35 protein-coding genes and 2 pseudogenes (1 of these 37 only partly in view) are annotated in these 45262 nt (G+C 72.7%); 13 read left to right on the forward strand and 24 right to left on the reverse strand.

Features of this window, described 5'->3' with window-relative positions:
• The 4 genes from IE239_RS27410 to IE239_RS27425 all read right to left on the reverse strand — a co-directional run.
• Positions 1-268 carry the 5' end (the start) of a thiolase family protein gene (locus IE239_RS27410; protein ID WP_190152079.1) on the reverse strand. The gene continues 899 nt to the left of window position 1, outside the view, so the window shows 268 of its 1167 coding nt (coding positions 1-268); the start codon lies at positions 266-268; its stop codon lies beyond the left edge, outside the window.
• On the reverse strand, positions 265-1335 hold the full coding sequence (locus IE239_RS27415) for a thiolase family protein (protein ID WP_190152080.1): 1071 nt from the start codon (positions 1333-1335) through the stop codon (positions 265-267). Before IE239_RS27415 ends, IE239_RS27410 begins: the two co-directional genes overlap by 4 nt.
• Positions 1332-2276 (reverse strand): Zn-ribbon domain-containing OB-fold protein, encoded by a 945-nt coding sequence (locus tag IE239_RS27420; protein WP_190152081.1) that lies wholly within the window; start codon positions 2274-2276, stop codon positions 1332-1334. Before IE239_RS27420 ends, IE239_RS27415 begins: the two co-directional genes overlap by 4 nt.
• Before the next feature lie 153 nt (positions 2277-2429).
• Positions 2430-3230 (reverse strand): crotonase/enoyl-CoA hydratase family protein, encoded by an 801-nt coding sequence (locus tag IE239_RS27425; protein WP_190152082.1) that lies wholly within the window; start codon positions 3228-3230, stop codon positions 2430-2432.
• A 177-nt stretch (positions 3231-3407) separates the two neighbouring features.
• On the opposite strand from IE239_RS27425, the gene IE239_RS27430 reads away from it, so the two are divergent.
• Positions 3408-5012, forward strand: coding sequence for an acyl-CoA synthetase (locus IE239_RS27430; RefSeq protein ID WP_190152083.1), 1605 nt, complete (start codon positions 3408-3410; stop codon positions 5010-5012).
• Positions 5013-5063: 51 nt separating this feature from the next.
• On the opposite strand, the gene IE239_RS27435 is transcribed toward IE239_RS27430, so the two are convergent.
• Positions 5064-5924 (reverse strand): alpha/beta fold hydrolase, encoded by an 861-nt coding sequence (locus tag IE239_RS27435; RefSeq protein WP_190152084.1) that lies wholly within the window; start codon positions 5922-5924, stop codon positions 5064-5066.
• A 215-nt stretch (positions 5925-6139) separates the two neighbouring features.
• Between IE239_RS27435 and paaK the strand changes: the two genes are divergently transcribed.
• Positions 6140-7438, forward strand: coding sequence for a phenylacetate--CoA ligase PaaK (paaK, locus tag IE239_RS27440; protein WP_190152085.1), 1299 nt, complete (start codon positions 6140-6142; stop codon positions 7436-7438).
• A gap of 62 nt (positions 7439-7500) precedes the next feature.
• On the opposite strand, the gene IE239_RS27445 is transcribed toward paaK, so the two are convergent.
• The 4 genes from IE239_RS27445 to IE239_RS27460 form a co-directional block, all read right to left on the reverse strand.
• On the reverse strand, positions 7501-8997 hold the full coding sequence (locus IE239_RS27445; protein ID WP_190152086.1) for an acyl-CoA synthetase: 1497 nt from the start codon (positions 8995-8997) through the stop codon (positions 7501-7503).
• 269 nt (positions 8998-9266) lie between these two features.
• The gene (locus IE239_RS27450; protein WP_190152087.1) at positions 9267-10820 is read right to left on the reverse strand and encodes an acyl-CoA synthetase; all 1554 of its coding nucleotides are present in this window, start codon (positions 10818-10820) and stop codon (positions 9267-9269) included.
• A complete protein-coding gene (locus tag IE239_RS27455; RefSeq protein WP_190152088.1) occupies positions 10817-11926 on the reverse strand; it encodes an NAD(P)H-dependent flavin oxidoreductase in 1110 nt (369 codons plus the stop codon). The genes IE239_RS27450 and IE239_RS27455 overlap by 4 nt, the downstream gene beginning before the upstream one ends.
• 378 nt (positions 11927-12304) lie before the next feature.
• A complete protein-coding gene (locus IE239_RS27460) occupies positions 12305-13366 on the reverse strand; it encodes an alpha/beta hydrolase family protein (protein WP_229878332.1) in 1062 nt (353 codons plus the stop codon).
• Between the two features lie 406 nt (positions 13367-13772).
• On the opposite strand from IE239_RS27460, the pseudogene IE239_RS27465 reads away from it, so the two are divergent.
• The 3 genes and pseudogenes from IE239_RS27465 to IE239_RS27475 all read left to right on the forward strand — a co-directional run.
• Positions 13773-14195, forward strand: a pseudogene (locus IE239_RS27465) (LuxR C-terminal-related transcriptional regulator); the annotation flags it as partial.
• 363 nt (positions 14196-14558) lie between these two features.
• Positions 14559-16571: an alpha/beta hydrolase family protein gene (locus IE239_RS27470; protein WP_190152089.1), complete on the forward strand. Its 2013-nt coding sequence runs from the start codon at positions 14559-14561 to the stop codon at positions 16569-16571.
• Between the two features lie 246 nt (positions 16572-16817).
• Positions 16818-17129: a hypothetical protein gene (locus IE239_RS27475; RefSeq protein ID WP_190152121.1), complete on the forward strand. Its 312-nt coding sequence runs from the start codon at positions 16818-16820 to the stop codon at positions 17127-17129.
• Positions 17130-17240: 111 nt separating this feature from the next.
• Here the strand turns inward: IE239_RS27475 and IE239_RS27480 are convergent, their stop codons facing one another.
• The 5 genes and pseudogenes from IE239_RS27480 to IE239_RS27500 all read right to left on the reverse strand — a co-directional run bounded on the left by IE239_RS27480 (position 17241) and on the right by IE239_RS27500 (position 22630).
• On the reverse strand, positions 17241-18911 hold the full coding sequence (locus IE239_RS27480; protein WP_229878333.1) for a phytoene desaturase family protein: 1671 nt from the start codon (positions 18909-18911) through the stop codon (positions 17241-17243).
• 392 nt (positions 18912-19303) lie between these two features.
• Positions 19304-20101 (reverse strand): oxygenase MpaB family protein, encoded by a 798-nt coding sequence (locus IE239_RS27485; RefSeq protein WP_190152116.1) that lies wholly within the window; start codon positions 20099-20101, stop codon positions 19304-19306.
• Between the two features lie 379 nt (positions 20102-20480).
• A pseudogene (locus tag IE239_RS27490) lies at positions 20481-20618 on the reverse strand (amino acid deaminase/aldolase); the annotation flags it as partial.
• 258 nt (positions 20619-20876) lie between these two features.
• Complete coding sequence (locus tag IE239_RS27495) at positions 20877-22055, reverse strand: acyl-CoA dehydrogenase family protein (protein ID WP_190152090.1); 1179 nt, start codon at positions 22053-22055, stop codon at positions 20877-20879.
• A gap of 200 nt (positions 22056-22255) precedes the next feature.
• Entirely contained in the window at positions 22256-22630 is a 375-nt protein-coding gene (locus IE239_RS27500) for a four-helix bundle copper-binding protein (protein WP_190152091.1), read from the reverse strand.
• 192 nt (positions 22631-22822) lie between these two features.
• On the opposite strand from IE239_RS27500, the gene IE239_RS27505 reads away from it, so the two are divergent.
• Positions 22823-23188 carry a DUF6479 family protein gene (locus IE239_RS27505; protein ID WP_190152092.1) on the forward strand — a complete coding sequence of 122 codons (366 nt, stop codon included), beginning with the start codon at positions 22823-22825 and terminating at the stop codon, positions 23186-23188.
• Positions 23189-23283: 95 nt separating this feature from the next.
• On the opposite strand, the gene IE239_RS27510 is transcribed toward IE239_RS27505, so the two are convergent.
• Positions 23284-25668 (reverse strand): ATP-binding cassette domain-containing protein, encoded by a 2385-nt coding sequence (locus IE239_RS27510; protein ID WP_190152093.1) that lies wholly within the window; start codon positions 25666-25668, stop codon positions 23284-23286.
• Between the two features lie 225 nt (positions 25669-25893).
• Here IE239_RS27510 and IE239_RS27515 point away from each other — a divergent pair, with 225 nt between their 5' ends.
• Complete coding sequence (locus IE239_RS27515) at positions 25894-27933, forward strand: PAS domain S-box protein (protein ID WP_229878334.1); 2040 nt, start codon at positions 25894-25896, stop codon at positions 27931-27933.
• On the opposite strand, the gene IE239_RS27520 is transcribed toward IE239_RS27515, so the two are convergent.
• The 9 genes from IE239_RS27520 to IE239_RS27560 all read right to left on the reverse strand — a co-directional run bounded on the left by IE239_RS27520 (position 27917) and on the right by IE239_RS27560 (position 39024).
• Positions 27917-28894, reverse strand: coding sequence for an ATP-grasp domain-containing protein (locus IE239_RS27520; RefSeq protein WP_190152094.1), 978 nt, complete (start codon positions 28892-28894; stop codon positions 27917-27919). The two genes, IE239_RS27515 and IE239_RS27520, sit on opposite strands and share 17 nt — an antisense overlap.
• Before the next feature lie 344 nt (positions 28895-29238).
• Positions 29239-31623 (reverse strand): phosphoketolase family protein, encoded by a 2385-nt coding sequence (locus IE239_RS27525; RefSeq protein ID WP_190152095.1) that lies wholly within the window; start codon positions 31621-31623, stop codon positions 29239-29241.
• A gap of 152 nt (positions 31624-31775) precedes the next feature.
• On the reverse strand, positions 31776-32234 hold the full coding sequence (locus IE239_RS27530; protein ID WP_190152096.1) for an RpiB/LacA/LacB family sugar-phosphate isomerase: 459 nt from the start codon (positions 32232-32234) through the stop codon (positions 31776-31778).
• 186 nt (positions 32235-32420) lie between these two features.
• Positions 32421-33329 carry an SCO6745 family protein gene (locus tag IE239_RS27535; protein WP_190152097.1) on the reverse strand — a complete coding sequence of 303 codons (909 nt, stop codon included), beginning with the start codon at positions 33327-33329 and terminating at the stop codon, positions 32421-32423.
• 162 nt (positions 33330-33491) lie between these two features.
• A complete protein-coding gene (locus IE239_RS27540; protein ID WP_190152098.1) occupies positions 33492-34277 on the reverse strand; it encodes a YqjF family protein in 786 nt (261 codons plus the stop codon).
• 174 nt (positions 34278-34451) lie between these two features.
• A complete protein-coding gene (locus tag IE239_RS27545) occupies positions 34452-35474 on the reverse strand; it encodes a TolB-like translocation protein (protein ID WP_190152118.1) in 1023 nt (340 codons plus the stop codon).
• A 14-nt stretch (positions 35475-35488) separates the two neighbouring features.
• Positions 35489-36766, reverse strand: a complete 1278-nt coding sequence (locus IE239_RS27550; RefSeq protein ID WP_190152099.1) for an MFS transporter — start codon at positions 36764-36766, stop codon at positions 35489-35491.
• A gap of 5 nt (positions 36767-36771) precedes the next feature.
• Positions 36772-37662 (reverse strand): alkaline phosphatase family protein, encoded by an 891-nt coding sequence (locus IE239_RS27555; protein ID WP_190152100.1) that lies wholly within the window; start codon positions 37660-37662, stop codon positions 36772-36774.
• A gap of 339 nt (positions 37663-38001) precedes the next feature.
• Entirely contained in the window at positions 38002-39024 is a 1023-nt protein-coding gene (locus tag IE239_RS27560) for a helix-turn-helix transcriptional regulator (RefSeq protein WP_190152101.1), read from the reverse strand.
• A gap of 247 nt (positions 39025-39271) precedes the next feature.
• Between IE239_RS27560 and IE239_RS27565 the strand changes: the two genes are divergently transcribed.
• From IE239_RS27565 to IE239_RS27590, 6 genes are all read left to right on the forward strand, one after another.
• Positions 39272-40219: a carbohydrate kinase family protein gene (locus IE239_RS27565; RefSeq protein WP_229878335.1), complete on the forward strand. Its 948-nt coding sequence runs from the start codon at positions 39272-39274 to the stop codon at positions 40217-40219.
• Positions 40216-41415 (forward strand): MFS transporter, encoded by a 1200-nt coding sequence (locus IE239_RS27570; protein ID WP_268254534.1) that lies wholly within the window; start codon positions 40216-40218, stop codon positions 41413-41415. Before IE239_RS27565 ends, IE239_RS27570 begins: the two co-directional genes overlap by 4 nt.
• Entirely contained in the window at positions 41412-42824 is a 1413-nt protein-coding gene (locus IE239_RS27575; RefSeq protein WP_190152103.1) for a flavin monoamine oxidase family protein, read from the forward strand. The genes IE239_RS27570 and IE239_RS27575 overlap by 4 nt, the downstream gene beginning before the upstream one ends.
• Positions 42821-43240, forward strand: a complete 420-nt coding sequence (locus IE239_RS27580) for a hypothetical protein (RefSeq protein ID WP_190152104.1) — start codon at positions 42821-42823, stop codon at positions 43238-43240. Before IE239_RS27575 ends, IE239_RS27580 begins: the two co-directional genes overlap by 4 nt.
• A 94-nt stretch (positions 43241-43334) precedes the next feature.
• Positions 43335-43982, forward strand: coding sequence for a class II aldolase/adducin family protein (locus tag IE239_RS27585; protein WP_229878336.1), 648 nt, complete (start codon positions 43335-43337; stop codon positions 43980-43982).
• 74 nt (positions 43983-44056) lie between these two features.
• Positions 44057-45148, forward strand: coding sequence for an aldehyde dehydrogenase family protein (locus IE239_RS27590; RefSeq protein WP_229878337.1), 1092 nt, complete (start codon positions 44057-44059; stop codon positions 45146-45148).
• The last annotated feature ends 114 nt before the right edge of the window (positions 45149-45262 follow it).

A 45262-nucleotide genomic window follows, 5' to 3' on the forward strand; every position in this document is an offset into this window, starting at 1 on the left:
CGACCGAGCCGGCCGTGTGCACGCGCAGCATCGGCTTGCCCACCGCGCCGAGCGCGTCGGCGAGGTACAGCTCGGGCATCATGACGCCCTCGAAGAAGTCGGGGGCCTTGCCGATGACCACGGCGTCGACGTCGGCCCAGGTCAGCTCGGCGTCGTCGAGGGCGCGCCGGGCGGCCTCGCGAACCAGTCCGGCGATCGAGACGTCCCGGCGGGCCGCGACGTGCTTGGTCTGGCCGATCCCGACGACGGCCACGGGCTCCTTGCTCATCGCGGTTCCCCTTCGAGTACGGCGACCAGGTTCTGCTGGAGACACGGGCCGGAGGTGGCGTGGGCGAGGGCGCGGTCGGACTCGCCCCGGTGGATGCGGGCAGCGGCCTCGCCGATGCGGATCAGACCGGCGGCCATCATGGGGTTGGCCGCGAGCGCGCCGCCGGACAGGTTCACCCGGACGCTGTCGTCCAGCCGCAGCGCCTTGCGCAGGACGACCTCCTGTGAGCTGAACGGCGCGTGCAGTTCGGCGGTGTCGACGGGCCGGTCGAACGCGCCGGCCCGCTCGGCGGCGAGGCGGGTGGAGGGCGAGTCGGTCAGGTCGCGCACGCCGAGCGAGTGGGCTTCGATGCGGTGGTCGACGCCTCTGATCCAGGCGGGCCGGGAGCACAGCTCACGGGCCCGCTCGCCCGCCGCGAGGATGACGGCGGCGGCCCCGTCGCCGACGGGCGGACAGTCGCCGGTGCGCAGCGGCCGCACGGCGTAGTCGCCCTGCGGGACGGAACCGCGCAGCTGGGCATGGGAGTTGAGGGTGGCGGTGCGTCGGCTGCGGGCGCCGATCGCCGCGAGGGCCGGCTCATCGGTGTGGCCGGCGTCGATCAGCGCCTGTGCCTGGAGCGCGGCCAGGGCGACGGAGTCGGGCCACAGGGGGGCGACGTAGTACGGGTCGAGCTGGCGGGTGAGGACGTCGCGCAGCGAGCCGGGAGAGGACTTGCCGTAGGAGTAGACGAGAGCGGTGTCGGCGTCGCCGGTGAGGAGTTTGGTCCACGCCTCGTACAGCGCCCAGGCGCCGTCCATCTCGACGTGGGACTCGGACAGGGGCGGCCAGGCGCCGACGCCGTCGAGGGCGAGGGTGAAGGAGAAGGCGCGGCCGGCGAGGTAGTCGCTGGAGCCGGAGCAGGTGAAGTCGATGTCGGCGGTCTTCAGGCCGGTCCGGTCCAGGACGCTGTGCAGGACCGGCATGAGCATCTCGACCTCGGAGAGCTCGTCGGTGGTGCGCAGGACGTCGGTCTGGGCGAAGGCCACCACCGCGATGTCGCGGCGGTCCGGGGGTTCCTCGCGGGTCACAGCAGCTCCTTGTAGACGTCGTAGTCCGCGTCCGGTTCGCCGGTGGGCCGGTAGTGGTCGGGGTAGCGGGCGCCCTCCGTCCAGACGGGTTCGACGCGCAGGCCCATGCGGACCTGGTCGTAGGGGATGCCGGCGATGCGTCCGTGCAGGGCGAGGTCGGCGCCGTCGAGGGCGATGTGGGCGTAGACGTAGGGCACCTCGATGTCGAGGTTCTTCGCCTTGATGTTCACGATGCAGAAGGTGGTGACGGTCCCGCGCGGCCCCACCTCGACCTGTTCCGCGGTCGGGACGCCGCAGGTGGGGCAGGCTCCGCGGGGCGGGACGTACACCTTGCGGCAGGCCGGGCAGCGTTCGCCGACCGTGCGCCGGGTGGAGAGCGCGGCGATGTAGGCGGACTGGGCGCGGCCGGGCGAGTAGGTGTAGTCGAGGCGGGCGGGGGCGACGATGCCGGTGACCCGGTCGTCCGCGAGCGCGCCGGGTTCGCCGTCGGGTGACGCGGGTTCGCCGGCGTGGGGCTCGAAGCAGGCGATGTCGGTGATGGCGCCCTCGCGTTCGGCGGCCCAGCGGATCCGGACGCGCATTCCGGTGCGGACGGCGTCGGGTCCGGGGGCGTCGAGGGCGTGCAGGAGGGCGGTGTCGGCGCCGTCGAGGCGGACCAGGACCCAGGCGAACGGGGTGGCGAGGGGCTGGCCGCGGCGGGGGGCGTGGTTCCAGGCCCAGGTGGTGACGGTGCCGGTGGGCGCGACCTGGACGAGGTCGTGGATCTCCTCGGCGGTCACGGGGTCGTACTCGACGGGCGGGACGAGGGTGCGGCCGTCGGCGGTCCGCACGCCGAGGACGACGCGCTCGCGCAGGCCGGTCAGGAAGGCGCTCTGCACGGGGCCGAGGGACCGGGTGAAGGGGAACTCGACGACAAGGGGGGCTTTCAGCACTTCGGGCATCGGGGCTGCCTCCTCGGGGAGCCGACGTCATGGGGTGCGCCCCGTGAGGGGCGCGGGGCGACTGTGTGTGCGGCTCCGCCGCGTGGACGCGGCTCGGCACGACGGCCCCGCGGACGGGGAGCGAACCGCACCTCCCGCTCGCCCGGCGGAGCGTCACGCGCGCCTGTAGCGGGGCGGGCGTTTCTCCGCGAAGGCGCGGGCGCCCTCCTTGGCGTCGGCGGTGTCGAAGACCGGCCAGCCACGGGCGAGTTCGGCGGCGAGACCGTCGGTCTCGGTGAGCTCGGCGGTCTCGTACACCGACGCCTTGACGGCCTCGACCGCCAGCGGACCGCAGGAGTTGACGCGTTCGGCGATCTCCAGGGCCTTCTTCAGGGCCGTGCCGTCGGGCACGACATGACCGACCAGACCGATGTCCGCGGCCTCCCGGGCGCTGTACGGGCGTCCGGTGAGCAGCATCTCCAGGGCGTGGGTGCGCGGGATCTGCCGTTGCAGCCGGACGGTGGAACCGCCGATCGGGAAGAGGCCGCGCCTGACCTCGAAGAGGCCGAAGGTCGCGGACTCGCCGGCGACGCGGATGTCGGTGCCCTGGAGCATCTCGGTGCCGCCCGCGACGCAGTACCCCTCGACGGCGGCGATCACCGGCTTGCGCGGGCGGTGGTGACGGAGCATCGCCTTCCAGTGCAGGTCGGGGTCGGCCTTGAGCCGGTCGCGGTGCTGCTCGCCCTCCATGCCCTTGCCGGCCAGCGCCTTGAGGTCCATGCCGGAGCAGAAGGAGCCGCCCGCGCCGGTGAGGACGACCGAGCGGACCGAGTCGTCCTCGTCGGCCTCCAGCCAGCCGTCGTACAGGCCGACGAGCATGGCGAGCGAGAGCGCGTTCTTGGCCTGCGGCCTGTTGAGCGTGAGCACGAGTGTGGCGCCCTCGCGTCGCACGGTGAGGTGTTCGGTACCGCCCATCGCACATCTCCCCTCGGAAAGAACGAGAACAGGTTGCAGTAGGCGTGACGGCAGTTCAAGGGTTTTCTGACAGACAGTCAGATTTCTTGGCGCGGACCCTTCCCACTTACCGCGCGCTTTGCTGTGATGACCGGCGAACCGTCTGAGAGCCAGGCCGTCGTGAGGTCAGGAGGAACGGTGGAGTACAACCTTGCCGACCTGTTCGAGTCGGTCGTCGACGTGGCCGCGGACCGCGAGGCGCTCGTGTACGTCGACCATCCCGGCACGGGCGCGGAACGCCGGCTGACGTACGCGGAGCTCGACGCGGCCGCCAACCGCATCGGTCACCACCTCCTCGACAGCGGCGTGCGTCCCGGCGAGCACCTCGGGCTGCATCTGTACAACGGCGTGGAGTACCTGCAGACGGTGCTGGGCTGCCTGAAGGCGCGGATCGTGCCGGTCAACGTCAACTACCGGTACGTGGAGGAAGAGTTGGTCTACCTCTACCGGGACGCGGATCTGGTCGCGCTCGCCTTCGACGCGGAGTTCACCGACCGGGTGACGGCCGCGCTGCCGCAGACGCCGGCCTTGCGGCACCTGATCCGGGTCGGCCCGGCGGTCGAGGGCATCACCTCGTTCGCCGACGCCGAGACGAGCGGCTCGCCCGGGCGCGGGTTCCCGGCGCGTTCCGGGGACGACCAGTTCATCATCTACACCGGCGGCACGACCGGCATGCCCAAGGGCGTGATGTGGCGTCAGGAGGATCTGTTCTTCTCGGGGCTGGGCGGCGGATCGCCCACGGGCGAGCCGGTGAAGACGCCCCAGGAGATAGCCGAACGGGTCGCGGCCGGCGGCACCGGGATCACCTTCTTCCCGACTCCCCCGCTGATGCACGGCACCTCCACGCTCACCGCCTTCATCGGCTTCAACTTCGGTCAACGCGTCGTCATCCACCGCAAGTTCGTGCCCGAGGAAGTGCTGCGGACCATCGAGAAGGAGAAGGTCACCAGCATCTCCCTGGTGGGCGACGCGATGCTGCGGCCGTTGATCGACGCGCTCGAAGGGCCCATGAAGGGCACGGACTGCTCATCGGTGTTCAGCGTCTCCTCCTCCGGGGCGATCATGTCGGACACGGTCCGCCGCCAGTTCCGGGCGCTGATGCCGAACGCGATGCTGCTGAACAACTTCGGCTCCTCGGAGTCCGGCTTCAACGGCACGGCGACGGACGACTCCGGACCCGAGCGCGGCTTCCGCGTCCGGGTCAACCCCCGTACCCAGGTGGTCGATCCGGCCACCCGCGAGCCGGTGGCCGCGGGCGAGATCGGTCGCGTCGCCCAACGCGGCCACGTCCCGCTCGGCTACTACAACGACCCGGTGAAAACCGCCGAGACCTTCTTCGAGAAGGACGGCGAGCGCTGGGTGCTGCTCGGCGACATGGCGACCGTCGACGAGGACGGGGTGGTCGTCGTCCTCGGGCGCGGCTCGCAGTGCATCAACACCGGGGGCGAGAAGGTGTACCCCGAGGAGGTCGAGCAGGCGCTCAAGGCGCACCCGGACGTGTACGACGCCCTGGTGGCAGGGGTGCCGGACCCGACGTGGGGCAACCATGTGGCGGCGGTGGTCCAGGTCCGCCACGGCGCCCCGCCGCCGTCCCTGGAGGACATCCAGCGGCACTGCCGCACCCGGCTCGCCGGCTACAAGATCCCGCGCCAGCTGGTGCTCGCCGCGTCCATCCGCCGCTCACCGAGCGGCAAGGCGGACTACCGGTGGGCGCGCGAGGTCGCCGTGGCGGAGAGCAGCTGACCAGGCCCGCGGCGCCCTGGCTCCGGTCCGTGACGGCCCTTCTCAGCCTCGTCACACCCTGCTCGAGCGACCGGCACGCTCCAGGAAGTCGCCGACCCGCCCGGCGAACCCGCCGGGGTCGTCCAGCCACGGGTAGTGGCCGGCGCCGGGCTGCACGGCGAACTCGGCGTTCGGGAAGGCGTCGGCCACCAGCCGGGCGCGGTCCGGCCGGGGCCCGCCGTCCAGCTCGCCGGCCAGGACGAGCACCGGGGCGGTCAGCTCGGCCAGCGCGGTCCGCAGGGCCGGCGGGTCGAAGGCGGCCGGATCGAGGAAGCGCTCCTCGCCCTCGGCACAGGTCTGCTCGTCCGCGGCGGCCTCGTGGGCGCGGGCGGCTTCGTCCCACCTGCCGTGGAAGAAGGCGCCGACGACCGCCGGATCGGGCTCGCCCCCGCCCCCGAGCCACGCCTCGAACGCCGGGAACGCCTGCTCGAACCAGGGTTCACGGCGGCGCAGCCGCGCGGCCGCCAGCCGCTCCTCGACCGTGGCCGGCCGGCCCAGCGCCCACGGATTGACGGTGACCAGCGCGAGCCGGGACACCCGGTGCGGGTACCGCGCCGCGTACAGCATCGCGAGGCTGCCGCCCGCCGAATGGGCGAGCACGTCGATCCGCTCCCGCCCCAGGTGCACGCGCAGCGCCTCGACGTCGTCCACCTGCCGGTCGACGCGGTACGTCGCCGGGTCCGCGGGAGGCGCGGAGCCGCCGGTGCCGCGCAGATCGAGCAGGATCAGGCTGCGGCAGCCGGCGAGACCGCCCAGGTCGCCGAGGTAGTCGGAGGCCCGCAGGGGGCCGCCGGGCAGGACGACGAGCGGCTCGCCCTCACCCGACACGCGGTAGGCGAGCTCGGTCCCGTCCGGCGCGGTGAAGATCGGCATGCCCCGATTCTCGGCAGGGGTCGCGGCCGCCCGCAACGGGGTTCTCCGGGCGAAAGTCGCCGCCGGCCTCTTGCCTGACGCCCGCGGGCCTGGATTACTGATCCACAAGAAGATCGACCGAATGATCGGTCGCCCGGATCGAGACGATTTCGGCGTCGAGACGGTTTCGGCGTCGACGGTGCTCGGTGCGGACAGGCCGGTGAGGGAGAAGTCCCATGACGGATGTGCGGAACCCGCTGGACGAGGGCGAGCGCCTCGGCGAGGCGGCGCTGCGCGCCCTGCAGTTGGAGCGGCTGCGGACCTCGCTGCGTCGCGCCTACGCCCGGGTGCCCTTCTACCGCGAGGCCTTCGACAGGGCCGGCGTCCACCCCGACGACTGCCGCGACCTCGCCGACCTGGCCCGTTTTCCCTTCACCGCCAAGGCCGACCTGCGGGCGCACTACCCGTACGGGATGTTCGCCGTCCCCAGGGACCGTATCCGCCGCATCCACGCCTCCAGCGGAACGACCGGCCGGCCGACGGTCGTCGGCTACACGGACGCCGATCTGTCCATGTGGTCGGACATGGTGGCCCGTTCGCTCCGCGCCGCGGGCGCGCGGCCCGGCGACACCGTCCATGTGGCCTACGGATACGGCCTGTTCACCGGCGGCCTCGGCGCCCACTACGGCGCCGAGCGCCTCGGCTGCACGGTGATCCCCGCGTCCGGCGGCATGACCGCCCGTCAGGTGCGGCTGATCCTCGACCTCGAGCCCCGGATCATCATGGTGACCCCGTCCTACATGCTCACCCTGCTCGACGAGTTCGAACGCCAGGGCGTGGACCCCCGTTCCACCTCGCTGCGCGTGGGGGTCTTCGGCGCGGAGCCGTGGACGGAGCGGATGCGCCGGGAGATCGAGGAGCGTTTCGCGATCGACGCCGTCGACATATACGGCCTGTCGGAGGTGATCGGGCCGGGCGTGGCGCAGGAGTGCGTGGAGACCAAGGACGGGCTGCACGTCTGGGAGGACCACTTCTTCCCGGAGGTGGTCGACCCGATCACCGGCGAGGTCCTCCCCGAGGGGGAGGAGGGCGAGCTGGTGTTCACCTCGCTGACCAAGGAGGCCATGCCGGTCGTCCGCTACCGCACGCGCGACCTCACCCGCCTGCTGCCGGGCACGGCTCGCGTCTTCCGGCGGATGCGGAAGGTCACCGGACGCAGCGACGACATGGTCATCCTGCGCGGGGTGAACCTCTTCCCCACCCAGATCGAGGAGATCGTGCTCCGCACCCCGGGCGTGGCGCCCCACTTCCAGCTCCGCCTGACCCGTGAGGGCCGTCTCGACGCCCTCACGGTCCGCGCCGAGGCCCGCGCCGACGCCTCGCCCGCGGACCGCGACACGGCCGCGCGCGCCGTCGCGGCGGCCGTGAAGGACGACATCGGCGTGTCGGTCGCCGTCGAGATCGTCGACCCGGAGTCGCTGGAGCGGTCGGTGGGCAAGATCAGGCGGATCGTGGACGAGCGTCCGCGCGCGTGATGACGGGCGGGGCGTCACGACGGACGGGCGTCACCACGCGTGGGCGTCACCACGCGTGGGCGTCATGAGCCGAACCGGTCCCGCAGCTCCCGTTTGAGGATCTTGCCGCTGGCGTTGCGGGGCAGCTCGTCCACGAAGAGCACCCGTTTGGGGGCCTTGAAGGGAGCCAGCTCCTTACGCGCATGGGCGATGAGCTCCTCCTCGGAGATCTCCCCCCGCGCGACGACGACCGCCGTGACCGCCTCGATCCACTTCTCGTCCGGCAGGCCGATCACAGCGGCCTCGGCGACGGCGTCGTGCGTGTAGAGGACGTCTTCGACCTGCCGGGAGGACACCAGTACGCCGCCGGAGTTGATGACGTCCTTCACCCGGTCGACGATCGTGAAGTAGCCGTCGGCGTCGCGCACGGCCAGGTCGCCGGAGTGGAACCAGCCGTCCCGGAAGGCCGCGGCGGTCTCGTCGGGTTTCTCCCAGTAGCCCTCGCACAGCTGCGGCGACCTGTAGACGATCTCGCCGGGTGTGCCGTCGGGGACGTCCGCACCGTCCTCGTCGACGACACGGGCGTCCACGAACAGGACCGTGCGGCCGCAGGAGTCCAGGCGCCCCTTGTGCTCCTCGGGGGCGAGGACGGTGGCGAGCGGGCCGATCTCGCTCTGCCCGAAACAGTTGTACAGACTCAGCCGGGGCAGCCGTTCACGCAGCCGCTCCAGGACCGGCACCGGCATGACGGACGCCCCGTAGTAGGCCTTGCGCAGGCCGCTCAGGTCGCGTGTCGTGAAGTCGGGGCGGTTCGCCAGAGCGATCCACACGGTCGGCGGGGCGAAGAGGCTGTCGACGCGGCCGGCCTCGACGAGGTCGAGGAGCCGGTCGCCGTCGGGGGCGTCCAGGACGATGTTCGTGGCGCCGACCGCGAGGTAGGGCAGCAGGAACACGTGCATCTGGGCGGAGTGGTAGAGCGGGAGGGAGTGCGCGGGGCGGTCGCCGGCGCTCAGGTCGAGGGCGGTGATCGCGCTCAGGTACTCGTGCACCAGGGCGCGGTGCGTCATCATCGCGCCCTTCGGCAGGGCCGTGGTGCCCGAGGTGTAGAGCAGCTGCACCAGGTCGTCGGTGCGCGGCTCGGGACCGTCGTGGACGGGGGCCTCGGCCAGCCGGGCCAGCAGCGAGTCGTCGGTGTCGCGCAGGGCCGCCGTCCGCACGCCGGCGGGGAGCCGGTCGGCGAGACCGGGATCGGCCAGAACCAGCGAGCTGCCCGACTGGGCGACGATGTACGCCAGTTCGCCGCCGGTGAGGTTCTGGTTCACGGGGACGTGGACCAGGCCCGCGCGGGCACAGGCCAGGAACGCGATGAGGTAGGCGTCGGAGTTGTGGCCGTAGGCGCCGACCCGGTCGCCGGGCGCGAGGCCCTCGGCGAGCAGGACGCTCGCCGCGCGCGAGACCGCCTCGTCGAGTTCCTCGTAGGTCCAGGTGCGGTCGCGGTACTCGACCGCGACGCGTGCCGGGGTGCGGCGGGCGCTGCGCCGCAGCACCCCGTCGACCGTGCTGCCATGTCCGGGCGTCATGGCTCATGATCCTCGGACGGCGGCCGGTGCGGGTCAAGTCGTCACCGTCGCCGGGCGTCAGCCGGACGGAGCGGGCGACGTCTGCCCTCGGCCCGCGCCACCCGCGCACGCCCGGCCGTGCCCCGCGCAGCCCGCACCGCACCGCATCGCCCCTGCCCTGCCCGGCCCGGCCCACAGCCGCACACGCACTCGCCCCCGCACCCGCACCCGCACCCGCCCCCGCACTTCGACCAGCCCCGGGGTCGCGGCCGGGGCGGGGGCAGCGCCGCTCACAACGGGCGGGGCCGTCCCTCCCAGTACGGCTCGCGCAACCGCCGCTTGTAGAGCTTGCCGTTGGGGTCCCGGGGCATCTCGGTGATGAAGTCGACGGACCTGGGCCGCTTGTAACCGGCCAGCCGGTCGGCGCAGTGGGCCAGGAGCTCGGCGGCGAGGTCCGGGCCGGGCTCGTGGCCGGGGGCGGGCTCGATCACGGCCTTCACCTGCTCGCCCCAGTCGTCGTGCGGGATGCCGAAGGCGGCGGCGTCGGCGACCGCGGGGTGGGCGAGCAGCACGGACTCGATCTCGGCGGGGTAGATGTTGACGCCTCCGGAGATGATCAGGTCGATCTTGCGGTCCCGCAGGAACAGGTAGCCGTCCTCGTCGAGCACCCCGAGGTCGCCGACGGTGAAGAAGTCGCCGATGCGGTTCTTCCGCGTCTTGTCCTCGTCCTTGTGGTAGGTGAAGCCGCCGGTGGTCATCTTCATGTAGACCGTGCCGAGTTCGCCGGGCGGCAGCCGCTCGCCGTCGTCGTCGAAGACCGCCAGCTCGCTGATGGGCCAGGCCTTTCCGACCGTGCCCGGCCTCTTCAGCCATTCCTCGGCCGTGGCGAACGCGCCGCCGCCCTCGCTGGCCGCGTAGTACTCCTCCACGCAAGCGCCCCACCAGTCGATCATCGCCCGCTTCACGTGGTCGGGGCAGGGCGCGGCGCCGTGGATGGCGTGCCGCATGGAGGTCACGTCGTAGCGCGCCCGTACGTCCTGCGGGAGGGCCAGCAGGCGGTGGAACTGGGTGGGGACCATGTGGGTGTGGGTGCAGCGGTGCGCGTCGATGAGGCGGAGCATCTCCTCGGGCGTCCACTTGTCCATGACGACCAGCCGGTGGCCGAGGTGCAGGGACGCGGCCGCGAACTGGAGCACCGCCGTGTGGTAGAGCGGCGAGCAGACCAGATGCACGTTGTCGTCGAGCGGCCTGATGCCGAAGATGCCCAGGAAGCCGCCGAGGTAGGACTCCTCGGGCGGCTTTCCGGGCAGCGGTCGCCGGATGCCGCGCGGGCGGCCCGTGGTGCCCGAGGTGTAGTTCATGACCCAGCCGAGCGTCCGGTCGGCGGGCGCCGACTCCGGCTGCCCGTCGAGGAGTTCGGCGTACGGCCGGAAGCCCTCGACCGCGCCGACGGCGTAGCGGTGGGTGGCGGGCAGGCCGGCCTCGTCGGCGGCCCGGCGCGCCTGCTCGGCGAACCGTTCGTGGGCGACGAGCACCTTGGCCCCCGAGTCGGAGACGATCCAGGCGATCTCGGGGCCGACGAGGTGGTGGTTGACGGGCACGAGGTAGAACCCGGCCTGCGTGGCGGCCAGATAGGCGGTGAAGAACTCGGCCGAGTTGGGCAGGACGACGGCGAAGGCGTCGCCGCGTTCCAGGCCGGCGGCGCGCAGGCCGTGCACGAGCCGGTTGGCGGCGGCGTGCAGACGGCCGGCCGTCCACTCCTGGCCGTCCGGGGCGATCAGGACGGTGCGGTCGGGGTCCTGGGCTGCCTGGGCCCAGAAGCCCGCGGGCGGTGTGCTGGTCACTGGCCGCTCCTTCCGGCGACGCGGTTGACGCGGTCCACGGCCTGCTCGAAGCCGCGGGTGAGGTCGTCGAAGACCGCCTGGACGCTGCGGACCTCGTTCATCCGGCCGACGATCTGGCCGACGGGCGTCCCGAGCAGGGGATCGACCTCGTGCTTCTGGATGCGCGAGACGGCTTCGGCGACGAGCAGGCCCTGAAGGGGCATGGGGAGGGTGCCGGGTCCCTGGGGGTCGTCCCAGGCGTCGGTCCACTCGGTGCGCAGCTGGCGGGCGGGTTTCCCGGTCAGCGCGCGGGAGCGGACCGTGTCGCCGGAGCCGGCCGCGAGGAGCTTGCGGGTGAGGGCGGGCGAGTGCAGGTCGGCCTCGGCCGTGGTCAGCCAGACGGATCCGAGCCATACGCCCTGGGCTCCGAGCGCGAGGGCGGCGGCGGCCTGCCGTCCGCTGCCGATGCCGCCGGCGGCGAGCACGGGCAACGGGTCCACGGCCTCGACGACCTCCGGGGTGAGCACCATGGAGGCGATCTCGCCGGTGTGGCCGCCCGCCTCGTACCCCTGGGCGACCACGATGTCGATGCCGGCCTGCTGGTGCTTGCGGGCGTGGCGGGCGCTCCCGGCGAGCGCGGCGACGAGGACGCCGTGCTCGTGAGCGCGGGAGACGACGTCGGGGGGCGGGGAGCCGAGGGCGTTGGCCAGCAGCCGGATCGGGTAGTCGAAGGCGACGTCGAGCTGGCTGCGGGCGACCTGCTCCATCCAGCCGGTGATCCGCCACCCGGCGGCCTCGCCCTCGGCCAGCTCGGGGACGCCGTATTTGGCCAGGGTGTCCCGCACGAAGTCCCGGTGGCCCTCGGGGATCATCGCCTCGACGTCGGCCTCGCTCACGCCCTCGACCTTCTTGGCGGGCATGACGACGTCGAGTCCGTACGGCTTGCCGTCGACGTGGGCCTCGATCCAGTCGAGGTCGCGTCTGAGGTCGTCGGGGGCGGTGTACCGGACCGCGCCGAGCACGCCGAAGCCGCCTGCGCGACTGATGGCCGCGGCGACGGCGGGGAACGGCGTGAAGCCGAAGACGGCGTGCTCGACTCCCAGTTGTGTGCTCAGCTCGGTCTGCATGGGCGCAGGATGCCGCAGCGGCGCGGACGACGGAAGACCTTTTCTGATACACCGTCAGATTCTTGCCCGTTCCCCGCCCCCGCACCCCGGCGGACGCCGTCGGCCATGTCCAGGCGGAGCCACGGTGAGCACCGTGCCGACGGGCCGGTGCCTGTACCGCGCCGAGCGCGTCCAGTCGACGGAACGGGCGTCGGCCACAAGGTCCTCCACCTGTACTCCACTGGCCACCACCGGCACGCCGATGGATGACTGGGACTGCTCCGAAGGGCTCGACCTGTGGTGTCGACCCCACCGTCTTCGGCCGGCCGCCGACCGCCCGGCGGAACTTCGTCCTCGGCAGGGGAACGGCCGTGCCGTCGGCTGCCATGCCACAGCTGATCAACGGCTGTTGCCCGGGCGGTAGACGCCGAGGTCGCCGTAGGCCGACAGAACCCCGGCCAGGTCACCGGATTGGTGCCGCAGGGTGCTGTCCAGGAAAGCGAGAGTGGTTGCCGCGACGACGCGCGGGCTCTCGGTGCGGCCCAGGGAGCCGACTGTCGAGGGCACAGGCGGCAGGTACAGGGGGCCGTCCATGAAGGTGAGGTGCGCGGTGCCGGAGATGGTGAGCCGGTAACTCGTCGCGGTGCTGAGCTTGAGGACCTTGGTGAGGCGGGGTAGGTAGTGCGGGTCGGTTCCGGGGGTGATGGCCTGGGTGAGCGCGAGCGTCGGCCGGCGGAGGGAGGGAGAGGTGGGGCCGTGGGGGTAGCCGTCCAGATCGATGACGGCGTCGAACCGGCCGTCCTGCCGGGCTGCCTGCAGGGCGGCAGCACCCCCCATGGAGTGGCCGGACACCGCGGCCCGGCTGGTGTCCAGGCGTCCGGTCAGCGGGCCGACGATCTCACCTCGATCCAGACGGTCCAGCTGGGTGAGGACGAAGCTGAGGTCGGCGGCTCGAACAGCCGTCCAGCCGGCCGCCAGCACGCCGTCCTTGCCCCGGTCGCCGATGGAGGCGGTTTTGGTGGGAATCGTTCGGCCGTGGGTGAGAACGACGGCGGCAGAGTCGAACGGGTGGTCGATGGCGGCGACCACGTAGCCGCGGCTGGCCAGTTCCTCCGCCCAGGCGGTGTTCTGGGTGCGCACTCCGCCTGACCCGGGAGAGAACAGGCCGACCTCGCGAGCGAGAGCGCCAGAGACGATGCGCGCCTCGTGCTCTGTGCGTCCCAGGTACTGAGCCCGCTGCGCGCCTGCGGGGCTCTTCTGCGCGGGATACCAGAGCTGGACCACGACCGTGCGCCGATCGTGCGGGTCGGCGGTGAAGGTCTCGGGGCGGTGTGGGTCGGTCCACTCCACCACACGGGTGCCGACCGCGAAACGACCTGACGGCTCGGGAAACACGGGTACGGGAAAGGACCAGGCAGCAGTGACGATCTCGGTCGTCCGGCCATCCTCAGCGTGGCGCACGCGATGCCACATCGATCCCGGGTCGCCGTCGCGTGCAACCGGAGTCGCAATCCGAGGCATGTCCCCCGCGCAACCGAGGTCGCAATCGGAGACGCCGGTTCAGCGGCCGCTTTGCCACTACGGGGTAGCGGGACTCCTCCTGCGGTCGTATTTCAGCGCGGTGCCATCAGACGGTGGACTCATGCGTTCCGCTGGACTGCGGCCTACCGTGACAGGGCTACGAACACGCCGGGCAGCCCGGGGGGCTTCGCTCCCCGTATCCGACCCGGCTCCAGCTGTACGCGGTGGTGGCCCCGGCCGGGGCCACCATGATGCTCAATCGACAGGGACATTGATGACCCAGGCGGTCGCGGAACCCGGCAATGCCCACCCGGTGCAATTCCGGGACCGCGTACGGCTGACGAGGATCCTCACCACCTTCGATCTCGACGAGTACGCCTTCGCCGCACTCAAAGCCGGAGCCTCGGGCTTCCTGCTGAAGAACACCAGGCCCGAGGAACTGCTCACCGCGATACGCAGCGTGGCCGCGGGCGACGCGGTGGTCTCCCCGCGGATCACCCGCCGCCTGCTGGAGAACCTCCGCCCGCACATCCCCGACGGCAGCAGCGCCGACCGCGACGAGCGGCTGAGCCGGCTCTCCGCCCGCGAGCGCGAGGTGCTCGTCAAGGTGGGCCGCGGCCTGTCCAACACCGAGATCGCGGCCACCCTGTACCTCGCGGAGGCGACCGTGAAGTCCCACCTGGGGCGCATCCTGCAAAAGCTCGAACTCCGGGACCGGATACAGGCCGTGATCTTCGCCTACGAAAGCCGCCTCATCCACCCGGCATGACGCCGACCGTTGTCCTGTCTCAGGGAAGTAAGTCGGCCGCACGCTGCTGACCTGCATGGACCGGATCGGGTGAGACGCGTGGGCCCGGTTGGTCGAGACAGACTGCGCGCCAGGAACGGGGAGTCGGGCCGCGACCCTGGAAGGAGGCGTTCGTGAGCGTCGGGTGCGTGCAGCGGTCTGAACGTGTTGCTGTGATCGGAGGCGCCGTTCACGAGTCAGCTCATAGTCGGTTGACGGGATCCCATCCGATCACTTCGATCGGGCGGGATCTCTGCGTTTCGCCGGACGGGCGGCGGGCGCCCCTGGCGGGCGGCGCCCGTAATCCGCTGTTCACCGTCTCCTTCCCGAGCAAGAATCGTCCGCATGTCTGCGATCCCCGGTGCCACGACCGCCTTCCACGACCTGCCCGCGTTCCTCGCCCAGCCTCGCGTCAACTCCCTTGCGCTGTCCGCCGACGGCGGCCGTCTCGTCGCCACCGTGCAGACGCTGTCGGAGGACCGGACCAGGTTCGTGTCCGGGCTGTGGGAGATCGATCCGGATGGGGAGCGCGAGGCGCTGCGCCTGACCCGGTCGGGGAAGGGCGAGTCCGGGCCCGCGTTCGGCCCGGACGGGGTGCTGTACTTCCTGTCGGAACGCGAGGACGACAGTGAGGAGGACAAGCACGAGGGTGCCGCGCTGTGGGCGCTGCCCGGGCGTGGTGAGGCCGCCGTCGTGGCCCGGCACCCGGGCGGGATCACCGCGTTCACCGTCGCCCGGGAATCCGGCGCGCTGGCCCACACCGCCGGGCTGCTGCCCGGGGCCGCCGACGCCGACACGCACGGCAAGCTGCGCACTGCGCGCAAGGACGCGAAGGTCACCGCGATCCTGTACGAGGCCGGGCCGACCCGTGCCTGGGACCGCGATCTCGGCCCCGAGGCACAGCACACCTTCGTGCGCGCGGAGGCCGAGGGCGCCGTGGTCGACGCCGGCGGGCAGGGCGTCGGCCTCGAGCACCCCGGGGACGTGGCGCTGTCGCCCGACGGGACGCGAGTGGCCTACACCAGGTTCGTACCCGGCCGGGTGCCCGCCGAGAACCGCACCGCCGTGGTGGTGGCACACGCGGCCACCGGGGAGGAGGTCTTCGTCCTGGGCGATGTGGAGCACCTCTACGAGGCGCCGGTGTTCACGCACGACGGCTCGGCGGTCGTGTGCTCGCGGATGACGTGGCCGACTTACGACGAGTCGATGGACATGACGCTCGTCCGGGTCGGCGTGGACGGCGGCGAGGCCGTCGATCTTCTGCCCGGGTTCGACAACTGGCCCGTCGGCGCCGTCTGTTCGGCGGTCGACGACGCCCTCTTCTTCGTGGCCGATGTGGAGGGTCACGCGCCCGTCTTCCGGCGGGACGCGGACGGCTCCGTGACCCGGCTCACCGCCTCGGGCGCGTACGGCTCGCTCTGCGTGGCCCCCGACGGGCGGACGCTGTACGCGCTGCGCAACGCGATCGACTCGCCTCCGCGGCCGGTCAGGTTCGAGGCCGGCGTCGCCGACCAGACGCCGGTCGAGCTGCCCGCCCCCGGTGCGTTCGACGCGCTGCCGGGCACCCTCACCGAGGTGCACGCCGACGCGGCGGACGGGTACCGGCTGCGCGGCTGGCTCGTGCTGCCTGAGGGCGCGTCGGCCGAGAACCCCGCGCCGCTGCTCGTCGCCGTGCACGGCGGGCCGCAGGGCAGCTGGAACGGCTGGACCTGGCGGTGGAACCCGTGGCCGTTCGCGGCCCGCGGCTACGCGGTGCTGCTGCCCGACCCGGCCCTGTCGACCGGATACGGTCAGCAGGGTCACCGGCGCGGCTGGGGGCAGTGGGGCGGGGTCCCGTACACGGACGTGATGGCGCTGACCGACGCAACCGAGGCCCGTGACGACATCGATGCCGCGCGCACCGCGCTCGGGGGCGGCTCCTACGGCGGCTACATGGCCAACCGGGTCGCCACGAGCACCGATCGGTTCAAGGCGATCGTGAGCCACGCGGGCCTGTGGGACCTGCGGTCCTTCCAGGGCGACACCGACGCGCCCTGGTACTTCCAGTGCATCTTCGGGGACCCGGTGACCCGGCCCGAGCGGTACGAGGCGCACTCCCCGTACCTGGACGCCGCGAAGATCCGTACGCCGATGCTGGTCATCCACGGCGCGAAGGACTACCGCGTGCCGGTCGGCCAGGGCGCCGCGCTCTTCCAGGATCTGCAGCGGTTCGAGGTGCCTGCGAAGTACCTGTACTTCCCGGACGAGAACCACTGGATCCTCTCCCCGGGCCACATCCAGGTCTGGTACGAGGCGTTCCTGAACTTCCTCGACCACCACGTCCTCGGTGCCGAGTGGCAGCGGCCCGGACTGCTGTGACCGCGGGCGGGCGCCGGCCTTCGACGAGGTGCGATCCCCCGCTTTTGGGCAGGAGGACGCCGGTTCACCGCGGCCGACGCGTCAGGTTCGCCGAGTCGGAAGCCCGAACGACTCGGTTCGTTGAGAAAACGACTCGAGCTGCGGCGGAGCCCCTGCCGCGATCACCGCGGCCTGCGACGGACAATTCCGGCCGCCGGCGCGAGGTGTACGCATTTACTGCGGCAGTGCCGGAAGGGCGGAACCAGCGTGACGATCGAACCGGTGACCGGACTCGGCGGCTGGGGCGCGCTTCGGCTGCCGCACGCCCGGGTCGTGCCGCTGTCCGCCCCGCCGGCGACGTACACCGCGGCGGTCGACCGGTACTTGACAGGTACGGGCATCGCGAAGTCCTCCGCGCGGATCTGCCGACGCATGACCTACGTGGCCGGGTCCCGCCGCCGGGACGCCCGCTACTGTTCCGCCCGCCGCCGAGACCGCGCCTACCGGCGCCGGCACCGCCGGTACGGTGACGTGAAGGCGTCGGAAATACGACGCGTACCGACGGGTGCGACGCGCTGACATCACCCAACGTCCAAGGACTTCGCGGACCGTCCCAGGTCAGCGGCAGCACTGGAACCCAACCGGCGGGTTACTTGTTCCCTGGTGTCCGGGACAGGACTACAGGGCCGTTCAGGACCGCTCGCCCGCCGCCGGGGCCTCCAGCACGGCCATCGCCGCGTTGTGCCCCGGCACTCCGCTCACCCCTCCCCCGCGCACCGCTCCCGCTCCGCACAGCAGCACGTTCGCGTGCCGGGTCTCCACGCCCCAGCGGCCGGCGCCGTCGTCCGCGTACGGCCAGGACAGTTCGCGGTGGAAGATGTTGCCGCCCGGCAGCCCGAGGTCGCGCTCCAGGTCCAGCGGGGTCCTCGCCTCGATGCAGGGACGGCCGTCGGCGTCGAGGGCCAGGCAGTCGGCGAGGGGTTCGGCCAGGTGGGCGTCGAGCTGGGCCAGGGTCGACCTCAGCAGTTCCTCGCGCACACCGTCGTTGTCCGCGCGGAAGAGCCGGGCCGGCGTGTGCAGCCCGAACAGCGTCAGCGTCTGGTATCCCTTCTGGGCGAGGTCCGCGCCCAGGATCGTCGGGTCGGTCAGCGAGTGGCAGTAGATCTCGGAGGGCGGGGCGGCCGGCAGCGCGCCGGCGGCGGCCTGGGCGTGGGCGGCGGCGAGCTGCTCGTAGCCCTCCGCGATGTGGAAGGTCCCGGCGAACGCCTCGCGCGGGTCGACGGAGCTGTCGCGCAGCCTCGGCAGCCGCTCCAGCAGCATGTTCACCTTGAGCTGGGCGCCCTCCGCGGGGGCGGGTCGTTCGCCGCCGGTGAGAGCCGCCAGCGCCTGCGGGGAGGCGTTCACCAGGACGTGCCGGGCGGCTGCCACGCCCTCGCCGTCGGCGGTGCGGTAGGCGACCTCGGCGGTACGGCCGTCCGTGTCGATCCGTACGGCCTCGTGTCCGGTGGCGAGGACCGCGCCCGCGTCCCGGGCCGCAGCGGCCAGGGCGTCGGTGAGGGCGCCCATCCCGCCGACGGGGACGTCCCAGGCTCCCGTGCCGCCGCCGATGACGTGGTAGAGGAAGCAGCGGTTCTGCCGGAGGGAGGGGTCGTGGGCGTCGGCGAAGGTGCCGATGAGGGCGTCGGTGAGGACCACGCCGCGCACGAGGTCGTCGGCGAAGCGTTCCTCGACGGCCGCACCGATCGGCTCCTCGAACAGGGTCCGCCAGGCCTCCTCGTCGTCGACCGTGCGGCGCAGTTCCTCACGGGTGGGAAGCGGCTCGGTGAGCGTGGGGAAGACCCGCTGGGCGAGGCGTCCGGTCATGCCGTAGAAACGCTCCCAGGCCGCGTACTCGCGCTCGCCGCCCGTGAGCCGTGCGAACGCCTCGCGGGTGCGTCCCTCGCCCCCTCCCACCAGGAGCCCGGTGGGCCGCCCGGCGCGCTCCACGGGCGTGTACGAGGAGATCGTGCGGCTCCGGACGCGAAAGCTCAGCCCCAGATCCCGCACGATCTTCGACGGAAGCAGGCTGACCAGGTACGAGTACCGGGACAGCCGGGCGTCGACGCCCGTGAACGGGCGGGTGGAGACGGCGGCGCCGCCGGTGTGGTCCAGCCGTTCCAGCACCAGCACCGACCGCCCGGCCCCGGCCAGATAGGCGGCGGCGACCAGACCGTTGTGGCCGCCGCCCACGACGACGACGTCGTAGGCGCGCTTCTTGCCGGGGCCGGCGTGCCCCCGGCTGCCCTGGCGTCCCCCGTCTCCCCCGCCTCCCCCGTGTCCCTGGTTCCCCTGTTCTCCGTGGTGTCCCTCGTGTGCAGGCATGCTTCTTCGTAACACGAGCCGATCAAGGCCTGCCAGAGGTGGCCGTTCACGGCCTCCGGAGCCGGACCGCAGGGAAGGTCGGCGAGATGTGCGCCTCGCTCGGATCCGTTCGGGTCCGTTCGGGTCCGTTCGGGTCCGTTCGGGTCCGTTCGGGTCCGCAGGCGTGGGCCACGCGGCTCTCCTGCGTGACACGCGGCTCCGACGCACGGCCGTGGAGTCGGCGTACACGCTGTCCGCGGCCGGACGGCGCACTGCCCGGAGCCGGCCCGGGACCAGCCCACGCCCACGCGACGGCCGCCGTCCACCCGGCGGAGGGCACGGCGGACGGGACGGCGGACGGGACGGGCGAACGGGACGGGCCACGGCGGAGCTTCATGCTCCGGTTCGGCAGCCTACGGCCGGACTTTGCACGGTGCGGGGCGGGCATCGGGGCCGAGCCTGGCCACGGCCCGCAGGATGTGCTTGGGCGGGAGCTGCCAGCGCAGGCCTGCGGGGACGCTGCGCAGCACGGCGCCGGCGACGCGCAACCGCCGGGTGACGGTGGCGGGTTCGGGAGCGGGCCTGCCGTACAGCTCGTGGGCGTACGGCGGCAGCGAGGCGTACGCCAGATGCGCCACGCGCCGCCACAGCAGAGCGCGCGCCGGGAGAAGCAACGCGGGGGCCGGCGGCCGGAGCAGGAAGTCGTCCACCTCACGCGCCTCCGCCCCGGCGGCGAGTTCGGAGCGCACCTTCTCGAAGTACGCCTCCAGGGCGGCCCGGTCGCCGGGCACGGTGTCCGGGTCGAGCCCCACCAGGCGGGCGCTGACGCGGTGTTCGCCGATGTAGCGGTCGGCGGCCGCGTCCGAGAGCGGGTAGCCGGAACGACGCAGGACGTGCAGACAGGAGTCGATCTCGGCGCAGTGCACCCACAGCAGCAGTCCGGGTTCGTCGACGCCGTAGCGCTCCCCGGTGTCCGGGTCGGTCGCGGACAGCAGACGGTGGATCCGGCGGACACGGGCGCCCGCCTTCTCGGCGGCCTCGGCGGTGCCGTAGGTGGTGGTGGCGACGAAGTCGACGGTGCGCATCAGCCGCCCCCACGCGTCCTGCCGGAACTCGGAGTTCTGCATGACGCCGCGCACGACTCGCGGGTGCAGTGCCTGAAGGTAGAACGCGCGGATTCCGGCGACCCACATCATCGGGTCGCCGTGCATCTGCCAGGTCACGCTTCTGGGGCCGAACAGCCCCGGGTCGGCCGTCACGGCAGGTGTGGCCACGGCTGCCTCCTCGGGCACTGCGGGGACGCGCGTCCCGGGACGTCGTCCCCGGTTCCTTTCCCCGCGGGCCGCCGGATCAGTCCTCCGGGCGCGTCCGGGGCGGGCCCACGAGCCCGGCACCGCCGGGGACCGCGGGAGGGCGTCCCGAAGCAGCGTCGCGGCACAACAGGGTGATCCATGCGCGCGAGACGGGGGCGGTCGGCCCGTGGCCGGCGTCCGCCCCCCTCGGTGCCTGACGACGCAAGGAGCGGATTGTGGAACTCCGTGGGCATCGGGGCCTCCGAAGGGACGGACCGGAGCCTTGAGCGGGTTGGGATCAGAGGAAGGCGTGACCTTCGCCGCGGTAGGTCGTGACCTGCTCGACGACTTCCGTGCCCGACACCAGGTGAAGTGTGTTGACGCGTTCGCACAGTTCGCCCGCCTTGGCGTGGCGGAACCACACGTGGTCACCCAGCCGCCGTCTGGGCCGCCACTGGCCCTGAATCAACGTAATCACCAGCGCAATCGCTCGCCTGCACGCCCTGTCGGACCCTGGCTGACCAGCGGCACCGCCCCATCCCAACGAGCAGCAGACCAATTTCCGGAACCGTGGCACCCGGCGCCCACCCGATGCGACAGTCGGGCCCTCGTATTCCTACAGGCAGAAAACCCACCCCAGACAAGCAGAAACGGCCCGCAAGCCGAGCTGACGAGCCGTCATGCAAGATCGAGGCTAACGCCGCACCCGTGGCATCCCCAGGCCGATCCAGGAAATGATCTCCCGCTGGATCTCGTTGTTGCCGCCGCCGAAGGTGAAGATCACGGCGGATCGGTAGCCGCGTTCGAGTTCGCCGTGCAGGACGGCGCCCGCCGAGCCCTCCTGGAGTGCGCCGGGCGCCGCGACGACCTCCATGAGCCAGCCGTAGGCGTCCCGGCGGGCCTCGGAGCCGTAGACCTTGACGGCGGAGGCGTCCTGCGGGGTGAGCGTGCCGTGCTGGAGGGCGCCGACCATCTGCCAGTTCAGGAGCTTGAGCGCGTCGAGTTTCACATGGGTCTGGGCCAGCCGCCGGCGCACCCAGGGCAGGTCGACGACCCGGCGGCCGTCGGCGAGCTTGGTCTCGGCCGCCCAGCGCTGGACGTCGTGCAGGGCGCGGATCGCCATCGTGCCGTGCGCGGCGAGGGTCACCCGCTCGTGGTTGAGCTGGTTGGTGATCAGCCGCCAGCCCTGGTTCTCGGCGCCCACCCGGCGCGAGACGGGGACGCGGACGTTCTCGTAGTAGCTGGCGGTGGTGTCGTGCGAGGCGAGCGTGCGGATGACCGTGCAGGAGTAGCCGGGCTCGGTGGTCGGCACCAGAAGCATGGTGATGCCCTTGTGCGGCGGGGCCTGGGGGTCGGTGCGCACGGCGAGCCACACCCAGTCGGCGGTGTCGCCGTTGGTCGTCCAGATCTTCTGCCCGTGGACGACGTACTCGTCGCCCTCCCGCACGGCGCGCGTCTTCAGCGCGGCCAGGTCGGTCCCCGCCTCGGGCTCGCTGTAGCCGATGGCGAAGTCGATCTCGCCGGCGAGGATCTTCGGCAGGAAGTACGACTTCTGCTCGTCCGTGCCGTAGCGCATGATCGTCGGTCCGACGGTGTTCAGCGCCATGAGAGGCAGCGGCACACCGGCCTGGGCGGCCTCGTCGAAGAAGACGAACTGCTCGATGGGCGTGAGACCACGCCCCCCGTACTCCTTCGGCCAGCCGACGCCGAGCCAGCCGTCGTCGCCCAGACGCCTGATGGTCTTGCGGTAGAAGCGCTTGGCGGCGACGGGGTCGGCATGCCGGGCGTAGGCGTTGTCCGGCACCAACTCGGCGAAGTAGGCCCGAAGTTCGGTGCGCAACCGCAGTTGTTCGGGCGTGTGGTCGAGGTGCACGGCGCCTCCTGGCTTCCCAAGGCCGGTGTCCTGACGGCGCACACCGTAGAACGTGTTCCAGAAATTGGGAATGGCAAGAGGGGGGAAGCATGAGGGGAAGCACGAAAGAGGCGGCTGCGCGAGCCGGGAACGGGGCCGCCGGACCCGAGACCCGACCGGCGCCGCTTCCCGCCTTCAGCGACCCGGCGCCGCCCGGAGACTCAGCGCAGCGTTCCGATGAAATCGGTGCAGGCCCGGGCGCAGGCCCGGCATGCGGCAGCGCTCTCCTCGGCTCCCGGCTGCCGGTCGAAGACGTGCGCGGATTCCAGGCAGACCGTCCGGCACCACTCCAGCTGCGCCCGGATGCCGGCCTCGTCCGTCGCGCTCTCCTCGGACAGCACCCGGCAGGTCGCGTCGCAGACCTCCGCGCACATGATGCCCTTGCGTCGCACCAGTTCCTGGTGCTCTCTTCCGTCCGGATCCACGAGGCTCGCGCCCAGCGCACTGGCCCGCGCACACTCGGTGCACGCCTGTGCGCAGGCGAAGCGGTCCTCCAGGAACCGGAAGAGTTCCTGTTGGGATGTCGTCGTAGTCACACAGGGCGAGTAGCCGGGGTGGTCGGCGCCAAACCCGTCGAACCCACCGAACCCGCCCGAGCCGCCGAGGGGGCCCGATCACCGAAACCGCCGAAGGAGCCCGAGCCGGGTGAGCCGGCGGGCCGGTGAACCGGGTGAACGCCCGAACCCTTTCGGGTGATTCGTAGCCTTTCGTGTGGGTATCCAGCTGGTATGACTATCGCAAGCCAGCAGCTGGCCGACGCGAGCGGCCTCCTCAGTCTCGGGCTGTTCGTTGTCGGCATGGCTCTCCTCGGCGTGCTGGGCGGCGCCTTCTGGCTGGGCGCGCGCGTCAAGGCGCGCGAGTCGGCGCGCCCCCGCCCCGAGGAACAGCCGCACCTCCCGCCGGGCGGCGCCGTGCACGAGATCCTCGAGAACCGCGAACCCGACGAGGTGCCCCGGACGGCGGAGGGCGGCCGTCCCCTCACCCCGTACGAACTGACCAACATGCAGACACGGTCGAGCAAGGACAAGAAGCGTCCACGCTGGAGCCGCGGCAGCAGCGGATCGTTCGGCGGCGGCGGTCTGGGCGCCCACTGAGTCGCGCCCCCTGCCGCTCCCGCTGAGCCGTTCCCCTTGCCGCCGCGCCCCGCCGCGCAAGGAGGACGGCTCAGGAGCCGACGTAGGGGGACGGCTCAGGCGCCGACGTAGGCGGCCAGGTGCTCGCCGGTGAGGGTCGAGCGCGCGGCGACGAGATCGGCGGGCGTGCCCTCGAAGACGATCCGGCCGCCGTCGTGGCCCGCGCCCGGGCCGAGGTCGACGATCCAGTCGGCGTGCGCCATCACCGCCGGGTGGTGCTCGACGACGATGACGGATTTGCCGGAGTCGACGAGGCGGTCCAGCAGGCCGAGCAACTGCTCGACGTCGGCGAGGTGCAGGCCGGTGGTCGGCTCGTCCAGGACGTACACGCCCCCCTTCTCCGCCATGTGGGTGGCCAGCTTGAGCCGCTGGCGCTCACCGCCGGACAGCGTGGTGAGCGGCTGGCCGAGGCTGAGGTAGCCGAGCCCGACGTCGGCCAGCCGGGTCAGGACGCGGTGCGCCGCCGGCGTGCTCGCCTCGCCCGCGCCGAAGAACTCCCGGGCCTCGGCCACCGGCATCGCGAGCACCTCGCTGATGTCGCGCCCGCCGAGGCGGTACTCCAGGACCGACGCCTGATACCTCCTGCCCTCGCACTCCTCGCAGGTGGTGGCGACGCCCGCCATCATCGCCAGGTCGGTGAAGACGACGCCGACGCCGTTGCAGGTGGGACAGGCGCCTTCCGAGTTGGCGCTGAACAGCGCCGGCTTCACCCCGTTGGCCTTCGCGAAGGCCTTGCGGATCGGGTCGAGCAGTCCGGTGTACGTGGCCGGGTTGCTGCGGCGCGAGCCGCGGATCGCTCCCTGGTCGACCGAGACCACGCCCTCGCCGGCCGGCACCGAACCGTGCACGAGCGAGCTCTTGCCCGAGCCGGCCACACCGGTGACGACGACCAGCACCCCGAGCGGGATGTCGACGTCCACGTCGCGCAGGTTGTGCGCCGACGCGCCCCGGATCTCCAGCGCGCCGGTGGGCTTGCGCACCGTCTCCTTGACGGCGGCCCGGTCGTCGAGATGGCGGCCCGTGACCGTGTCCCCGGCCCGCAGTCCCTCGACCGTGCCCTCGAAGCAGACGCTGCCGCCCGCCGTCCCGGCGCCGGGACCGAGGTCCACGACGTGGTCGGCGATCGCGATCGTCTGCGGCTTGTGCTCCACGACGAGGACCGTGTTGCCCTTGTCCCGCAGCCGCAGCAGCAGGTCGTTCATCCGGCTGATGTCGTGCGGGTGCAGACCGGTGGTGGGCTCGTCGAAGACGTAGGTGACGTCGGTGAGGGAGGAGCCGAGGTGGCGGATCATCTTGACGCGCTGTGCCTCGCCGCCCGAGAGCGTGCCCGAGGGACGGTCGAGCGAGAGATAGCCGAGGCCGATCTCCCCGAACGAGTCGAGGGAGTGCTGCAGCGCGGTGAGCAGGGGCGCCACCGACGGATCGTCGAGCCCGCGGACCCACTCGGCCAGGTCGCTGATCTGCATCGCGCATGCGTCGGCGATGCTGACGCCGTCGATCCTCGAGGACCGGGCGCCCTCGCTCAGCCGGGTGCCCTCGCACTCGGGGCAGACCGTGAACGTCGTCGCACGCTCGACGAAGGCGCGGACGTGCGGCTGCAGCGCGTCGATGTCCTTGGACAGCATGGACTTCTGGATCTTGGGGATCAGGCCCTCGTACGTCAGGTTGACGCCCTCGACCTTGATCTTGGTCGGCTCCTTGTGGAGGAGGTCGTGCAGCTCCCGCTCGGTGAACCTGCTGATCGGCTTGTCCGGGTCGAAGAAGCCGCAGCCGGTGAAGATGCGGCCGTACCAGCCGTCCACGCTGTAGCCGGGGATCGTCAGCGCGCCCTCGTTGAGGGACTTGGCGTCGTCGTAGAGCTGGGTGAGGTCGATGTCGGAGACCGTGCCGCGGCCCTCGCAGCGGGTGCACATGCCGCCGGTGCGGGAGTAAGTCGCCTTCACCGCCTTGCGGTCGCCGCGCTCCACGGTGATGGCGCCGCTCGCGCGCACCGAGGCGGTGTTGAAGGAGTAGGCGCTGGGCGGCCCGAGGTGCGGCTGGGCGAGCCGGCTGAAGAGGATGCGCAGCATCGCGTTGGCGTCGGTGGCCGTGCCCACGGTGGAGCGCGGGTCGGCGCCCAGTCTCTGCTGGTCGACGATGATCGCGGTCGTCAGCCCGTCGAGCACGTCGACCTCGGGACGCGCCAGGTTCGGCATGAAGCCCTGGACGAAGGCGCTGTAGGTCTCGTTGATCAGCCGCTGCGACTCCGCGGCGATCGTGTCGAACACCAGCGAGCTCTTGCCCGAGCCCGAGACCCCGGTGAACACCGTCAGCCGGCGCTTCGGGATCTCGATGCTGACGTCCTTGAGATTGTTCTCGCGCGCCCCGTGGACCCGGATCAGGTCGTGGCTGTCGGCGACATGCGACTCCGGCGCGGAATGCGTCCTGTGGGCCATGCTCATCGTCTCTCCATCCCTCGTGCGGACCGCCCGGTCCGTGTCGGCGTCGCCTCGCTCGTTCCGTTCGACGCCACGCTAGCCGGGGGACGGGGCACGGCGCTTCTCCAATCCTGACCAGTGCGGCGGCGTTCAGGTTCGGACAGGCCGCGGACAGTAAACGACAACGCGCGCGAGGACGGCTCGAACGCGCTGAGATGGCCTGATTCGTCGTGCAGGATGAGGTGGGACATGGCCGATGTGATGCGGGCGGAGCCGGCGCGGCGCAGAGGGGCTGGGGCGGGCGCTGCGAAGCAGAGCGTCAGGCAGGACGCCGAGAAGGACACGGAACAGGACACGGAGAAGGGCGGGCAGCGGGAAGCCGAGCAGAAACGGTGCGGCTGCCCGGCGCCCGCGTCGGACGACGAGCCCGGCGGGGCCGAGGAACGCTTCCGGGGGCTCCTGGAGGCGGCGCCGGACGCGATGGTGATCGTCGACGACAGGGGGATCATCAAGCTCGTCAACGCCCAGACGGAGGCGCTGTTCGGACACGGCCGCGAGGAACTGCTCGGCTGCCCGGTCGAGTTGCTGATCCCGCACCGCTTCCACGACCAGCACACCGCGCACCGTCGCGGGTACACGACCAACCGCCAGGTGCGTCCGATGGGCGCCGGCCTCGAGCTGCACGGGCTGCGCAAGGACGGCACCGAGTTCCCCGTCGAGATAAGCCTGAGTCCGCTGGAGACCACCGAGGGGCTGCTGGTGTCGGCTGCCGTGCGCGATGTCAGCGACCGCAAGGCCGCCGAGGCCCGCATCAACGAGCTGGCCGCGCTCGTGGAGTCCTCGCAGGACGCGATCCTCGCCAAGACCCTCGACGGGTACATCACCTACTGGAACGCGGCCGCGCAGCGCCTCTACGGCTACACGGCCGACGAGGCGATCGGCCGGCACGTCTCGCTGCTGGCCCCGCCGGAGCTGCGGGGGGAGGTCCGCGAGCTGCTCAAGCGGCTGCGGCACGCGGAGAAGGTGGAGCACTACGAGACGCTGCGGCTGACCAAGGCCGGGACGCTGCTGGACGTGGACGTCACGCTGTGGCCGACCCGGGACACCCACGGCAAGGTGGCCGGCGCCTGCGCGATCGTGCGCGACATCAGCGATCGCAAGCGGGCGGAGGCCGAACTCACGGTCCTCTACGAACAGCAGCGGCACATCGCGCTGACGCTCCAGCGCAGCCTGATGGGCACGCCGCCCGCGCTGCCCGGCCTGGCCACCGCGAGCCGCTACCGGCCCGCCACCCAGGGCGCCGGGGTGGGCGGCGACTGGTTCGACCTGATTCCGCTGGGCGCCGACCGGGTGGGCGTGCTGATAGGCGACGTCATGGGCCGCGGGCTGGAAGCGGCCGCCGTGATGGGCCAGTTGAGGTCGGCCGCGCACGCGCTGGCGAAGACCGGGATGCAGCCGCGGCAGCTGATGCGGGCGCTGGACACCTGCGTCGCCGACCTCGACGTCCCCGACCAGCTCGTCACCTGCTGCTATCTGGTGATCGCCCCCGACGCGGGCACGGTGACGGTCTGCTCGGCCGGGCATCTGCCGGTACTGGTCGCAGGGGTGGGCGAGGGCATCAGCCGGCTGGCCTGTCCGGTCAACACCCCGCTCGGGGTGGGCGACGTGGTGTACGAGCAGTCCAGTTCGGAGATACCGCCGGGAGCCACGCTGGTGCTCTACACGGACGGTCTGATAGAGACGCCGGGCAGCGACATCGAGGAACGCATCGGCGAACTCACCCTTCTGCTGGAGCAGTTGTTCGTCGGCACGCCGTGTCTGGAGGCCGCGGCGGACCATGTCCTCGCGGGTCTGCTGCCCGACGCCGACGGCCACAACGACGACGTCACCCTGCTGCTCGCGCAGTTGCCGGCCGCGCCGCTGGCCGCCGTCACGACCCACCTCCCGGCCGTCCCGGCCTCCGTGCCGCGGGGGCGTGCCTTTCTGCGCAAGGCGCTCACCCGGTGGAACTGCGCGGACAGCGTCGACGACGCCCTCCTGCTGTTGTCGGAGACCCTGACCAACGCCGTCCAGCACGCCGAGGGCCCGGTCGGCGTGCATCTGCACCGCACGGCCACCGATCTCACGGTCGAGGTCAGCGACCGCAGCCCGCATCTGCCTCAGCCGCGCACGGCGGTCGAGGACGCGGAGTCGGGCCGTGGCCTGATCCTGGTGCGGGCCCTCGCCGCCGGCTGGGGGGTGCGGCCGACGGACGAGGGCAAGACGACCTGGTTCACGCTGAAGCTGTGAGCCCCCGGCGCGGTCCGCCGCAGGCCGCCGCCAGGGCGTCGAGGTGTGCCTGCACGTAGGGCACGGCCACGGCGTGCAGTTCGCGTTCGCCGTCGACGAAGGCGGGCTGGACGTTGACCTCGAAGACGACCCCGCCGTTCTCCGCGGCGAGGTCCACACCGGCGAAGGGCAGCCCCACCGACGCGGTGGCCGCGACGGCGAGTTCGGCGAGCCGGGGCGGGAGGTCCGACGGCGCGAGGTGCACGGCGGTGGCGCCCTGGCAGGTGTTGCAGGGGGTGTCGGTCGCGGGCTGCAGGTGCTCGCGGGCGTGCACGACCCGGTCCCCCAGGACGAACACGCGGAACTGGTGGCGCAGGCCGTCGGCGGTGACGTTGCCCGCGTCGCGGGACAGGAGCCAGTCGGTGTCGCGTTCCGCGTAGTAGGCGGCGGCGCGCTCCAGCCGGGCGGACGTGTCGACGTGGAAGGTGTCGTTGCCGCCGGTGCCGACGACGGGCCTGGCCCAGGTGTCGCGGCCGAGGCGCTCGAACACGTCGGCCGCCTCCGTCGGGGAGGGCCGCGACAGCACCGCGGTCTCCATCTGGGCGATGCCGTCCCGCCGGAAGCGTTCGACGGTGAGGTTCTTCTCGGTGGCGGTCCGCCAGGCGTCGGGGCCGGCGGCGAGGGTGACCACGCCGTGGCTCTCCAGGAGCCGCTGGAAGCCGGCGAGGGCACGCCGGTGGTGCGGCGGGATCTCGTAGAGCAGGACGACGTCGGGCACGAAGTCCAGCCGCTGCTCGGGGACCTGCAGGCGTAACCGGTTTCCGTGCCGGACGCCGCGGCCGGTTCCGCCGGTCGCGAAGTGCCGGGAGTCGACCCGGACGGGCGGTGCGCCGGTGAGCAGTTCCACGGCGTCGGCGAGGTACTCACGGCAGCCTTCGGGCGAGGTGGGGTCGGCGATCAGGGCGATGCACGGTCGGGACACAGCGGCCTCCAGGGGCTCTCGACGCGCGCTCGTACCGCGGGCGGCGCACGCGCGGCCCGAGCGGTGTCACGGATGGTGCCTGTCGCGTGGGTGGTCGTCGCACCCGCCGCCCGGGGAGCCGCGCCGGTGTGCGGAGCCGTGCCGGGCCCGGTCGGCGCCGGACGGGGACGGTGACCACGAGGTGATGGGGCTCGCCCCGCCGGATCCGCGCGCGGGGCTGGCCGACCACTGTAAGCACCCCGCGGGACGCCGTGCCAGGGCGCACGACGGTCCGCCTTCTGCCCCTCGTCCTGCGCCGTCCGCCCCGGTCCGTGCGCCCTGCCGGACCGCGTCGGAGTGCCGCCTCAGCCGTCCCAGGCCCAGTCGGCGACCTCGGGCAGATCGGTGCCGTGGGCGCGGATCCAGTCGTGGTGGCGCAACCGGACGTCCTCCATCCGCTGGCGTACGGCGGCGGCGCGCACGGCGAGGCCGGGGACGCGGTCGATGACGTCCATGACGAGGCGGTAGCGGTCGAGGTCGTTGCGGACGACCATGTCGAACGGCGTGGTCGTGGTGCCGATCTCCTTGTAGCCGCGTACGTGCAGGTTCCGGTGGCCGACGCGGCGGTAGGCGAGCCGGTGGATCAGCCACGGGTAGCCGTGGTAGGCGAAGACGACCGGCCTGTCCGTCGTGAACAGGCCGTCGTACTCGAAGTCGCTCATGCCGTGCGGGTGTTCCTCGCGCGGCATGAGGCGGGCGATGTCGACGACGTTGACGACCCGCACGGCGAGCTCCGGCAGGTTGCGGCGCAGCAGCTGGGCGGCGGCGAGCACCTCCTGGGTGGGGACGTCGCCGGCGCAGGCGAGGACGACGTCGGGCTCGCGGGCTCCGTTCTCGGTGCCGGCCCACTCCCAGACGCCCGCTCCTCGGGCGCAGTGCACGCGCGCCTGGTCCATGGTCAGCCAGTCGAAGCACGGCTGCTTCCCGGCCACGATCACGTTGACGTAGTCACGGCTGCGCAGGACGTGGTCGGCCACCGACAGCAGGGTGTTGGCGTCCGGCGGCAGATAGACCCGTACGGCCGCGGGGCTCTTGTTGAGGATGTGGTCGACGAAGCCGGGGTCCTGGTGGGAGAAGCCGTTGTGGTCCTGGCGCCACACATGCGAGGTGAGCAGGTAGTTGAGCGAGGCGACCGGCGACCGCCAGCTCAGCGCCCTTGACGTCTTGAGCCACTTGACGTGCTGGTTGACCATCGAGTCGACGATGTGGACGAACGCCTCGTAGCAGGAGAACAGTCCGTGCCGGCCGGTCAGCAGGTAGCCCTCCAGCCAGCCCTGACAGGTGTGTTCGGAGAGGATCTCCATCACCCGGCCGTGCCGGTCCAGGTGTTCGTCGACCTGGAGGGTCTGCGCCTGCCAGGCCTTGCCGCTGGCCTCGTACACGGCCTGGAGCCGGTTGGAAGCGGTCTCGTCGGGCCCGACGAGACGGAAGTCGCGCCGGTCGGCGGTCGCGCGCATGACGTCCGCCAGCAACTCCCCCAGCACCCTGGTGGGTTCGTGCAGGGTGACGCCCGGCTTGTCGACGGGGACGGCGTACGCGTCCAGGTCCCGCAGGGGCAGTTCGCGCAGCAGCCGTCCGCCGTTGGCGTGCGGGGTGGCGCCGAGCCTGCGGGCGCCCTCGGGGATCGGGGCGAGGACGTCGAGGCGGGGGCGGCCCTGTCCGTCGAAGAGCTCCTCGGGCCGGTAGGAGCGCAGCCACGCCTCCAGCTGCCGCAGGTGCTCGGGATGGTCGCGGACGGCGGACAGCGGCACCTGGTGGGAGCGCCAGGTGCCCTCCACGGGCAGACCGTCGACTTGGGCGGGACCGGTCCAGCCCTTGGGGGTGCGCAGCACGATCACCGGCCAGCGGGGACGCTCGCCCGCTCCGTCCGCGCGGGCCGCGCGCTGGAGGGCCGCGATGCGGTCGAGGGCGTTGTCCATGGCCTGGGCCATCGCGCGGTGGACGGCGTTCGGCTCGTCGCCGGTGACGTGGATCGGGTCGTGGCCGTAGCCGCGCAGCAACTCGTCGAGTTCGGGTTCGGGGATCCGGGCCAGCACGGCCGGGTTGGCGATCTTGTAGCCGTTGAGGTGCAGGATCGGCAGGACCGCCCCGTCGTGGACGGGGTCGAGGAACTTGTTGGAGTGCCAGGACGCGGCCAGCGGGCCGGTCTCCGCCTCGCCGTCGCCGATCACGCAGGCGACCAGCAGGTCCGGGTTGTCGAACGCGGCGCCGTAGGCGTGGGAGAGGGAGTAGCCGAGCTCGCCGCCCTCGTGGACGGAGCCCGGCGTCTCCGGGGCGACATGGCTGGGCACGCCGCCGGGGAAGGAGAACTGCCGGAACAGCCGGGCCATGCCGGCCGCGTCCTGGGTGACGTCCGGGTAGATCTCGGTGTAGGAGCCCTCCAGCCAGGAGTTGGCGACGACCGCGGGGCCGCCGTGCCCCGGGCCCCAGATGCACAGCGCGTTCAGCTCGCGGGCGCGGATCACGCGGTTGAGGTGGGTGTACACCAGGTTCAGGCCCGGCGAGGTCCCCCAGTGCCCGAGCAGCCTCGGCTTCACGTGCTCCGGGCGCAGCGGCTCGGTGAGCAGCGGGTTGGCCATCAGGTAGATCTGGCCGACTGCCAGGTAGTTCGCGGCGCGCCAGTGGGCGTGCAGCGTCCTGAGCTCGTCGTCGGTGAGCGGGTCGGACGTCGCTCGCGGGTCGACGGACATCTCGGGGTTCCCTTCCCGGTCGGGTTCGCTCGCAGGTGTGTGCCGGTCCGTACCTGCCCACCCTGCCGCGTCCGCCGGGTACCCGACAGGGGCCGGCTACCCGTACGGAGGAGCGGAGCCGTCCGTACGGTCCCCTGCCTCACGGGGCCGCGCTAGGGCGTGCCCGCCCTGCCGGCGTCGAGGCCTTCGACGTGGGCCACGTTCTGCCGGTCCTCGGCGTCTCCCCCGGCCTCGGCGGCGAACCAGGCGTCCAGGATCTCCTTGAGCAGCGGCTCGGAGGTCAGGCGCAGGCTGAGGGCGAGGACGTTGGCGTCGTTCCAGCGGCGCGCGCCGTCGGCGGTGTAGGCGTCGGCGCACAGCGCGGCCCGGACGCCGGCCACCTTGTTCGCGGCGATCGACGCGCCCGTGCCGGTCCAGCAGCACACCACCGCCTGCTCGGAGGTGCCGTCGGCCACGTCCCGGGCCGCGGCCTCCGAGCAGACCGCCCATCGCGGGTCGTCGCCGGTGCGCAGCGCGCCGTGCGGGACGACGTCGTGCCCGCGGCCGCGCAGTTCGGCGACGAGGGCCCGGGCCACTGGCTCGTCCATGTCCGAGGAGACGGAGATCCGCATGCGAGGGAGCCTACTGAGAACGGACCCGTGCTGTCCCCCCGACCGGCGTCCGTCAGCCGGGGCAGCGGACGGCGTCCCCGTGGCGGCGGCCGAGCACGCAGGCGGTGACGACGCCGAGGACCTCCGGGGCACGGGATCGGCGCCGGCCGGGTGCACCGCGGATCCGCGCCCCGCGGCGCACCCTCCTCACCCGGGAGAGCCGCGGGTTCCGCTCGTGTCGCCCGGGGGGTCCCACGTTCCGCTCGTGAGTCCGACCGGGTTGGCGTCCGGCACGATCCCGGAGTCCAGGACGGTGCGGGCGAGAGGTTCGAGCAGATGGGCAAGGCGGGCGGTGGCGGCGGGGCCCAGGGTCGTCCACGGCACCGCCGCGGCGGCGTCCGTGTCGGCTTCGATCTGCTCGTGGGCGGCCGCCCCGGCCGGGGTGAGACGCCCCTCCCCGTCGAGCCAGCCGCGCCCGTTCAACTCCGCCTGCGCCGCTCGCCACGGCCCGGCGTCCCACTGGCGGGTGCGTCTCTGGAACTCGGCGTCGGTCTCCCCCGCCGCACTCTTGAGCGCCATGGCCGCGACCGGCCCCAGACGTCGGCCGACCAGCACCGCGACATGGCCGTCGCCGCGGTGCTCGCGCAGGGTGGTCACGGCCTGCCAGAGCCTGACGTGGGGCTGCGCGGGACGGGGCAGGGCCTGGTTGGCGGCGCTCAGCACGCGCCCCGCGGTGTCCGCGGCCTGCGCAGCCCGCCAGGCGAGATCGGCGGCCTCGGCCAGTTCCGCGGAGGCGACGACGTCCGAGCCGTACAGGCTGGTCATCGCGGCGTCCACGGCCCGCTCGCGCGCCAGGAGCACCTGCCGGGGGGAGGCGACCTCCCAGGCGTCCGGCAGCGCACGCGCCACCCGGTCGGGGTGGAAGACGTGGAAGCAGCCGGTGACGACGGCGGCGGGGGCGGGCCCGAGGGGCGCCGCACGCAGGGCGAAGTATCCCATCCAGTATCCGCGCATCCCGAGGCCGTCGGCCGCCTCGCGTACCTCGGGGGCGAAGTAGACGAGTTGATGGACCGGCTCGAACCTCTCCCACATCGCCCGTGCGACCGTGCCGCTCATTTCCTGGTCCTCCCGGTTCGTCGTCCTCGGCGGCGTCGAGCGCCGTAGGACAGCATTCGTCCTGACGCGGTCGTCACGACCCTGTGGTCGGACGGGCCGTCCGTGCGGCGGGGGCGGGCCGGGCGGGGCCGGGAGCGGTGGCCGCGTTCGTCCGGGGCAGGGTCACGGCGTCGGGATGCCCGCCGGGCCGGCCGGGCGGGCGGGGCGGTCGAAGCGGACCGGGACGCCCGGCGAGTACAGGACGCTCACCGGGTCCCGCGTCGGCGCCGGCAGGCCCGCCGCCGCGATCAGATCCTCCTCGCACTCCACCAGTTCGGCCCGGTGCAGCGGCCAGCGCGGATGGGCGTTGGGCAGGTACATCGACCGGCCGAAGAAGGCGCTGTGCAGGCCCCAGCGCGCCGTCAGGAAGTGCTCCAGGACGGTGGGTTCCCCGATCGGATCGCCCACGCGGACGGTGATCCGGCTGCGGGCGCCGCGCGGAGCGGGCCACCGGCGGCGGCTCGTGTAGGAGACGGTCTCGCCGTCGACGTCGATCGACATGCGCGACCACGCGTACGGCAGCCGGAAGCCGGCCCGCGCCACGGCCACCGGCACCAGACGGGAGGCGTCCAGCGAGCGGAAGACCACGCCCCGGCGCCCGTGCGCGTCCACCGAGTACAGGCGGACGTTCGTCTCGGGGAAGGAGCCGAGATAGGGCACGCCCGGCAGGCGGAACCAGCCCACGCGGTGCATCCGGAACGCCACCAGGCCGACATAGGTGACGCCGTCGAGAGTGTCCGGGACGGTGCCGGGCGGGAGCAGTCCGGCCACGTCCGCCGGGTCGGCGGCCCAGTGCAGGAAGGTCAGGTCCAGCCAGGACTGGGTGAGCAGCGGGCGCGCTATCGCGGCCGGGGCGTCGGGCGTGACGGGGTGGGGGACCGGGGCCGGTGGCTGCGGTGTGTGCGGCACCGCTCCAGTATCACAGAGGGCCCTCCCGGGCGGTGGGCCGCTGTGGCCGAGGACACATGCCGTTCCGGTGGGGGTCGCGGGCGGATCGGGCGGGCCTGCCGCGGGTGGATCGGCGGGCTTGCCGCGGCCGGTGAGCGCGCCGCGCGGCCGGTCGGGCACGCCTCGGCCCGGCCGTCACCCCAGGTAGGCGGGGGCGACGGCGGAGGCCATCAGCGGGCGGGGTGCGCCGGTTCCGGCGGCGGGCACGCTCCACAGGTCCGAGCCGTAATCGCCGGGGAGGGCGTAGACGAGGGTGGAGCCGTCGGCCCACAGGGCCTGGTCGTCGACGCTGCGCCGCTCCGCGGTGGCGGTCTCCTTCCCCGTGCGCAGATCCAGGACGTACAGGCGCCAGGGCGCGTCGGGCGAGGCCCCCTCGACGCGCTTCTTGTAGGCGACACGACGGCCGTCCGGTGAGAGGGAGGGGCATTCCACGTTGCGGTGCACGGTGGTCAGGGTGCGCGTGGTGAGGTCCCCCCGGACGAGGTAGGTCCGGCCGCCCGTGGCCAGCGTGGCGTAGAAGCGGGTGTCGTCGGCGAAGGTGACGCCCCAGACGTTGATGTCGGCGGCCTGGTAGGGACGGCCGTCCTTGACGACGTGGAAGGTCTCCAGGTTGTCCTCGACCGCCCAGGTACGGGTGTCGACGACGGCGGTGCGGGTGGAGAAGTCCGTCCCGGCGTAGGAGTCCCCGCTGACGAAGACCGTCCAGGCCACCAGGTGCCCGGAGGGCGAGACCCGGGCGCGGGTGGGGATGCCGGACGCCGCGAAGCGGTGCCGTTCCCGCAGGTGCGCGTCGAGCACCACCGCCCGGTAGCTGTCCTGCAGCGCGCCGTGCACGGCCTGGAGGCAGATGCCGGTGCCGGCCGCCGCGTGGAAGCGCAGGCAGGTGACGCCCGACGCGGTGCGCGGGCCCTGCGGACGGTCGGCGGGCACCGTGGCGATCTCGTCGCGGTGCGGGCCCCAGGCCAGGTTGCGCACCAGCAGCCGGCGGCCGCCCGACGGCAGCAGCGAGACGGTCCCGGTCCGCACGGCCGGACCGTCCGCCTGCTGCTGGTCACGCAGCCCGGACCGGTGGGCGGCGTGCAGCACGGTCCCGGCGCCGACGGTCCCCAGCAGCAGGACGGCGGCCAGCAGGATCACGAGGCGGGTCGTCCTGGTCATGCCGGTCGTGCCGCTCATACGGGCGCCTCCTCGGGGCCGCGCAGCACGAACGCGGCGGCCACGGCGCTGACGGCCAGCGCGGCCGCGGTGAGGGCCAGCGCCGTGCGCGGACCCCACAGGTTCCAGGCAGCGCCGAAGGACAGCGAGCAGACGAACCGTGCCAACGCCTGTCCGGTGCCGACGAGCGCCTGTCCGGCGCCCTGGTGCTGCGCGGGGACCGCCCCGGCGGTGGCGGCCGCGAGGACGCCGTCCGTGGCCGCGTAGAAGGCCCCGTGCAGTACGAGGACGGCGATCACGGCCGGGACGCCGTGCCACGGGCTCAGGACGAGGCCGTAACCGGCGAGCAGCACGCCGTGCCCGGCCAGGAAGAGCCGCCGGCGGCTGACCCGGTCGGCGAGGACGCCGAGGGGAACGGCCAGCGTGAGGAAGACGGCGGCGGTGCCCAGCGGCAGCAGCGGGAACAGGTGGGCGGGCAGGTCCCCGTCGCGCTGCAGCAGCAGGTACAGGAAGGAGTCGCTGACGGTGGTCAGTCCGAGCAGGCCGGCGCACGCGGTGAGCCGGCGCAGTCGGGGACGGCGCAGCAGCCCGAGGGCGTCGCGCACTGTCGGCCGCTCCGGCCCGGGCGGCCGGGCAGCCGTGGCGGAGGTGACGGAGGTGACGTGCCGGGGCACGAAGAGCACCAGCACCACGACGCCGAGCGCGGCGACGCAGCCGCTGACCGCGAAGACGGCGTCGTAGCCGTCGACGGTGGCCCGCAGCACGGCGAAGGCGGCGAGCGGGCCGAGCAGCGCGCCGGTGGTGTCCATGGCACGGTGCACCCCGAACGCCCGCCCCCGCTGTCCGGGCGCGGTGGCCAGCGAGATCATCGCGTCCCGGGGCGCCGTGCGCAGCCCCTTGCCGGTGCGGTCGGCGGCGAGCACGGCGCTGATCGCCGGGAGGCTGTGCGCGAGCAGCAGCAGGGGCTTGCACACCGCCGACAGACCGTAGCCGAGGCCCGCCACGGCCTTGTGACGGCGTCCTCCCCGGTCGGCGAGGTGACCGCCGGCCAGCCGCACCAGCGCGCCGACGCCGTTGTTGATGCCGTCGAGGAGCCCGAAGCCGAGCGGCGACAGGCCGAGGCCCGTGATCACGTACAGCGGCAGGACGGCGGTGACCATCTCGGAGGAGACGTCCGTGACGAGGCTGACCGCTCCCAGGGCCAGCACGGTGGCGGGCACCGCGGCCGGCCGTCGGCCCGGACCGGGGTCCGGGGCGACGGCGGCCGCGGCGCCGCGGGAGTCCGCGAGGTACACCGGCGTCAGTTCCAGATGCCGTCGATGTCGGAGGCCGAGGCGGCGTTGCCCGCGTGCGTGCTCAGCCCTGCGAGGTCCTCCAGCGTGCGCAGCACGTTGTAATGGTTGTAGGTGGTGGAGCTGGAGCTGCCGGGCGTGACGTGCTCACCGTAGAAGAGGGTGGGGATGCGGTTGCCGGAGAGCCTGTTGTCCTCGTCGAAGGTGACGGCGAGGATGCTGTTGTGGGTCCTGGCCCAGGTCGCGTACGCGCCCAGGTTGTTCTTGAGCCAGGTGTCGCCCTTGGAGACCGAGCAGTCGTGCATGTCGTTGCACATGTTCGGCACGACGAAGGACACCTTCGGCAGGGTCGTGTAGTCGGCCGGGAACTGCGCGAACGTCTTGGCGGTGCTCGTGGGCACGTTGGAGAAGCCGAACCACGGGTTGTGCTTCTGCGCGTAGTCGCCGCTGCTGCACGTCGTCGAACCCTGGCTGGGCAGCGACTCGTTGTAGCTCGCCCACGTCTGGCCGGCGGCGATCAGCTCCGAGGCCAGGTTCGGCTTGGAGAGGGAGCCGACGGAGACGCAACTGTCGTCGGTGCGGCCCTGGTTGGAGCCCGAGAACAGCATGTAGTAGTTCGGCTCGCTGGGGTGGGTGAGGCCGTGCGACTGGGTGAGGTCGGCCCCGCCCGCCTTGAGGGTGTTGTTGATGTAGGGGGCGCTGGAGCTGCCGATCACCTGGCCGTAGGCGTGGTTCTCCATCACCACGACCACGACGTGGTCGGGGGCGGGGAGCGTGGCGGCCTGCGCGGTGGAGGCGGTGGCGGCCCACACCCCGACCGACGTGGCGGTGAGGGCGACGGCGCCTGCGATAGCGGCGAGGGGGTGTCTGGTGCGCTTGGAAGCCTTGACGGCGGCCATGACTGTCCTCCGGACAGAAGCGACGACGGTGGGGGGCGGCGGCGCCGTCACCCTACGGGTCCGGAGCCCGCTCCGTGTGAAAAGCAGACGAACGGCAGACCTCGCCGGGCAAAGGTCCCGCCAAGCACGAGCAATGCACGGCAAAACTCCTCGCGCACCCCGGCGGCGTCGGCGAAGACACCGGCCTTCCGTATCCCGACTCCCAGCGTGGACAGGGCAGTCGGCCGTCCGCCACCCGGGCCGGCGTCCCCCGCGGACGCCGGTCGGGCCGGGGCCTCGTCCCTGATCGCCTGCGGCCGGGACGGTCGCACACCGACCGTCTGGTCCACGGCCTTCGCTTCACGGCGGCCGCATGCTCTGCCGCGCCCGGGTGGGCGTGGTGTCGGTCCACCGTTTGTAGGCGCGGCGGAACTCGCGCGGGTCGCTGTAGCCGAGTTCGGCCGCGATGGCGGTGATCGGCCTGCGTGTCCGCATCAGCAGGACGTCGGCCTGCTGCCGCCGTACCCGGTCCTGGATCGTGCCGAAGCTGTACCCGGCTCTGGCGAGGTGACGATGGAGGGTGCGGGGGCTCATGCCGAGCGCGTCGGCGACCTGCGTCGCCGTTCTTCGGGAGCGGAGGTCCTGGCGAAGTGCGCCTTCGACGGCCGCGACGAGGTCGTCGACCGGCTCGGACTCCAGGATCGCGCGCGTGGCGTGCAGAGCGGCCTCGAACTGTGTGGCGTTCGCCGTGGGAACGCGCCGCTCTTCGAGGGCCCCGGGCAGCGTGAGGGTCGTGCGTTCGCAGTCGAAGGCGACCGGACAGCGCCACAGCCGGGCGTACGCCGCGGCCCACGGTGGCGGCGGGTAGGACAGTTCCGCGGCCAGAGGGCCGGACGAGGGGCCGAACATGAGCCGGGTGAGGGCCACGATCCCGGCGAAGGCCTCCTCGCTGAGGAAGACCAGCAGGTCCGGCTCGCGGGTGCGGGGCAGGAGTTCGACCACGTTCGCCTGCTCCGTGCGGGACACGACGTAGTCCAGCATCGTGCCCGCCCCTTGGTGGAACCGGGTCGCGACCCTGCGGGCTTCGGCGCCCGTCGGGGCTGACCGCACGGCGGTGCCGAGCGTTCCCCAGGTGAGGAGCGGGTCGCGGCTTCCGATCATGAGGCCGATCGGTCCGGCGGGCAGTTCCTTCAGCGCACGGCGGATCACGGTGATCGCCTGCCGGTAGGAGACCAGGGTCCGGGGCTGCTCGAGCCTGGCCCGGTCCAGGCCCGTGCCCGCGAACCACCCGGCCGTCTCGATCCGGTGCTGGTCGGCGAGTTCGAGCAGCCCGGTCAGGATCACCGGAGGAATCGTGGCCCGGGCCAGCTGCGCTTTGTCCACGGTCCGCCTCCTGGCCTGCTCGGCCTGCTGCCGCAGCGCTTCCCCTCCCCGGGGCGAGGAGGGTGCGCGTTCGCGCCATGACGGGGGGCAATGTTGCCACAAGCGTCACGCGGCGCCCCCGTCCGGGGCCGCGCGTTCCTACCGTCACTCAACTGTTCGTGGTCGCGGCCGGACAGGCAACCGCCGCGCAGCGATGGACGTCGCGCCACGGGCCGGGAGCCGGAGCAAGGCGGAGGAGGAACACGCGATGGGCGACGTGATGAAGCTGGGATGTGCGGGCGTGCACGTGCTCGACCACCTGGTGACCGGGATCGAATCGATCCCCGAGCACAACGACGGTCAGGTGGTCGAGACCATCTGCGCCACCGCCGCCGGCACCGCCGGCGGGACGGCGCTGGTGGCGGCGCGGCTGGGAGCCGGTGTCCGCAGCATCGGAGCGATCGGGGACGACGTCTTCGCGGACACTCTGCTGACGCTCCTGGCCCGCGAAGGCGTGGACGTCTCCGGCCTGGTGCGCAAGGCGGGCCACCGGACGTCGGCCTCCGTGCTGCCCGTCCGCCCCAACGGCGACCGACCGGCCTGGCACTGCATCGGGGCGAACGCGGCGTTCGGCCTCGCCGACGTCTCCGGCGAACTGCTGCGCGACCTGACGCATCTGCACCTCGGCGGTCCGGAGTTCCTGGGCGGCGACGCCGCCGCCTCGCTGCTGGCCCGGGCACGCTCGAGCGGTGCGACGAACTCGGTCGACGTCCTGGCCCCCGGCGACCCGGGAATGCTGGAGTGGATCGCGGCCGCGCTCCCCCACACCGACTACCTGCTGCCCAACCACGAACAGGTGCTGGGCTTCACCGGCGCCGACGACGTGGTCACCGGCGCCCGCGCGCTCGTGGGCGCCGGCGCCGGGTGCGTGGCGGTGACCCGCGGCGCCCGTGGCGCGGTGGTGGTGACCGCTGACGAGGTGGTGGAGGTTCCGGCCTACGCGGTGAAGGTCGTCGACACCACCGGGTGCGGCGACGCGTTCAGTGCGGGCTTCCTGCGCGCCCGGTCGCTCGGGCTCGGGCTGCGGGAGGCGGCCGAGCTCGGCTGCGCGACGTCGGCGCAGGTCATCGGCGGCCTCGGGACCGACGCCGGCGCCTACACCCTCGACGACGTCCGCGCGTTCGCCGCGACCGCCGACCGCCTGGGCATGCGGTGACCCGCCGTGGGAGACCGGTCGCGACGGCCTTGCCGGTCTACGCGGGATACGCCGCTCAGGGCATCGGCTACGCCGCGGTGGTCACCGCGCTTCCCGCGGCCAGGGACCGCATGGACTTCAGCGACACCGCCCTCTCCGCGATTCTGCTCGGGGTCTGCGTCGCCGCGGTGTGCGGGTCGGGGCTGGCGGACGCCGTCGCGGTGCGCCGCGGGAGCCGCAGCGCGCTGTGCCTCGGGTTCCTGCTGCAGTCCGCCGCCCTGGCCGGGATGAGCCTGGCCCCCGACCGAGTGGTCTACCTGGGGTCGGTCGCCCTCTACGGACTGGGCCTGGGAACGGTCGACGCGGGCAACAACATGCAGGGCGTCGCTCTCCAGAACCGCGCCGGAGTGCCCATGATGGGCCGCCTGTACTCGGCCTTCACGGCCGGCGGCATCATCGGGGCACTCCTCAGCGCGGCTCTGGCCGGCGTGGGTCTCTCCGCGCTGAACCTGCTCGGCGGCGTCGCTCTGCTGCAGTTCACCGTGGCACTCACCGGCCGGATCCGGCTCGTGGGGCAGCAGCCGGCCCGCTCGGCGGGGGCCGGCCCGCCCGCCCGAGCGCGCGTCCCGCTCCCGCGAGCGGCGATCTGGGCTGTCGGGTCGCTCGTCCTCGTCGCCTACGTGCTGGACGCGGCGGTCTCCACCTGGAGCACCGTCTATCTCTCCGACGGGTTGAAGACCTCCGACGCCGTCGCTCCGGTCGGCTACGCGGCCTACCTGGCGATGGTGCTGCTCACCCGGCTCGTGACCGACCCGGCCGTGGTGCGGTGGGGCCGGCGTGGCGTCGGTGTGTGCGCTCTCGTCCTCGGAACGATCGGGTGCGCCCTCGTCGTCGCCGCCCCGGGCGCCGCGGCGGCGGTGGCCGGATTCGCGGTCGCGGGGATCGCCACCGGCGTCCTGGTGCCGATCGCCTTCGCGGCCGCGGGTCAGCTGCTGCCCGCCCGCAGCGACGAGGTCATCTCCCGCGTCAACGTCTTCAACTATGCCGGCGCCGTCACCGGAGCCGTCGTCCCGGGCCTGCTCGGCGCAGGCGCCGCCCTGCGGCTCGGGTTCGTCGCGCCCGCGCTCGGGCTCCTGCTCGTGCTGCCCCTCGCGCGCCGGCTTCCGGCCCGTGCCTCCGCTTCCCCCACACCTCTTCTCGAAGGAGAACCAGCGTGACCGACAGCGTCGACGTCGATGTCGTGGTGGTGGGGGCCGGGCTCTCCGGCCTCGCCGCCGCCCGCGGCCTGCAGCGGCACGGGCTGAGCGTGAAGGTGTTCGAGGCGCTCGACAGGGTCGGAGGCCGGGTCGGCTCCGCCACCGTCGCCGAGGCGCACGTGGACCTCGGAGGCACCTTCGTCGGCCCCGACCACGACCGGATCAACGCCCTCGCCGACGAGGTCGGCGTGGGCCGCTGCCTCACGCACGAGGCCGGGGACAACCTGCTGCTGTGGCGCAAGGACCGCAAGCGGTACCGCGGGGCCCTCCTCCCGATCGGCGCGACCTCCCTGCTGGACCTCGCCCGCATCCGTTCCTCCCTGGAGCGGATGAGCCGCAGGATCCCCGTCGGGCGGCCGTGGAGCGCCCCCGACGCGGCAGGCCTCGACGCCCAGACGCTCGGCACGTGGCTCACCGCCAGGCACGCCGGCCAGGCCGCAAAGGACCTGCTGGCGGTGGTGTGCAAGACCTCATGGGGCTGTGAGCCCTCGGAGATCTCGCTGCTGCACGTGCTGCACTACATCGCCCAGGCCGGCGGGCTCGACCCGATGCTCGACACCCGCGGCGGCGCGCAGGAGCAGCACTTCGTCGAAGGCGCGCACGAGGTGGCCGTCCGTGTCGCCCGCGCACTGGGTCCGGACACCGTCCGCCTCGGGTCGCCGGTCCTGCGGATCGACCGGAGCGACGACGCCGTGACCGTGCACACCGACGACGGCCTGACGACGGCACGCCGCGTCGTCGTCGCGGTTCCGCCGGCCATGCGACACCGGATCCGGTTCGTCCCCGCCCTCCCCGCCGCGCACCGGCACCTCGCACAGCGCTGGTCGCCGGGCGTCCTGTCCAAGATCTACGCCGTCTACGACACGCCGTTCTGGCGTGAACAGGGCCTCAGCGGCATGACGATCTCCGACGAAGGCCCCGTCTTCATCACCTTCGACGCCGGCTCTCCCGACACCTCCCGCGGCGTCCTCCTCGGCTTCATCGGAGGCGACTACGCACGCGAGTGGGACGCGGTGGACGCCGCCGAGCGGCGCGTGCGCGCGCTCTCGGCGCTCGCGGACCTCTTCGGTGAACGCGCTCTGACACCCCGTGGCTACATCGATCAGCGGTGGGGCGAGGAGGACTGGCTCGGCGGCGGGCCCACGGCGGCGCCGGGCCCCGGAGCGGTCGCCTCCCTGCACGCCCGGCTGACAGAACCGGTCGGCCCCGTCCACTGGGCCGGCACCGAGACCGCGCGGCGCTGGGCCGGATTCATGGACGGCGCGGTCGCGGCAGGCGAACGCGCCGCCCGCGAGATCGCCGTCGAGCTCACCGCCACGCCCGAGGAGAAGGCACGCCGATGCACGCCCGAGGAGAAGGCACGCCGATGACCTGGAGCCGCCGCCACAGCCAGCTGACCACCGCCACCGCCCCGCGGCTGTGGGAGCGCTGGACGAACGCCGCCTACTGGCAGCTCGACGACCCCGGCGTCGCGTGGGCCCAGATCGACGGCCCTCTCACTGCCGGAACCACCGGAGTCGTCAAGGAGCACGGAACCCCGGTCCAGAGGATCGAGTTCACCCGCGTCGAACATGAACGCGCCATGGACTTCGTCATCCGGCTGCCGCTGGCCACCCTGACCGTCACCCACGACATGGAGCCCGCCGGGGAGGGCCTGCGCGCGACCCACGGCGTCGTTCTCGACGGCCCCCTGCACCGCCTGTACGCCGCGGTGCTCGGCGGGAGACTCGCACGCCGGCTCCCCCTCGTGGTCCGCAACGTGACGGCCGGCGCCCTGAAGCGCTGAGCCGCCCGACCGGGCCCGACAGCCACCACGCGCTGCGACGGCACGGAGCAACAGCAGGAAACAACGACACAAGAACGGACGCGGTGACGACGCAGTGGACGACACGAACGAACAGAAGACCCGGACAGCCCTGGTCGAGGCGGGCCGGCACCTGCACGACACCGGGCTCGTCACCGGCACGTCGGGAAACCTCAGCGTCCGCATCGGCGACCAGGTGCTCGTGACGCCGTCCGGAGTGAACTACCGGACGCTGGAACCCGCCGATATCGCCCGCGTCGCACTCGACGGCGAAACCCTCGACGCGGGCGCGACCTCACCGTCCTCGGAAACCCCCCTCCACCTGGGGATCTACCGCACGACCGACGCCCGGGCCATCGTGCACACGCATGCGCCGTGGGCCACCGCCCTCGGGCTGGTGCGCGACGAGCTGCCCAGCGTCCACTACGCCGTCCTCCAGCTCGGAGGCCCGGTCCGAGTGGCGCCCTACGCGACCTTCGGCAGCCAGGAACTCGCCGACCACGTGCGCCGCGCCATGCTCGACCGGAAGGCCGCGTTGATGCGCAACCACGGCGCGGTCACCAGTGGCGCCACCCTGGCCGAGGCGGTCCACAACGCCGAATCGCTCGAATGGCTCGCCCGCCTGTACCTGCGGGCAGCCCGGCTCGCAGAGCCGGCGACGCTGACGGGCGAGCAGCTCGAGGATGTACGGCGCCGTGCCACGGCCAGCGGATACCAGCCCTGAACCCCACCCCTCCGGGCGGCCGCGCCACCACGCCCGCGCGCGGCCGCGAAGGACCGGCATGCCCCGCCCGGGCCGTGCCACGACGAAAGCGAAAGGGATGTCATGAGTCCTGCAGGCCGGCCGCGGGTCGGCACGGAGCCACCGCCGCCACGTTCGACTCGCTCGACCCCGCCACCGACGAGGTCGTCGGCACCCATCCGGTGCACACGCAGGAGGAGGTACGCGCGGCCGTCGAGCGGGCCCGCACCGAGGCAGTCTGGTGGGCCGGCCTGGGCTTCGGGGTGCGCAAGCGGCACCTGACGGCGTGGAAAGGCCTGATGGTCCGGCGACTGCCTGAACTCGTCGAGACGGTGCACCGTGAGACCGGCAAACCGGTCGGCGACGCCATGCTCGAGGCGGGGCTCGCGATCGGACACATCGGGTGGGCCGCCGGACACGCGAGGAGAGTGCTCGGCCGGCGCAAGGTGTCCCCGGGCCTGCTGATGATGCATCAGTCCGCCTCGGTGGCCTACGCACCGCTGGGGGTGGTCGGCGTGATCGGGCCGTGGAACTACCCGGTCTTCACACCGCTGGGGTCGATCGCCTACGCGCTGGCAGCGGGCAATGCCGTGGTCTTCAAGCCCAGCGAGCACACCCCGGGAGTGGGCGTGTGGCTCGCCGAGCGATTCGAGGAGGCCGTGGGCCGTCCGGTCCTCCAGGCCGTCACCGGCCTCGGCGCCACCGGGGCCGCGCTGTGCCGCGCCGGGGCCGACAAGATCGCCTTCACCGGCTCGGCGGCCACCGGCAAGAAGGTGATGGCCGCATGCGCCGAGACGCTCACACCGGTGGTCGTCGAGGCCGGGGGCAAGGACGCCATGATCGTCGACGCCGACGCCGACATCGCCGCCGCGGCCGACGCGGCTCTCTGGGGCGCGTGCAGCAACGCCGGGCAGACGTGCGTCGGCGTCGAGCGGGTCTACGTCCATGAACAGGTGTACGACGAGTTCGTCGACGCGCTCACCGCCAAGGCCGCGGGCCTGTACGCGGGCGCCGGCGGCGACGCCCGGCTCGGACCGATCACGATGCCGAGCCAGCTGCACGTCATCCGCCGGCACGTGAGGGACGCCCTCGACCGGGGCGGCCGCGCGGTCGTCGGCGGCCTCGATTCCGTGGGCGAGCGCTATTAGAGCTTGGTCAGCTTCAGTCGTGGGTGGCGTGTCTGTTGGTGTGCGGGTGTCGTTGGGATGGTGTGACACCTGAGGAGATGGCCGGGGTCCGGGAGGACCTGGAGGCGTTCGCGG

The sequence above is a fragment of the Streptomyces humidus genome, from assembly GCF_014649655.1.
In the GTDB taxonomy this organism is placed as follows: domain Bacteria; phylum Actinomycetota; class Actinomycetes; order Streptomycetales; family Streptomycetaceae; genus Streptomyces; species Streptomyces humidus.

Coding starts and splice junctions, on each gene's coding strand:
- IE239_RS27420 (WP_190152081.1), bottom strand. CDS start 2,276: ATGCCCGAAGTGCTGAAAGCCCCCCTTGTCGTCGAGTTCCCCTTCACC.
- IE239_RS27425 (WP_190152082.1), bottom strand. CDS start 3,230: ATGGGCGGTACCGAACACCTCACCGTGCGACGCGAGGGCGCCACACTC.
- IE239_RS27435 (WP_190152084.1), bottom strand. CDS start 5,924: ATGCCGATCTTCACCGCGCCGGACGGGACCGAGCTCGCCTACCGCGTG.
- paaK (WP_190152085.1), top strand. CDS start 6,140: ATGACGGATGTGCGGAACCCGCTGGACGAGGGCGAGCGCCTCGGCGAG.
- IE239_RS27445 (WP_190152086.1), bottom strand. CDS start 8,997: ATGACGCCCGGACATGGCAGCACGGTCGACGGGGTGCTGCGGCGCAGC.
- IE239_RS27455 (WP_190152088.1), bottom strand. CDS start 11,926: ATGCAGACCGAGCTGAGCACACAACTGGGAGTCGAGCACGCCGTCTTC.
- IE239_RS27470 (WP_190152089.1), top strand. CDS start 14,559: ATGTCTGCGATCCCCGGTGCCACGACCGCCTTCCACGACCTGCCCGCG.
- IE239_RS27480 (WP_229878333.1), bottom strand. CDS start 18,911: ATGCCTGCACACGAGGGACACCACGGAGAACAGGGGAACCAGGGACAC.
- IE239_RS27485 (WP_190152116.1), bottom strand. CDS start 20,101: ATGCACGGCGACCCGATGATGTGGGTCGCCGGAATCCGCGCGTTCTAC.
- IE239_RS27505 (WP_190152092.1), top strand. CDS start 22,823: ATGACTATCGCAAGCCAGCAGCTGGCCGACGCGAGCGGCCTCCTCAGT.
- IE239_RS27510 (WP_190152093.1), bottom strand. CDS start 25,668: ATGAGCATGGCCCACAGGACGCATTCCGCGCCGGAGTCGCATGTCGCC.
- IE239_RS27515 (WP_229878334.1), top strand. CDS start 25,894: ATGGCCGATGTGATGCGGGCGGAGCCGGCGCGGCGCAGAGGGGCTGGG.
- IE239_RS27525 (WP_190152095.1), bottom strand. CDS start 31,623: ATGTCCGTCGACCCGCGAGCGACGTCCGACCCGCTCACCGACGACGAG.
- IE239_RS27530 (WP_190152096.1), bottom strand. CDS start 32,234: ATGCGGATCTCCGTCTCCTCGGACATGGACGAGCCAGTGGCCCGGGCC.
- IE239_RS27535 (WP_190152097.1), bottom strand. CDS start 33,329: ATGAGCGGCACGGTCGCACGGGCGATGTGGGAGAGGTTCGAGCCGGTC.
- IE239_RS27545 (WP_190152118.1), bottom strand. CDS start 35,474: ATGACCAGGACGACCCGCCTCGTGATCCTGCTGGCCGCCGTCCTGCTG.
- IE239_RS27555 (WP_190152100.1), bottom strand. CDS start 37,662: ATGGCCGCCGTCAAGGCTTCCAAGCGCACCAGACACCCCCTCGCCGCT.
- IE239_RS27565 (WP_229878335.1), top strand. CDS start 39,272: ATGGGCGACGTGATGAAGCTGGGATGTGCGGGCGTGCACGTGCTCGAC.
- IE239_RS27580 (WP_190152104.1), top strand. CDS start 42,821: ATGACCTGGAGCCGCCGCCACAGCCAGCTGACCACCGCCACCGCCCCG.